The sequence below is a fragment of the Seonamhaeicola sp. NFXS20 genome (assembly GCF_049132085.1).
Lineage (GTDB): Bacteria > Bacteroidota > Bacteroidia > Flavobacteriales > Flavobacteriaceae > Seonamhaeicola.
Genome location: NZ_JAFMPU010000001.1, coordinates 403701 through 461371 on the forward strand (window position 1 = coordinate 403701; position 57671 = coordinate 461371).

A 57671-nucleotide genomic window follows, 5' to 3' on the forward strand; every position below is an offset into this window, starting at 1 on the left:
AAGTAGTATCTAAGCAACTATACAGAACTTCTTTTTTAGGACAAATATCACATTTAGGGTACATGTCGATTACTTCTAGAGTCGATTTATCCAACATATCAGGAATATCAGTTTCCAAGCGTATAGTTCTTGCGGGTCCTTCGCCATTATTTTGAAACTTTATTTTATACTTTAGAGTTTTAAAGCGAACAAGTCTGTAGTTCATAAACGTACCGTTAGAAGACATTTTATTTGGGTCATGTGAGGTTACAATTTCCATTTCCATGTCTTTAACCTTATGATTGTCATAATTAGAATCTGGAACATAAATACCACGTACTGAAATTATAGCACTAGTATCTTTTACCATTTCTGGGGTGGTTTTTAAGCTGAAAAATATATTGCGCTCTTCGTTTGGTTGCATATTCTCAAACTCTAATAAACTCCAGTCTTTGTATATGCTTTGAGATTCTTGAATGGTTAAAGGTAAATTCATTTTTTCGGTAGAATCTTGCAGTGTTAAAGCACTTTCTATAATATCATTATTAGAAGAGGCTAAATAGATGTTTTCATTATCTATATTATATGTGTAAGCAAAACTGCTATTGGAAATATCTTTTTCGTTATGATGAGTTCTGGTTTCAATTAATTCAAAGTTGTCATTTTTGTATTTAAGTTCATTGTAAAACAAATATATTTTACCCTTTGTAATATATTCTTTTGTGTTTTTATAACTTAAAATAACTACCATTTCTTGGTCTGGAACAGGCTCTCTGTTTCGTTTTAATGTAAAGTCTTCAGTCATAGAGGCAATATCTTCATAATCTTCAGTTACATTGCTAATGGCTATTTTTTTGGGGCGTGTAGTAGGTGGTTTTCCGTTATCATAATTATTAGTTGCCCAAAGTTTTACTTCATATTCGCCTTTATTTTTATAGGTATGCTTAGGATTTTTTTCTTTGCTGTAATGGCCATCACCAAATTCCCAATGGTACGTATAAAAGGCTTTAGGCGCACCAGCAATTTGGGTTAACTCTGGTGTTTCTGGTGTAAATGTAACTACATTACTATTAGTGATATTTTTTATAGTGGCGGTTCTTGTTAAGCTATCGGTTTCTTTAGTTTGTTGAGAAAAACCAAAAATAGAAAAAGTAAAAACCAGAAAATAAAGTAATATTTTAGGCATAACAAAAATGTTTAGGTGTTTAAATATACAAAGACTATAAGTAATATGTTTTTTAAACATTATTAGTAAATTAAAATCATTACTATATTGGCAATAATTGTTATCACAATCATTATTATTAGTATAACAGCCAATATAGAAATACTTTTTTTCATGCCTTAAAAAGGTTGTTTAATACTATATACACTAAGGTTGTTTTTTGTTACCCATTAAAAACAAAAAAGCCAGAAATTTTACATTTCTGGCTTTTAATAAATAGGTTAATAATTTGGGAAACCATTTAAAGTAGGTTTAAAAAAGCTATGTTTATGGCAGATTGTTAATTATGTTTATTAATTGAGTTTCTGTAACAACACTGGTTTCATCTTCGGTAAAAGTAATGGTTTTATTTTCTGCTATGGTTACACCTTTTATGGCGTATTTCCAGTTATTGTTTTCTTCGGTTACAAAAATTACATGACATTCTAAACCAATGGGAATTTGTCCGTAATGTTCGCTAAATAAACCTGTATTAGAATCGTAAGTATCAAGGTTAGCTAATCCGCTATCTTCTCCATCGTATGATAAATAAATAGCACAGTTTGTGTTGTCATAACCTTCAGGCGCATCTACTAAAATAGTTGTTTTTTCTCTTGGGTCGTTATAAAATTTATCTACGTTAGTCCAGCCAAAGTCGCCAACAAAAGCGTAATATTGGTTTCCTTCAAAGAAAATACCGTTTTCTCCATTAGGGTTGTCTCGTTTGTCTTCTTCCCAAGCAAGGTTACCGTCTTCATCTATAGTGCCAGTCCATAAAATCATATCGTTATCTATACCTCCTGTTAAATCTCCAGGAATACCTAATTGGATGTCGCAAGAAATATCTAAAGGCGTTCCGTTTTGTGTAGCTTCAATATAAAATTCGCCACCAGAAATTAACAGAGCTTTGTCTCCGTTAGGCATAACTCCCATAGTAGGTTTGTTAGTTGTAAGCATAGAACCTTTGTCAAAAAGTTCAACATATTCTAAGTCTACTTCACCTGTTACTGGATTTCCGTTAAGTGTTAAACAACTACTGTTAATTCCTATAGATACACCGTTATCTGAGGTTAGGTTTATCCAACCGTCTTCTGCGTTAAACTGAAACGTTTGTGTATTGTTGTTTAAAGCGTCTTCAAAAAGCGCGTTGAATTCTTCTTGTGATGGTCCTTCAAAAATTGGGTTTTCGCCATCGTCTGATTTTGTACAACTTGTAAAGATTAAAGTTGTCATTAATAAAAGTCCGAAAATGTTCTTTAAAGTGTTCATAATAGATTTGTTTTTAATTGTTATTCATGTTTATATAAACAGGGCAACTATTTTGTTACCCTGTTTTTTGTTTTTTTTTCACTTCGACTGTGCTCAGTGTGACATTATTGTTGAGGTTGGCTGATGATTATTTTGTTTACAATAGCATCGCCAGAGGCTACTAATGCTATCATTTTATTTGCGTATGCTTCAGATGAAGAATATCCTCTTGCAGTACCAGATACGGTTTCAACTTCCCAGAAATAGTTTCTTTTGTTGCTGGTATTAACTTCAGATTTTAGAACAAAATAACTTTTAATTTCTTTTGAGGTTACAACTTCACCAGAGGTTGCTAAGGCAATCATTTCTTTAGCTTGTTCTAGAGATAAAGAGGTTCCAGAGTAGGTGCTTTTTGTAGTTTCAACCTTCCACTCAAAAACTTGAGCAATGTTGTTTTTTGTAATTTCAATAACTTCATTTAAAGTGTTAAGGGTCTTGTTTTCATTTGTAGCATTTAAGTTTAATATTGATAATACTACGGTTCCGATAATTAAAATTGATTTTTTCATGATTTCTAAATTTTTTATGGATTAATTAATTTTTGTTTCGTCTTAATTTTTGACTGTTACACCCTTATATCAAAACCATTTAAAATTTGTTACCCTTTTATTTCAAACTTTTTTTACTTTAGTAGCAAATACAAGGGGTAATGAGCGAAAAAAAAATTCACGAAGACCAGAAATACATAGATGGATTGTTAAAAAACAACGCATTTATAATTCAATCTATTTATGATAAGTTTGCCTCCAAAGTGGTTAATTATATAAAGCAGAATAGTGGAAGTGCAGATGAAGCTCAAGACGTAATTCAAGAAACGCTCATAGCTATTTACAATCAAGCAAGTCAAAAAAAACTACAGCTTACGTGCCCTTTTGATGCGTATTTTTTTTTGTTATGTAAACGCAAATGGCTTAATGAGTTAAAAAAATCTTCAAATAAAGAGGTAACAATTAATGAGGAAGTATTATCTAAAAATGACGAGGCTCAAGAACTAGCTTTTGAAACATCAGTTTTTAGCGAAAAACAAGCTCTTTTTTCAGAAATGTTTAATAAACTAGGAAAAGCTTGTAAAGATTTATTAACCGCTACTTTTAAAATAAAATCTATGGAAGAAGTAGCAAAAAGTTTAGGTGTAACCTATGCCTATGCTAGAAAAAAGAAATCTTTATGCATTGGTAAATTAACAAAAATGGTTCAAGGATCACCTAAATTTAACCAGCTTAATAATTAATTGTCATGGAAGATCAAAACTACATATTATTTGAATCCTATTTATCTGAAGAATTATCTAAAGAAGAAAAGGCAGATTTTGAATTACGATTACAAACCGAACCAGAATTTAATCAAGCCTTCAACACCTATAAAGAGTTGTCTTCTTTTTTAGAAAATAAGTTTGAAAACAAAGCAGCTTCAGAAGCATTTAAAGAGAACATAAAAAAGATTTCAGATAAGCACTTTAATAAAGAAGAAACACTATTAAAACAAAAGCAAAAACCAAAAGTGTTTCAGTTTTATAAATATGCTATTGCAGCCTGTGTTCTTCTATTTATTGGGTTATTTACATTCAATCAATTATCAAACCCAAGTTTTAGTGATTATAATACTTATGAAACCATTAGTTTAACCGTTAGAGGCTCACAAGATGCATTATTAAAAACTGCTGAAAACGCTTTTAATACTAAAGATTTTACTAAAGCAGAAGAGGCCTTTAGCCAACTTTTAAAACAAGATGCTACAAACAAAGAATTTCAACTTTATAAAGGTATAGCTTTAATAGAATTAGATAAATTTAATGAAGCCGATACCTTATTAGAAAAACTTTCAAAAGAAGATTCTGCTTTTAAAAATGATGCTATTTGGCATTTAGGTTTAAGTAAACTAAAGCAAAAAGATTATAAGGCATCATTAGGAATTTTAAAAACACTGCCAGAAGACGCCAATAATTACAACAAGGCACAAAAACTAATAAAGAAACTAGATTAAAGTTATATTAAGAAAGTCATCATTAAACAGATGACTTTTTTATTTTTACAGCATGATTATAACAGATACACACACCCATTTATATAGCGAAGCCTTTGATGATGATAGGCATGAAATGATACAGCGTGCTATAGATGAAAATATAACTAGGTTTTTTATTCCTGCAATAGATTCAACCTATACAGAGGCAATGCTTCAACTAGAAAAAGATTTCCCAAACAATGTGTTTTTAATGATGGGTTTACACCCAACCCACGTAAAAGAAAATTTTAAAGAAGAGTTAAAACATGTTGAAGCGATGCTTGCAAGCCGAAAATTTTATGCTGTTGGCGAAATAGGTATAGATTTATATTGGGATAAGAGTACCTTACAAATTCAAATAGAAGCCTTTAAACATCAAATAGCATTAGCTAAGCATTACAAATTACCCATAGTAATACATTGTAGAGAAGCTTTTGATGAAATATTTGAAGTATTAGAAGATGTTAAACATGATAATTTATTTGGAATTTTTCATTGCTTTACAGGAACTTTAGAACAAGCGCATCAAGCCCTTTCCTATAATATGAAATTAGGTATTGGTGGGGTTGCAACATTTAAAAATGGGAAGATAGATAAGTTTTTAAATGAAATTGATTTAAAACACATTGTTTTAGAAACCGATGCTCCCTATTTAGCGCCCGTTCCATACAGAGGAAAGCGAAACGAAAGCCTATATATATTAAAGGTGTTAGATAAACTATCAGAAATATATAATTTGCCAGTAAAAGATATTGCAAATATTACCACTCAAAATTCAAAAGACATTTTTAAAATTTAAAAAATGAGTAACTCTAAACCCAACATATTACTTATTTATACTGGCGGAACTATTGGAATGGTTAAAGATTTTAAAACAGGCGTTTTAAAAGCATTCAACTTTAATTCACTATTAAATAAAATACCAGAGTTACAATTATTAGATTGTAACATTAATACAGTATCCTTTAAAGAACCTATAGACTCTAGTAATATGAATCCAGAATATTGGGTTCAAATAGCAGAACTAGTAGAAACTAATTATAACGAATTTGACGGATTTGTAATTCTTCACGGAAGTGATACCATGAGTTATACAGCTTCGGCCATAAGTTTTATGTTAGAAAATTTATCAAAACCAGTAGTTTTTACAGGTTCGCAATTACCAATAGGAGATTTAAGAACCGATGCTAAAGAAAATTTAATAACATCTATACAAGTTGCATCTTTACAAAAAAATGGCATACCAGTAATTCAAGAGGTATGTTTGTATTTTGAATATAAATTATATAGGGCTAACAGAACTACAAAAATAAATGCAGAGCATTTCCAAGCATTCGATTCACCAAACTATAGAGAGCTAGCAGAATCTGGGGTGCATTTAAAAATCAATAAAAAATATTTATTTAAGCCTGAAGCTAATAAAGCGCTAAAAGTTCATAAAAACTTTAATAATAATATAGCACTCATAAAATTGTTTCCAGGAATTACAAAAAATGTTATAGAAAGCATATTTAATACACCAAACTTAAAAGCGGTTATTTTAGAAACTTATGGAGCAGGAAATTGCACCACAGAATCATGGTTTATTAATTTGTTAGAACAAAATATATCAAAAGGAATACACATTATAAATATAACACAGTGCTCTGGAGGTAGCGTTATGATGGGGCATTATGAAACCAGTAGCAACTTAAAAAGCATAGGTGTAATTTCGGGCAAAGATATTACTACAGAAGCTGCAGTTTGTAAGTTAATGTACTTGTTAGGAGAGGATATTTCTAAAGAAAACTTTAAAAACCTATACGAAATGCCAATTAGAGGAGAAATGATGTAAAATTAACAGTGTAAAATTTTAAGGTTTAAAGATTTTTTTGTTATTTCATCCCCCGTAATTAATAGTACTGAAATATTATAAAGAGAGGTGGCCGAGTGGTCGAAGGCGCACGCCTGGAAAGTGTGTATACCTCAAAAGGGTATCGAGGGTTCGAATCCCTTCCTCTCTGCTGTTATTTTTATCTGATTAGTTACTTTTTTTTTTTATCTTTAACACTTTAACAAATAAAATTAAGATCTAGACATGAAAAGATTATTTTCTATCCTTGCCATTACAGGAATGATGGCATTTGGAACTGCTAATGCAACTACAATTGCAACTACAACTACAGCAACAACTGTAGCAACAACAATTCAAGATGATGATGCAGCACCTGCTGAAGAAACACTTGGATTTCATCAAGAATTAAAAAAGAGATTTATTGAAGGTGGCCCTGGATTTATGGGAATCGTTTTGTTATGTTTAATTCTAGGTTTAGCAATTGCTATCGAGAGAATTATCTTTTTAAACCTTTCAACTACAAACACAAAAAAATTAACTCAAAACGTTGAAGATGCATTGTCATCAGGTGGCGTTGAAGCAGCTAAAGAAGTTTGTAGAAACACAAAAGGACCTATTGCTTCTATATTCTATCAAGGATTAGATAGAACAGACGAAGGTTTAGAGGCTGCTGAAAAAGCTGTCGTATCTTATGGTGGTGTTCAAATGGGACAATTAGAGAAAAACGTTTCTTGGATTTCATTATTTATTGCCTTAGCGCCAATGTTAGGATTCATGGGTACAGTAATAGGTATGATTGCAGCCTTCGATAAAATTGAAGCAGCTGGAGATATGCAACCATCATTAGTAGCTGGTGGTATTAAAGTAGCACTTTTAACAACTGTATTTGGTTTAATTGTTGCTATTATACTTCAAATTTTTTATAATTACATTATTGCTAAGATTGATAGTATAGTTAATGATATGGAGGATGCCTCTATTACATTAATGGACTTATTAATTAGACACAAAAAGTAATAATTAAATAATAATAAAAAATTATGGGTTTACATAAAGTATTAAAAATAGTAGCTTTCGCTCTTGCTATTATTGGCGCAATTTTTGCACTAATGATTATAGCAGGAGATGAAGAAAGTGCCCGTGGTACAGCTGGTAATATATTATATGTTACTTATGTAGTACTTGGGTTAGTTGTAGCGCTAGTTGTAATATTTGTTATTAAAGGACTATTCGCAGGAAACATAAAGAAAACCCTGTTAACTGTTGGTATCTTTTTAGCAATTGTATTTATATCATACGCTATGTCATCTGGAACAGATTTAGATTTAAAACCGTTTACAGATAAAGGAGCAGATGTTACAGAGGCAACATCAAAGAAAGTAGGAGCAGGCTTATACACATTTTATGTGTTAGCAGTTTTAGCTATAGCTTCAATGGCTTTCTCAGGGGTTAAGAAAATATTTAATAAATAATATTATGGCAAAAAGAGCAGCACCAGAAGTAAATGCGGGCTCCATGGCCGACATCGCGTTCTTACTACTAATATTTTTCTTAGTAACAACAACTATTGAGGTAGATTCTGGTATTAACCGTAAATTACCCCCAATGGAAGAGTCTGAGGAGGATGTAGTTATTAAGCAAAAGAACATCTTTACTGTGCTATTAAATGGTAAAGACCAATTGCTTGTAGAGGACGAATTAATGGAGCTTAAGGATTTAAGGCAAGCAGCCATTGATTTTTTAGACAATGGTGGTGATGGAACTTGTAGTTATTGTGGAGGAAAAAAAGATCCAAAATCATCTGATAATCCTGATAAAGCTATTATTTCTTTAAAGAACGAAAGAGAAACAACATATAAAACCTACATAGCAGTTCAAAATGAACTTGTGGCGGCTTACAATGTGTTGCGTAACAAGAGAGCTATGGCTCAATATGGAATGTCTTTTACAGAAATGCAAGCTAATTATAAAGATGTTAATTGGCCAGGAAATAAAGATAGGTTGAAGGAGAAGATAGACAAAATTAAAGCAGACTATCCTCAAAAGCTTTCAGAAGTACAATAATTTAATAGAACAGACTATGTCTAAATTTAAAAAGAAAAAGAGCGGAGCTTTACCAGCTATATCAACAGCATCTTTACCAGATATTGTATTTATGTTATTATTCTTTTTTATGGTGGCCACAGTAATGAGGGAAAACACCTTAATGATTGAAAATAACTTACCTTTTGCAGATCAAGTTGAAAAACTTGATAAAAAGGATTTGGTAATGTACATATATGCAGGTAAACCAAGCGAAAATTTTAAGCAGTATGGTACAGAAGCAAGAATTCAGTTAAATGATAAACTTGCTAATGTAAATGAAATTGCTGCTTTTATTGCAGCTGAAAGAGCTTCCAAAAGAGAAGAATTAGTTCCTTTTTTAACTACAGCTTTAAAAGTTGATAGTGATGCAAACATGGGATTAATTGGAGATATTAAGCAAGAGTTACGTAAAGTAAATGCGCTAAAAATAAATTACACTACCAAAAAAGGAAGTGTATTTGGAAGAAATTAGTTGTACATTCTTAATTTTATAAAAAAGGCGTTTTGAAAAATCAAAGCGCCTTTTTTATTTTATAGCTGAACAATTTTAATTAAAATTGTGTGTTAGTAAATTAATCAATTGTTTAATGAGATTATTTTCAGTTTTCATATTTCTTTTGTCTGGTTTCTTTAATAATGTCTTAGCTCAAGAGCAAAATATAAAAGACATAGATTCACTATATAAAGAGGATCAATTTTATGCTGGTACAACTTACAATGTATTGGGAAAGCAACCCACAGATGTATCGCAAAGTGGTTTCTCTTTAGGGTTTCATTTAGGGTATATTAAAGATATTCCAATTAATAAAAGAAGAAATATAGCTTTAGGACTGGGACTTGGCTATTCAGCTAATTCCTTTAATCAAAATATACGTATTAACAAGGTTAATGACGTAGTTACATATACTTTGTTAGAAGACTCTGATAGTTATTCAAAAAATAAATTTTCTAGCCATTTAATAGAAGTGCCTTTTGAATTTAGATGGCGAACTTCAACACCAACAGAATATAGTTTTTGGCGTATTTATACGGGCTTTAAAGTAGGTTATATGTTAACACATTCTGCTAAGTATAAAGGGGATTTGGGTAATATAAAATTTACAGATATTGAAGATTTTAATGATTTTCAATATGGTTTAACTTTAAACGTTGGTTATAACACTTGGAATTTATACTTGTACTACGGTTTGAATCCTATTTTCTCTGAAGACGCTATTATGAATGATGAAAATCTAGACATGAATGCCATAAAAATTGGGCTAATGTTTTACTTTTTATAACCAATAAGGCACTAGTATCAACTGCGGAATGATGCCTATAAAAACTCCCATTATTATTTCTTTGTAAGTGTGTGCGTTCATGTGTAGTCTTGAAGTTGCAATGGCACCCATTACTATAGCCATTAAAGCTAATGTACCGTTAATATTTATACTAAAATGAATACTTAACACAATAAAAAACATAAATACACCACAAACGGCAATCATATGTATGCTGGCTTTAAATTTAAAAATAGCAAGCGTTAAACACACTATGGTTGAAATTAAAATTCCTATAAAGAAATAGTATAGTTCAATAATTTGGGTTGGTGTTAAAATTCTTTGAATAACTATTAAAATAACAATACAATTAAGTAATAGCGGATAAATACGTTCTGTTGTGGTTTCAAGATAAACAGACTTTACTTTTCCTAAAGTTTTTAGTAAAAAATAAAGTAGTACAGGAAGCACAATAGTAAGTATAAAAAGAGATACTAGTTTAGCCCAAATAACTTCTTTTGGTATAAACCTAGGCGACTTTGAGAAGTAAAAAATCACCCCCAATAATGGCATAAATAGAGGGTGAAAAATAAATGAAATACTTCTTAGGATATGATTCATTAGATTTTTTTACGTAGTCTAGCAACAGGAATATCTAATTGCTCTCTATATTTAGCAACTGTTCTTCTGGCAATTGGATATCCTTTTTCTTTTAAAATGCCAGCAAGAGTTTCATCAGTTAGCGGTTTTTTCTTGTCTTCTTCTTCTATAACTGTTTCTAGAATTTTCTTTATTTCTCTTGTTGAAACGTCTTCACCTTGGTCATTTTTCATTGATTCAGAAAAGAATTCTTTTATCAATTTAGTTCCGTAAGGTGTATCTACATATTTACTATTAGCAACCCTTGAAACGGTAGATACATCCATATTAATTTCATCTGCTATATCTTTAAGAATCATGGGTTTTAAATTGCGCTCATCGCCTGTTAAGAAATATTCTTTTTGGTAATGCATAATAGCGCTCATAGTTACAAAAAGAGTTTGTTGACGTTGTTTGATAGCTTCTATAAACCATTTAGCAGCGTCTAACTTTTGCTTAATAAATATTACAGCATCTTTTTGAGATTTTGATTTGTCTTTAGAGTCTTTATAACCTTTTAGCATGTTATTATATTCTCTAGACACGTGTAACTCTGGTGCATTTCTGCCATTAAGTGTGAGTTCTAATTCTCCATCTACAATTTTAATAGCAAAGTCTGGAACTATATGTTCTATTATACGATTATTACCAGAATAAGAGCCTCCAGGTTTTGGGTTAAGATGTTCAATTTCTGAAATAGCATCTCTTAATTGGTTTTCAGTAATGTCAAATTTTTGAATTAACTTTTTGTAGTGCTTTTTGGTAAACTGTTCAAAAGCTTTATCAATAATATCAATTGCTAATGCTACTTGTGCAGTTTTTTCTTTTCGGTGTAATTGTATGCTTAGGCATTCTTGTAGGTTTCTGGCACCTACACCTGCAGGGTCTAATTGATGAACTATTTTTAGCACTTCTTCAATTTTAGATTCTTCAGTGTAAACGTTTTGAGTAAACGCTAAGTCATCCATTATGTCTGATAGCGACCTACGGATGTATCCGCTTTCATCTACACTGCCAACTAAAAACTCGGCAATATCGCGTTCTTCATCAGTTAATCTGTAAGTGTTTAGTTGATTTATAAGGTGTTGAGTAAATGATGTTCCTGCTGCATAAGGCATGGTTTTTTCTTCATCATCATTACTATAGTTATTGGCATGAGTGCGATAATCTGGGATTTCGTCATCACTCAAATATTCATCAACATTAATATCTTCAGCATTTATAGTATCACTATCGTTATAATCGTCGTTAATTTCAAATTCAGAATCGAAATCATCTTTATCTTCTTTTCCTCCTTCTAGAGCCGGATTTTCTTCAAGTTCTTGTTTTAGTCTTTGCTCAAAAGCTTGTGTAGGCAACTGAATCAATTTCATTAATTGAATTTGTTGCGGCGATAGTTTTTGTGATAATTTAAACTGTAAATGTTGTTTGAGCATATTTTGATTTGGTTTAAGATAAAAGTATAAAAATTCTTTTAACTACAATACTTGTACCATTACCAAAATATACTAAAATTCTGCATTTTGTGGCGTTCTTGGGTAAGGAATTACGTCTCTAATGTTACTCATGCCTGTTACAAACATAACTAAACGTTCAAAACCTAGACCAAAACCAGAATGTACTGCAGTACCAAATTTACGTAAATCTAAGTACCACCAAAGTTCTTCTTCTGGAATATTAATGGCAGCCATTTTTTCTTTTAATATGTCTAGACGTTCTTCACGTTGCGCGCCACCAACAATTTCACCAATACCAGGAAATAGTATATCCATGGCTCGTACGGTTTTACCATCGTCATTTAAGCGCATATAAAATGCTTTGATATTAGCAGGATAATCAAAAAGAATTACAGGGCATTTAAAGTGTTTTTCAACTAAAAAACGTTCGTGTTCACTTTGCAAATCAGAGCCCCAATCATCAATAATATATTTGAATTTCTTTTTTTTATTAGGTTTGCAATTACGTAATATATCAATGGCTTCGGTATAGCTAACGCGTTTAAAGTGGTTATCTGTAACAAACTTTAGTTTTTCTGTAAGCGTCATGGTGTTTCTTTCGGCTTGCGGTTTTCTTTTATCTTCATCTTGCAAACGCTTGTCTAAAAACTCTAAATCATCACTGTTGTTCTCTAAAATGTATTTTATAACGTATTTAAGAAAATCTTCGGCTAAATCCATATTGCCAGCTAAATCCATAAAGGCTACTTCGGGTTCAATCATCCAAAATTCTGCTAAATGGCGAGATGTATTTGAGTTTTCAGCTCTAAAAGTTGGACCAAAAGTATATACTTTACCCAAAGACATGGCGTAGGTTTCTGCTTCTAATTGACCAGAAACCGTTAAGTTGGTTTCTTTTCCAAAGAAATCTTGCGAATAATCTATTTTACCCTCGTCATTTTTTGGTAAGTTGTTTATATCTAAACTTGTAACTTTAAACATTTCTCCAGCACCTTCGGCATCACTACCTGTAATAATTGGGGAGTGCATATAATAAAACCCTTGCTCATTGAAATATTTATGGATAGCAAATGACAGCGAAGAGCGTAAACGCATTACAGCACTAAATGTATTTGTTCTGGTGCGTAAATGGGCGTTTTCTCTTAAAAATTCAAAGGTGTGCTTTTTGGGTTGAATAGGGTAGGTTTCAGGGTCTGAATCTCCTAATATCTCAAGTGTTTTTACTTGAATTTCAACCTTTTGACCTTTACCTTGGCTCTCAACTAGTTCTCCGGTTACATGTATGGCGGCACCCGTTGTAACGCGTTTTAAAATTGATTCATCAAATTTTTCAAAATCTACAACACATTGAATGTTGTTTAATGTTGAGCCATCATTTAAAGCAATAAATCTGTTAGCTCTAAAAGTTCTAACCCAACCTTTTACTTCTACTTCAGGAAAGACAATATCTTGTGATAATAGTTCTGAAACGGTATATGACTGCATTTATTATCTAAATTTAGAATGTAAATATAAAAAAAGCCTTTCGGCTTCCAAGTTAAAAATGGCCAAAATTAAAATTCTATAACTAAAAATTTAAAAAACATTATTTATTGAAATGCTATTCTGTTTCGTCTTCTTCTGGAATAATATTTATAGCAGGCTCTCTTAGTACTTCTTTATTAGCAATACTACGCTCTAATGAGAGTAATAATGAAGGTAGCAAGAGTAAATTAGATAACATGGCAAATAATAAGGTAGCAGACACAAGAGCCCCTAAAGCCACAGTGCCACCAAAACTAGAGATAGTAAATACTGAAAAGCCAAAAAATAAAACTATAGATGTGTAAAACATACTTACTCCTGTTTCGCGTAAAGCACCATAAACAGAGGTTTTAATTTTCCAGTTATTGGCTTGTAATTCTTGTCTGTATTTTGCTAGAAAGTGAATGGTGTCATCAACCGAAATTCCAAAAGCAATACTAAATACTAAAATGGTAGATGGTTTTATTGGCACTCCTAAATACCCCATTAAACCAGCGGTTACAAGTAATGGTAATAGGTTAGGTATTAATGAGACTACAATCATTCTACCAGATCTAAACATGTAAGCCATAAATATAGAAATTAAAAAGATGGCTAATGATAAAGAAATGGCTAAGTTTTTTACTAAATATTTAGTTCCTTTTTGAAAAACAAGAGCCTTACCAGTCATGGTTACATTATAACGTTCTTTTGGAAAAACTTTGTTAATTTTATTTTGAATATTCTCTTCAATGCGCTCCATTTTATCGGTGCCAATGTCTTTCATAAACGTAGTAATTCTGGCATATTGCCCCGTACTGTCTACAAAATTATTTAGTAGATCTACGTTTGAAGACGAGTTTTTAGCGTATGATAAAATAAAACTGTTTTCTTGTGATGTGGGTAACTGATAGTATTTTGGGTTACCATTATAGTAGGCTTGTTTAGAATATTTAACTAAGCTTACTACAGATATTGGTTTTGAAAGTTCTGGTGTTTCAATAATTAAATCTTCTAACTCATTCATGCGTTTGAGTGTAGATAGTTTCATGACACCTTTTTTACGTTTGGTGTCTATCATAAACTCTAAGGGCATAATGCCATTAAATTCTTCTTCAAAAAACCTAATATCTTTAAAGAATTCTGTTTCCTTGGGCATGTCCTCAACTAAACTACCAGAAATTTTTATTTGATAAATGCCAATAATACTAACTATAAGTAGTGATACGGCGGTGGTATAAATAGCAATACGTTTATGTTTTACCATCCATTCCATCCAATTTACAAAACCACCAATCCAACGTTTATTTAAATGTTCTAAGTGGCGGTCTTTAGGGTGAGGTAAAAATGTGTAAATAATAGGAATTATTAATAAACACAAAATAAAAATAGCCAAAATACTTAATGAGGCTACTACACCAAATTCTTTTAGTAGTTTACTTTCTGTAAGTATAAAGGTTGCAAACCCTGAAGCTGTAGTAACATTGGTCATTAAAGTAGCATTACCAATTTTAGTGATAACACGCTGTAACGATTTTACTTTATTACCATGTAACTTTACTTCATGTTGGTATTTATTAATTAAAAAGATACAATTTGGTATGCCTATAACAATGATTAATGGAGGAATTAAAGCCGTTAAAACTGTTATTTCGTAGTTAAGAAGTCCAATAATTCCCAAAGTCCACATAACACCAATGCAAACTACAATAAGAGAAATAAATGTGGCTCTGAATGACCTGAAAAAGAAAAAGAAAATAATAGATGTAACTAATAATGCAGCAATTACAAAGAGATTAATTTCGTCAATAATATTTTGAGAATTAAGCGTTCTAATGTAAGGCATACCAGAAACCCTAACATCTAGGTTGTTTGCTTCTTCAAAGGTTTTGATTTTGTTAGATAGGATATCTATTACAAAATCTTTTCTAGCAGAAGTGTTTACAATATCTTTTTTAAGATATATAGCGGTTCTAACCGTTTTGGTTTCTTTATTAAATAAGAAATTATCATAAAAGGGATATTTATGAAATAATTCTTCTTGAAGTTTTTCAATTTGCGTTATTGATGAAATAGAATCTTTAATAAAAGGTTCTAAATTAAACTTTTCATTTTTAGTATCCTTAACTAATTTTTGAAGATCTTTAATGGATACAACAGTTTCTACTTCATCATAATTTTTAAATGTTTCAGAAAGCTTATTCCAAGCATTTAGTTTTTTAACTGTAAATAAAGAACTGTCTTTTACTCCAAGAACAATAAGGTTGCCTTCTTCACCAAATGTTTCTAAAAAATTATTGTAGGTAATGTTTACTTCATGATCATCTGGTAATAGGTTGGCCTCTGTGTAGGTAAAACGCATATTATCCCACTGTAGGCTAAAAAAATACGTAGTTATAATAATACCAACAAGAATGATGATTTTATTGCGTAAAATCAATCTTGCGGTAACACCCCAAAAGTCTTTGCTAAACAGTTTAAACATACCTTTTTATAAAGCAGCGCAAAGGTAGAAAAAACGCTTATATAACATCATAAAGTCACGTTAAATGTGAACTTTAAAGCTATATTATCTGTAAATTCAGGCAAATAGTAGGCTCCGTAGCGATAAGTAAAGCTTAAACCAAAACCAAAGAGTAATTTATTTATTTCTAAACCAGATTCTGTATATCCTTTTTTTAAAGATTTAAACGTAATATTTTCATGTTTTTCAGGTTGTTTCATATCTCCAATAGCAAATCTTGAAATAAGTACCAGTTGAGGATTAAACCGTTTTGAAATATGAAAGGGTTTAAAGAAACGTTTTAGTTGAAGGGTTGTAAACTTATCTGAAAAAAATTCATTAAAATACATGGTTTCAAAACTATTTAGTCCAGCAACAGAAAATCGTTGCATTACAGTTTCTTTAGTAATATTGTTAGGATAGGCGTGGTACATGTGTGTTAATGGGGTGTCGCCATTTGCAATTCCAGACACCAGAGTTATTTCAGTGTAATTGTCTTTTTCAACAATAAATTTATGTACTGTTCTAAAATCTATTTTAGAAAAATTAAAGTTGCCTTTAAACACATTTTTAATACTCTTTGAATATTGTAATGTGAATTTAGGAAAGCCAGATTTTGTTTCTTTTGTTTCGTTTTCTGAGGAGGTAAATTCACTAAACGGGCTCCAATGAAAAGCAATTTTAGCCATACTTACATGAAACTTACTAAGGGACACATTATCTGAATTAAACACATAATTATAAGTTGGATGAATTCTGCTTATTGAAAACTCTGTTTTTGTTGATACCGAATTTAAAAGCTGATGATCTACAGAAACAGCTTTGGTAATGTGTTTGTGAAACAGGTCAATATTAAGTAGTCTGGGTTCAAAAAACTGAAAAAACCTGCCGTCTGTTAAAAATTTTGTACTGCCAGTTTCTTGTAAGTCATCGGTATAAGAAAAGTTTAACCACGTATTGGTTTTTTGAGCAATTTTAAGTCCTGCACCTACACCAAACTTAAAACGGTCATCTCTAAACCCGTAAACAGAGTAGCCGTTAACTCTAAACTTTTTAGAAAACGTATCGTTTGTAGTACCACCAATTCCGGTTCTAATACCTTCGTATTGGTTAAATTTAATTAAATACCTTAAATCAAAATTGAAATATTTAGTGGGAAGATACCCGTTACCTAAGTGCTTAACAAAAGCTTTTTTTTTAACAGAATCTTTAGCTACTTCAATAGTGTTTTTTAATGAAGATTGTGCATAAAATACATTAAAACAAAGAATATAAATTAATAAAGAGCATTGTTTTAACATATAGTTTGTAAGTGGGAAGGTTTGTTAAAAAAAAGCGACTTTAAAGTCGCTTTTTCTATATTTAAACAGTCATAATTTCTTTTTCTTTAACACTTAAAATGTCATCTGTTTTTTTAACGTAAGAATCTGTCATTTGTTGTATGTCAATTTCTGCATTAGCTTTAAGGTCTTCAGAAGCATCATCTAATTTCTTAATATCGTGCATGGCATCTCTTCTGGCATTTCTAATACCTATTTTAGCATCTTCAGCTTCAGATTTTGCTTGTTTTGCTAAATCTCTTCTTCGTTCTTCAGTTAAAGGCGGTACATTAATAATGATGCTTTCACCGTTATTCATAGGGTTAAAACCTAAATTGGCAATCATTATAGCACGTTCTATTTCTTGTAGCATGTTTTTTTCCCAAGGCTGAACGGTAATGGTTCTTCCATCTGGTGTGTTTACATTTGCTACTTGGTTTAATGGAGTTTGAGATCCGTAATAATCTACCATAACACTTCCAAGCATTGCAGGAGATGCTTTTCCTGCTCTAATATTTGTTAGTTGTTTTTCTAAATGAGCTATGGCATTATCCATAGATTCTTTAGCAGTGTCTAATATAAATTGTATGTCTTCGTTCATTATGATATAATTTTTGTTTGACAGTAACTATTCAAAAATTACGCCAATTTTATACGTTAACTACGGTGCCAATTTTTTCTCCAGACACCACTTTGAGTAAATTTCCTTTCTTATTCATGTCAAAAACAATAATAGGTAATTCATTTTCCTGACTAAGCGTAAAGGCTGTTGTATCCATAACCTTCAGGCCTTTGCTTAAAACTTCATCAAAAGAGATGTTGTTAAATTTAATGGCAGTATCATCTTTTTCTGGGTCTGCGTTATAAATGCCGTCTACACGTGTACCTTTTAATATTACATCTGCTTCAATTTCAATAGCTCTTAAAACAGCAGCCGAATCTGTTGTGAAATATGGGTTTCCTGTACCACCACCAAAAATAACTACGCGCCCTTTTTCTAGGTGTCTCATGGCTCTTCTTCTAATAAAAGGTTCTGCTACTTCATTTATTTTTATGGCAGTTTGTAGTCTGGTAGGTATTCCGGCATCTTCTAAAGCACCTTGTAAAGCTAATCCGTTAATTACAGTTGCTAGCATTCCCATGTGGTCTCCTTGTACTCTATCCATACCTTTACTGGCACCGGCAACACCTCTAAAAATGTTACCGCCACCTATTACAATGGCAACTTCTACACCTTTATCGGTAATGGTTTTTATGTCTTGCGCATATTCGGCTAAACGCTCAGGGTCTATACCATACTGGCGATTTCCCATTAAAGCTTCACCTGATAGTTTTAGAAGTATTCTTTTATATTTCATAATCTTTTTTGAGGTTTAGCAAATATACAAATAGATTTAACACTTAGATATTGAAAAATTATTTTAAGTAATTTTAATTTGTGCATTACGTAGAATTATTATTTTTACAATTAAATAATTAATTATGAGTAGATTATGTAAATCATTTTTATTGTTTGTATTGATGCTTGTTTTTGGGTCTTGTGAAAAGCAAAAATTAGATACCAAATTAATAGCTAATAAATACCAAAAAGGAGTTGTTAAGGTTTTAATTTTTGATCCAGAATTAGAAAAGAAAAAAGAAGGTTCGGGATATTTAAGTAGAGGTTCTGGTTTTTTTGTCACAGATGATGGGTACTTATTTACAAACAAACACGTAGTAGAATATTGTGTTAAGGGTTATATAGATTATAATTTTTATGATCAAAATAAAAAGATAAAACCAACCATTTCTGTATATTCTGAAGATATAGTTAAAGACAAAAATCTTGTAAAAGTTTATAATACAGGGCATCCTATTCCTGTAATTCAAGTATTTAATAGCCATAATGAAGAAGACTATAAACTTTATAAAGCTGAAGTAGTAGCTATTGGTTCTGGTAATTATGATGGGGCATTGTTAAAAATTGTTAGTGATTTTGAAGGTAATCCAGTAAGAGAATCATTTACGACCATACCTATTGGTAACTCTGATGATGTTGCTCAAGGAGAACAACTGTGTGTTTTTGGCTATCCGCAACAGGTAAGAGGTTCTTCAAATTTAACACTTAAAGATATGAGTACTTTAAGTATAGGTATAATGAGCGGACTAGATTTTAATTTTAATTCAGATTATGGCTATTTAAAAACCGATGCTGAAATACATGGAGGTAATAGTGGTGGCCCTGTTTTTAGTGAAAAAAATAAAGTTATTGGCATTGCAACCGCAAAAGGGAATATTACAGGAATTGGTTTAGTGAGTGGTATAAATGGTATGTATTACATATCTGCTATTGATAGTAAAGCACACAAACAAATAATGGATAATGGTTTGACTATGCCAGAACGTTTAGCCTCTATTAACACCATGACAGGTGAAAAGCAATCAATTAAAACAGCTAAGGAAATAAATGCCATTATTGAAGCCAGAAAACCAAAGAAAAAACCATCATTATTTTCTAGCTATACTAGTAATAAAACAGGTCTTTACACAAAATCACAAGTTTATTTTTCTAATGTATCAGTAAAACAAAATGACAATAAAATACCAGGAAAATCAAAACAGTATACAAGGTTTTCTATGGATAAAAATAAGGGTGGAAGAATATGGGTGTATGTAGATAATTATCCTAATAAATTGAATACTGAACAATTAAGGGTTTACCTATATAAATATTCAAATTTTTCTAAAAAATATACTAAAGTTAAAGATTTAGTTTATAACGTTAATAAAAGTTATGATTACACTTTTTTTTCTTATGATTTTTATGAGGTTGGTAAATATAAATTCTATGTGTATTCTAAAGAAAGTAAGTTTATAAACTCTGGTGAGCTTGAGTTATATTTTGAATAATATAAAAGATATAGATTTAAAAAAAAGCGGAATCAAATTTGATTCCGCTTTTTTTATATAAAAAGATAAATTACTATCCTAAAGTAACACGTTTAAAACCTGTAATTTCAACTTCACCATATGAAGAAACATATTTTTCAACCGTAACTTTTTCATCTTTAATAAAGTTTTGGTTTAATAAACATTGTTCTTGGTCTAAAGTTGTATTGTCAGAAATAAAACGCTGCATTTTACCAGGTAAAATTCTATCCCAAATTTGTTCTGGTTTACCTTCAGCTTTTAATTCTGCTTTGGCATCTTCTTCAGCTTGAGCTAAAACTTCAGGAGTTAATTGAGACATAGAAATGTATTTTGGAACATTTTTAAGTGTTTTTCCTAAACGCTCTAATTCTTCGTTGTCTTTTTCAATAACTGCAATTCTTGCTTCAGTTTCAGATGCAACATATGCAGGGTCAAAATCTTTGTATGATAATGTTGTAGCTCCCATTGATGCAATTTGCATTGCAACATCTTTAGCTAAAGTTTCAATGTTATCTACAACACTAGAAAAACCAACAATAGCAGCAATTTTGTTAATATGAACGTAAGAACCAACATAAGCTGCTTCTATTTTTTCAAAAGCTTTAATATCTAATTTCTCACCAATTACACCAGTTTGTTCAACTAATTTTTCGGCAACAGAAATACCTCCAAAATCAGCAGCTAAAAATTCTTCTTTAGTAGCACAGTTTAAAGCAATTTCTCCTAATTGGTTTGCTAGGGCTAAAAAGTTTTCGTTTTTACCAACAAAATCGGTTTCACAACCTAATACAATAGCAACACCAGCTGTGTTATCTGCATTTACTTTTGCAACAGCTGCACCTTCACTAGATTCACGATCTGCTCTTTTTGCAGCAACTTTTTGTCCTTTTTTACGTAAAACTTCAATAGCTTTATCAAAATCTCCTTCGGCTTCAACTAAAGCTTTTTTGCAGTCCATCATTCCTGCACCAGTAGCTTGTCTTAATTTATTTACTTCAGCCGCTGTAATTTTTACTGTAGTACTCATAGTTATTATTATTTAAAAAAGTCGCTTAATCAATTTTCTGCAAAGAAAAGAATTAAACGACTTATTTGTGTTGTGTTAATGTTATTTATTCTTCTTCTTCAGCAACTACTTCTTTAGCTGGGGCAGCTTCTGCTTTAGGAGCCGCTTTTTCTGCAGCAGCAGCTTCTTTTTCTGCTTTACGTTCTGCTAAACCACCTGCAATTGCATTTGTTACGTATGATAATATTTTATCAATTGATTTAGAAGCATCATCATTTGCAGGAATTACATAATCAACTTGACGTGGGTCTGAGTTGGTATCTACCATTGCAAATATTGGAATGTTTAATTTTTGAGCTTCTTTAATAGCAATGTGTTCACGTTTAATATCAACAACAAATAATGCTCCTGGTAAACGTGTCATATCACTAATAGAACCTAAGTTTTTCTCTAATTTAGCTCTTAAACGGTCTACTTGTAAACGTTCTTTTTTAGAAAGTGTGTTAAAAGTTCCGTCTTTCTTCATTCTATCAATTGAAGCCATTTTTTTAACAGCTTTTCTAATAGTAACAAAGTTAGTTAACATACCTCCTGGCCATCTTTCAGTAATGTAAGGCATGTTAATAGAGCCTGCTTTTTCAGCAACAATATCCTTAGCTTGTTTTTTTGTAGCTACGAATAAAATTTTTCTACCAGAGGCTGCAATTTTTGCTAATGCTGCTCCAGCTTCATCAATTTTAGCTGCTGTTTTGTAAAGGTTAATAATATGGATGCCGTTACGCTCCATATAAACGTAAGGAGCCATATTTGGATCCCATTTACGTGTAAGGTGCCCGAAATGTACACCTGCTTCAAGTAATTCTTTTACTTCTACTGCCATTTTGTAATAGTTTACGTTCTGTTGAATTAGCAATGATTAAGTGGTCATTTTTAAATCGCCTTAATCATTTAGATGCTAAACTAATTCCTGTCTGTTAAGACTAGGACAACAATAACTGGTTTTGTTTTATTCTGAAACTTTTTCAGAAACTTTTTAATTAAAATTGAACCCGTTTCAGATTTATAATACATAAATTCTGAAACAAGTTCAAGGTGGTATTAACGTTTAGAGAACTGGAATTTCTTACGCGCTTTCTTCTGACCGAATTTTTTACGCTCTACCATTCTTGGGTCTCTAGTTAATAAACCTTCTGGTTTTAAAATTGCTCTGTTCTCAGCATCCACTTCACATAAAGCACGAGATATTGCTAAACGTACAGCTTCGGCTTGACCTGTAATGCCACCTCCATATACATTTACTGTAATATCAAAGTTGCCATCATTGTTAGTCAAAGCTAAAGGTTGATTTACTTTATACTGTAATGTTGCAGTAGTAAAGTAATCTGCTAAGTCTTTTTTGTTTACCGTTATGTTTCCTTTTCCTGGGGCAACATAAACACGAGCAACAGCCGTCTTTCTACGGCCAATTTTGTGAATTACATCCATTATTTGAATTCGTTTAAGTTAATTGCTTTAGGTTTTTGAGCTTCATGTGCATGCTCTGAACCTACAACAACTGTAAGGTTACGGAATAAAGTTGCTCCTAATTTGTTTTTAGGCAACATTCCTTTTACTGATTTTTCTACTATTCTTGCAGGATTTTTTCCAAACAATTCAGTAGCAGTTAAACTTCTTTGACCACCTGGGTAACCTGTGTGACGGATATATGATTTATCTGTCCATTTGTTTCCAGATAAGTTGATTTTTTCTGCATTAATAACAATTACGTTATCTCCGCAATCAACATGTGGCGTGAAGTTTGGCTTGTGTTTACCTCTTAAAAATTTTGCAACTTTAGAAGCTAAACGACCAAGCGTCTGACCTTCAGCATCAACTAAAACCCACTGTTTGTTTGCAGTAGCTTTGTTGGCTGAAATAGTTTTGTAGCTTAATGTGTCCAAACTAATTTTTTTTATTTATTAAACATTCCTCTCTCAAAAAGAGTTTGCAAATTTACGATTAAATATTTGATTACCAAATAGTGTAGGGGCTTATTTTTGAACTTATTTACTCTTTCTCTTTTGCTTGATTTTAAAGGGATAAAAGGGGGATTATCAAAATCATCAACTTTAACTTAATTAATAAGCATTTTAATTTGCCTATTTTTGTACTGCTATGCAAGAGTTAAAACTTTCAAATTGGTTGCCTACCACAAACAAAGAGGTGAAAATTCGCGGATGGGATGAACTTGACGTTATCCTGTTTAGCGGAGATGCGTATGTAGATCATCCTACTTTTGGACCAGCCGTAATTGGACGCTTATTAGAAAGCTTAGGGTTACGAGTGGCTATTGTGCCTCAACCTAATGTAAATGATAATCTTCAGGATTTTGTGAAACTTGGTGCTCCTAAATTGTTTTTTGGAGTTACTGGTGGTTGTATGGACCCTATGATTAGCAATTACAATGCAAATAAAAGGCGAAGAAAAAAAGATGCTTATACACCAAATGGCGATATTGGGTTTAGACCAGATTATGCTACAACGGTATATTCAAATATATTAAAAGAAAAATGGCCAGATGTGCCTGTTTTAATTGGAGGTATTGAAGCGTCTTTAAGGCGTGTTACACATTATGATTATTGGAGTGATAAACTCATGCCTACTATTTTAGAAAGTTCCAAGGCTGATATGTTGGTGTATGGTATGGGTGAGCAGCCCTTGCGAGAAGTGGTTAGGTTATTGCAAAAAGGTGTGCCATTTAGTAGCATAAATACGGTGAAACAAACAGCCATTTTAGTTGATGAAAATGCTAAAATACCAAAGAATAGTAATTGGGAGGATGTTGAAATTGCTTCACATGAAACATGTTTAAAAGACAAAAAAGCTTACGCATCTAACTTTAAAATTATTGAGCAAGAGTCTAATAAACTTTATGCACGACGCATTTTTCAGAAAGTAGGAAATAAAACGTTGATGATTAATCCGCCTTATCCAACCATGACTGAAGAGGAAATTGATGCATCTTTTGATTTGCCTTACACCAGATTACCACACCCGAAATATAATAAACGAGGTCCTATACCTGCATTTGAAATGATAAAGTTTTCAATTAACGTGCATCGTGGTTGTTTTGGTGGTTGTAGTTTTTGCACTATTTCTGCACATCAAGGAAAATTTATTGCATCACGTAGTCAGGAATCGGTGTTGAAAGAAGTTGATCAGGTGGCAAATATGCCCGATTTTAAAGGTTATTTATCTGATATTGGTGGACCTAGCGCTAATATGTATAAAATGAAAGGGAAAATACAATCTATTTGCGATAAATGCGTAGCTCCAAGTTGTATTTCACCAGTAATATGTAGCAATTTAGATACCTCACATAAACCGTTAACCGAATTATATCAAGCGGTTGATAGTCATCCTAAAGTAAAAAAGTCTTTTATTGGTTCTGGTATTCGTCACGATATGTTAGTGCCAGAATTCAATAAAAATGCAGACCCAAAAGAGCTAGATGATTATACCGAAGAAGTAATGACCAAACACGTTTCGGGAAGACTTAAAGTTGCACCAGAACACACCAGCGACCCTGTGTTAAAGTTAATGCGAAAGCCATCGTTTAGCTACTTTCATAAGTTTAAAGAGCGGTTTGATAAAATAAATGTAAAGCATAAATTAAAGCTACAGTTAATTCCGTATTTCATATCTAATCACCCTGCTTGTGAAGCCGAAGATATGGCAAATTTAGCGGCCGAAACTAAAGATATGGGTTTTCAGTTAGAGCAGGTGCAAGGGTTTACACCAACACCTATGACGGTGGCAACGGTAATTTATTATAGCGGCTATCATCCGTATACACTTAAAAAGGTAAAAACGCCAAAAACACAAAAAGAAAAAGATGAGCAGCATAGGTTTTTCTTTTGGTACAAAGATGAAAACAAAGCATGGATAAAAAACACTTTGAATAAACTTGGGCGCCAAGATTTACTAGATGTATTACTTCCTAAAAAAGACGAAAAATGGCGCAAAAATAAACCCGGAAAACCAAAACATACTTTTGATGATGCGGTGCCTTTTAATCAGCGTAAGCAGAAGGCTAAATTTAAGTCTAAAAAGAAGCGTAGATAAATTATTTGTTAATGCGCCTCTAGCCAATTGTTGCCAGTGTCTATATCAACATCTAAAGGCACTTCTAGTTTATAGGCATTTTCCATTTCGGTTTTTACTAAGGTTTTAATGCCTTCTAGCTCAGGTTTGTAAACATCAAATACCAATTCATCATGTACTTGTAAGAGCATTTTGGTTTTAAAATTACCTTCATTTAATTTTTTATGAATATTAATCATAGCTATTTTAATGATGTCTGCAGCACTACCTTGTATAGGTGCGTTTACGGCATTACGTTCTGCAGCTCCACGTACTACGGCATTTCTAGAATTAATATCTTTTAAATAACGGCGCCTTCCTAAAACGGTTTGCACATAACCATTATCTCTTGCAAAAGCTATTTGGTTGCTTACAAAACTTCTAAGCTTTGGGTAGGTTTCGTAGTAGGTGTCTATAAGTTCTTTAGATTCACTTCGGGTCAAATTGGTTTGATTGCTTAACCCAAAGGCAGAAACTCCATAAATTATTCCAAAGTTTACGGTTTTGGCATTACTACGTTGCTCTCGAGTTACTTCGTTTAACGGCACATTAAATACTTTTGAAGCGGTAGAGGCATGAATATCTTCACCATTCTTAAAGGCTTCAATCATATTTTCTTCTTTACTTAAAGCAGCAATTACGCGCAATTCTATTTGAGAATAATCGGCAGCTAAAAGTGTGTACTCTTCGCTTCGCGGAATAAAGGCTTTTCTAACTTGTCTTCCTCTTTCGGTTCTAATAGGAATATTTTGAAGGTTGGGGTTATTACTACTTAAACGCCCGGTGGCAGCTACAGTTTGCATATAATCAGTATGTACTCTACCTGTGCTTTCTTCTACCTGATTTGGTAACGCATCAATATAGGTGCTTTTTAATTTTGAAAGCCCTCTAAATTCTAAAATATTCTTAATGATGTCGTGGTCTTTTGCTAAATAACTCAATACATCTTCAGAGGTTGAATATTGTCCTGTTTTAGTTTTTTTAGGCTTATCTACCAGTTTTAATTTTTCAAAAAGAATGACCCCCATTTGTTTTGGCGAAGCAATATTAAATTCTTCTCCTGCAGCGTCGTAAATTTTTTGTTCTAAAGATTTTATGTCGCTATCTAAGGCTTCAGAAAGTGAATTTAAAAAGTCTTTATCAAGATTTATACCTTCTAATTCCATATGGGCTAAAACCCGTAGTAAAGGAATTTCAATCTCATCAAACAGTTTTTGTGTATTGGCTTCACCTAATTCATTTTGAAAATGTTCTTTTAGTTGCAAGGTAATATCGGCATCTTCAACGGCGTATTCGGTTTGTTTTTCCAAAGGAACTTCGCGCATAGATAATTGGTTCTTTCCCTTTTTGCCAATAAGCGATACAATAGAAATGGGGGTGTAGTTTAAATAGGTTTCGGCTAGTACATCCATATTGTGGCGCATATCTGGATTGATGAGGTAATGCGCCAACATGGTATCAAATAATTTTCCTTTTACATCTACCTTGTATTTTGCAAGAACTTTTATGTCGTATTTTAAATTCTGTCCAATTTTTTCTATAGATTCATTTTCAAAAAACGGACGTAGTTCTTCAATTAATTCTTGTGCTTCTGTTTTGTTCTCTGGAAATGGTAAATAGAATCCTTTACCAACTTCCCATGAAAAAGCAATACCAACTAATTCTGCGGTAATAGGGTTTATACCCGTAGTTTCAGTGTCAAAACAAACACTTTTTTGCTGTAAAAGCTTTTCAAGAAATAACTTTTTAGCTAGTGGAGTGTTAATGTATTGATAAAAATGAGAAGTGGTTTCGGCCGTATGTCTTGTATGTGTTTGGGTAGTTTCGGTAGTGTCTGCATCGTCATTTCCGAATAATGAAAATTGACCTGCGCCTGCCGAGGGTTTTGGTTTAGCAGGTGTTTTTGAGTCTGTTGAGGTAGTTTCAGCTTCTGAATTTTGAGACGCTTCACCATCAGCAAAAGTTTTTATGAAATTTTCGGTAAGTCGCCTAAACTCTAATTCTTGAAAAATAGATTTTACTTTTTCTACATCGGGATGGTCTAGTTCAAAATCCTTCGCATCAAAAGTTACAGGTACATCTAGCATAATGGTTGCTAGTTTTTTTGAAAGCAAACCTAACTCGCCATTGGCTTCAACTTTCTCCTTCATTTTGCCTTTTAGCTGGTCGGTATTGGCCAACAAACCTTCCATAGAACCAAACTGATTGATGAATTTTTTTGCGGTTTTTTCACCAACACCAGGAAGTCCGGGAATGTTATCACTAGAGTCTCCCATCATACCTAAAAAGTCAATAACCTGTAATGGGTCTTCAACTTCAAATTTTTTCTGAACTTCAGGAATGCCCCAAGTTTCGTAACCACCGCCAAATACGGGGCGATACATAAATATGTTTTCTGAAACTAATTGCGCAAAGTCTTTATCGGGCGTTACCATAAAGGTTTTGTAGCCTTCTTTTTCGGCCTGTTTAGAAAGGGTTCCAATAACATCATCGGCTTCATAACCTTCCTTAACCATAATAGGAATATGCATGGCCTTTAAAATATCCTGAATATAGGGAATAGCTATTTTAATGGCTTCGGGCGTTTCATCTCTATTGGCTTTATAGGCTTCAAACATTTCAACTCTATCGGCGCTCCCTCCTTTATCAAAACAAACCGCTAAATGGTCTGGACGTTCACGTTTTATAACATCTAGCAACGAATTCATGAAACCCATAATAGCTGAGGTGTCTACGCCTTTAGAGTTTATTCTTGGGTTTTTAATAAAAGCATAATAACCACGAAAAATTAAAGCGTAAGCATCTACTAAGAAAAGACGTTTTTGTTCAGACATTTTTTAAAATTTGATAAGAAATCAAATCTACAAAAAGTTAAGCGGAAACAGAACTGTAACATAGTTACATTTTTTTCGTCTAAATATAAATCTTAACTATTAGTTAAATAAAGTTAGGTTTTTAAGTTATAATTTGTATTACTACTATCTTTGAATAAAAAATAAACATGCTTCGCTGGATAATTTTTATACTACTTTTTGGAATTATTGATGTTTACGCATACCAAGCATTTAGAACAATTTCTAAAAATCAATGGTTACATGTTTTGTATTGGGCGTTATCAATACTAGTGCTAGGTAATTTTGTGTTGAGGTTATTTAATTTAAACAGAAGCGATTTTGGAACACCTCATGCTTATGCGTTTGGTTTTGTAGTGGCTTTAATGGTGCCTAAAATTATTCTTTTAATGAGCATGTTTGCTGAAGATATTTTTAGAGTACCACATGCTATTTACAGATATTTTACCGAAGGAGAAGCTGCTAAAGGAAATTATATGCCTTCTAGACGTGCTTTTATTTCTAAAATTGCTTTAGGGTTGGCAGCAGTTCCGTTTGCATCTATTCTTTATGGAATATATAAAGGAAAATACAATTTCAAGGTGTTAAAATACACGCTGCATTTTGAAGATTTACCTACGGCTTTTGATGGTTACAAAATTACCCAAATAAGTGATGTTCATTCTGGAAGTTTTGACAATATGGATAAGGTGAAATATGGAGTTGATTTAATAAATGAACAACAAAGCGATTTAATATTATTTACAGGAGATATGGTAAATAATAAAGCTGAAGAAATGAAACCTTATGTAGAAGTATTTAATAAACTTAATGCTAAAGATGGCCTGTATTCAGTGTTAGGAAATCATGATTATGGCGATTACGTAAAATGGGAATCAAAAGAAGCAAAGCGTAAAAATTTAGAAGATTTAAAAGCAATTCAAAAAGAAGTTGGGTTCGATTTATTGTTAAATGAACATAGATTTATTGAGAAGAATGGAGAACGTATAGCTTTGGTTGGTGTTGAAAATTGGGGTGCTGGTGGATTTAAAAAAGCAGGCGATTTAAAACAAGCTTCTGCAGCCGTTGATAAAGATGATTTTAAAATATTAATGAGTCATGACCCATCACATTGGGAAAAAGAAGTTATTTATGATGACTATCATTACCACTTAACATTAAGTGGCCATACCCACGGTATGCAGTTTGGTATTGAAATACCTGGTTGGTTTAAATGGAGTCCAGTAAAATGGCGTTATAAATATTGGGCCGGTATTTATGAAGAGCTTGGGCAGTTTATTAATGTTAACCGTGGATTTGGTTATTTAGCTTTTCCAGGACGTGTTGGTATTTGGCCAGAAATAACAGTAATAGAACTTAAAAAAGGTACAAAAACAGCATAAGCAGTTTAAAATTGTGTTGTTTCCGTGTTTTTTTAATAAATTAGTCATGAAGATAACCACTATTTTGTAGTTGATTTTTAAGTAATTAACTAAATAAGAAAAAAATATGTAGGTTTGTAATACAGCATGATGCCAATTAATACTAAATAGTATGTCGAAATTTGGGGAACTTATAGATGTAGAAATTCCAGTTTTATTAGAATTTTATACCAGTTGGAATGATCAATCTGCTGATATGCATCTTGTTTTAAGAGATGTAGCTGCTGCACTTGGAGATAAAGCTAAAGTGATTAAAATTGATGTTGATAAAAATGAAGAATTAGCCGAAGCTTTAAGAGTAAAAACACTTCCTACATTAATTATTTATAAAGATGGCGAAATGAAATGGCGACAAAGTGGCGATTTAGATGCTACCACTTTAATAAATATTATTCAGGAATATGTTTAAGATATAGCCTTAAACGTATAATTTAGTTTGCTAAAAAAATCTAAAACTTTTGGGAGCGCATACATCATATTTTTTGATGCTTTTACACTGTCGTGAAATACAACAATACTTCCAGATTTTGCTTTAGAAATTACGTTGTTAAAGCAAATTTCTTCACTAACGTTTTTATCCCAATCAAAAGATAAAACATCCCACATAACAACTTTATAACCTAACGCTGTTAGTTGTTTTCCTTGTTTTAGTTTAATTTTTCCGTAAGGAGGTCTAAAAAGCTGTATTGCTGTAGGTTTAGTGTTTTTAGCTTGGAATTTAGAAAGTTGTTTTTTACAATCTTCAATGTTTTTTATATACGCCTCAGTTTTTGTGTTCCAACCTTTAATATGGTTTTGAGTGTGGTTCCCAACACTATGCCCTTGGTTTATTATGTTTTTAAAAATGCTAGGGTGGTTTTCTATGTTTTTTCCTATACAGAAAAAAGTGGCTTTAGCGTTATATTCACTTAATGTTTTTAATACCCAATTGGTTATTTCTGGGGTTGGGCCATCATCAAAAGTTAAGTATATTGTTTTATTTGATGAAGGGATGTCCCAAATGTAATTTGGGAACATCCTTTTTGCTATAACTGGTGTTTTTATTGGGGTTAAGGACATGCCTTATTAATTGCTTTCTGTAATACTATCGGGTGTGGTGGGTATGTCTTTATCTATAGGTTGTTCTTCAGGTTCATCATCACCATAAAATAATTTAAACATTCTTAAATAATCATTGAAAATATCGCCTTCGGTTTCAGCAAATTCAACATCATATTTAATTAAAACATCAATTAGTGCTTTGTAGCGCTCAATATCTGTAAAAATATCTTCAAACAGTTGTTTTTGGCTTTCTGGTTTTAAACTGCTGTAGTATTTTAAATTTTCTTGATATTTCTGTGCTACATCTTTGTACAGTTGTTGGGCTTTTTCTTTGTTTCCAACTTCGTAATAAGCGCTAATGTAAGGTTCTAAAAGAGTATAGTACCCATAGTAATCAACGGGCATATTGGTCATGGCAATATCTGCTATTTCCTCTGCCTTGTCTAATTTGTTTTCGTTTATTAATTGTTCAATTAATCTGGCTAAATTACCTCTGTAAGTAATTGAGTTTTTTCTAGTTTCAGGATCGTGGTATATGTCTGCACCACTATTACCCCAATACCAATTTTTAACTTGTTCATACATAATATCGGTATCAACTCTACCCATATCAAAAGGATTTGCTTTATTAACAGGTGTTTTAATGGGCACTAGTTTGTAGCACATGCCGTCAAGTTGTAGGTAGTCTTTCATCCATAAGTAATCATCATCGCCAAAGCTACCGCCTGTAAAATAAATAGGGCGTTTCCATTCATTATTAGCAACAATATCTAACATTAATAAACGATTTTTAAATAGCGCTCCTTCTTTTACATGTATATCAATGTATGGTACAATTTTATCGGCATCTTCTTCTTTTACAATACCATATTTTAATGCATTCTCTTTGTTTACAGGAAGCCTTAAATACTCTGTTGGTAAATATCTTGCATTAAGTTCTCTTGAAGGATATGCATTAACATCGGCATCTGTAAATTGTTGTAAATAGAATTTAAACCTAGTTTTAGGGTTATCGCTTGTAATAAAGTTTAAAGCTTCTTTAATTTCAATTGTGTCTTTTGCAATAGGTGCTATTCTTACATAATCATTAGTACCATATTTATAATCATCATGGGTTAATTGTGATGGTATAGGGTCACTTTCATAAGCTTTACGTTTCATTTGGTCTATGTACCAATCAGTTTGAAATAAACTGGTGTTTACAATACGTACATCGGTCCTATAACCTTCAATTTCTTGAGCATACCAAAGCGCAAAGGTGTCATTATCGCCAATGGTAAAAAGTATGGCATTTTCTGCACAAGAGTCTAAGTATTTTCTAGCCATAGCTTGCGCTGTGTATTTTCCAGAGCGGTCATGGTCATCCCAATTATTGGCTGCTAAAATGCCTGGAACTAATATTAAGCAAACAATAGTAATAACTGGTGCCGCTAGCTTTTTGGGGACATATTTTTTTAGTGCGTCATAAATGGCATAAACCCCAAAACCAATCCATAGTGCAAAAACGTAGAAAGAACCTACTACCGAATAGTCACGCTCTCTAGGTTCAAAAGGGCGTACGTTTGTGTATACTTGAATGGCAAGTCCTGTAAATAGGAAAAATACTAACATAACCCAAAACAGTTTCTTGTCTTTATTAAATAAAAAGAAGAAACCAATTAGTCCTAAGATAAGTGGTAACAAATAATAGGTGTTTCTAGCTTTGTTGTTTTTAACATCGCTGGGTAAGTTGTCTTGTGAATATCCTAAATGGGCTTCATCAAGAGGTTTAATACCGCTAATCCAATTACCATGATTGTCATATCTTCCTTGAATATCATCTTGTCTACCTGCAAAATTCCACATAAAATAACGCCAATACATGTAGCCCAATTGGTATTCAAACATATAAGCAAGATTGGCACCTAAAGAAGGTTTTTCTATATCAAAATAAGAAGGACCATATTGGTTTAAAAATCTGTGGTAGTCTTCATAATCTACATTTCCTTCGTAGACATCTTTTTTAAAGTTATTAACCAAAGAACGCAACTCATTTTGCATTTGATATTCTGGTTTTAGCTTAAAATCTAAAAAACCACTAAACATCATGTAATTTTCGGCATGTTCACCACTCCACATACGTGGTAAAATAGAAGCGTGTTTAGAGTTGTAGTTTTGTCTTGCGTTTTTATAATCGTTTACAATAATATATTTGCCTTTGTCTTCATCTTTTTCATATTTAGGCTTGTCATCTTTATATGGATTGTTTTCATCTAAAGCAGCATATTGATCTGTAAACTGAGGCCCATAAAATAAATGTGTTTCTGGGTATTGTTCTAAATTATAATACGCTAAAAGTTCTCTAGCACTAGAAGGGTTATTTTCATTAATAACTACATTGGCATTAGCTCTAATGGGTAGCATTAGCCAAGTGGAAAACCCTATAATAATGAATGTTAAACACAAGATACCGGTGTTTAAATGCGTGTAGTTTTTCTTTCGGGTATATTTAAGTGCATAAAAGATAATGGCCACTAGCATAATTCCGGCAATAATAGAGCCCGAGTTAAAAGGTAATCCAATAGAATTCACAAAAAATATTTCTGATGCACTAAATATTTTAAGAATGTTAGGAGCTAATAGTTTAAATACAAATAATAAAACAGCTACCGAAACAATATTAGCAATGATAAAGTTTTTAACAGTAATGGTTTTATAGTTTTTAAAGTAGTAAATAAGCCCAATAGCAGGTATAGTTAAAAGTCCCATAAAGTGCACACCAAAAGAGAGTCCAATAATAAAGGCAATTAAAATAAGCCAACGGTTGCCACGTGGTTTATCCATGTCTTGCTCCCAACGTAATCCTAACCAAAATAGAATAGACATAATTAACGTTGCCATGGCATAAACCTCTGTTTCAACAGCGTTAAACCAAAATGAATCTGTAAAGGTAAATGCTAAACTACCAACTAAACCACTACCAAGAATGGCTAGTGCTTTTGGTTGATTATCTTTACTACTACCAACAATTTTTTTAAGTAATAGGGTGATCGTCCAGAACATAAAAAGAATAGTGAATGCACTGGCTACAGCACTCATCATGTTCATCATCCAACCAATAAGCTCATTGTTGCCAAAAGTAAACATTGAGAAAAATGCACCAAGCATTTGGAATAATGGTGCTCCAGGTGGATGCCCAACTTGTAATTTAGAAGAGGTTAATATATATTCTCCTGCATCCCAAAAACTAACTGTGGGCTCAACGGTTAAGCTATACGTTATAAGTGCAACTAAAAAAGAGAACCACCCTAACAGCGTATTCCATTTTTTAAAGTTATTATTAGACATAAAATTGATTGTTTATTTGCTGTGGCGAATTTAGTAATAAATACGTTATGTCAAGATTTTTTAAGTAAACGTTAAGGATTTAGAATTATTTTTTTCAAAAAATGTTTGTGCAGAAAAAACTTTGTATTAAATTTGCACCCTCAATTACACAATGGCCTATGGTGTAACTGGCAACACGTCTGGTTTTGGTCCAGAAGAGTCTAGGTTCGAGCCCTAGTAGGCCAACAAGTAATTTATAAGTCCTTGCAGTAAAATGTAAGGACTTTTTTTATGGGTTTATATTTTGGTAAGAAGTGGAACCGCCTTTAAAAAAGGTTTCTAATTATAATTTTAGGATACATTATGGGCTTGTGTAACGGTTACCGTTGTTGTACGCAGTGTTTTAATCATTTAAATGTTTATCTCTACTCTCTAATAATTTCTCAAATGTCGGATACTTTTTTATTTTCTTGGTATTCAGTTCTTTCACAAAATTTTCTTTAAAATCTTCATCTTCGAGTTTTTCTAAAAATGTGTTATTCTCAAAATATTCAGATTGTATTTTTAATCTTCTAAACATTTCTTCCTCAAAATCTTTTGAAATCATACCATTGAAATTGTCTATTAATTTGTGCTTCTCTATTGGTTTATAAAAAACAAAACCATCAAACACATCATTATATTTAACTTCTTCCATTCCATTCCACATATCAAAGTCATCATTTCCGAAAATAGAATTATTAAAATCAAATCCAATATCATCTATTTTCTGCTTTTTGAATGATGCATCCCATTTTCCATTTTGGATGAGTTCATATTCCCATTTTTGCTCTTTTCTTGAAAAAATGGGACAGTTTATTAGAATACTTACTACTCGATTACCGAAATAATCTGAAAGGAATTTACCAGAGTTTTGTTGCAGTTCTCCATTACTTCTAATTGTGTGAATTTTAAATGCGTGTCGGTAGTTTAATATAACTAGTGCTTTCTTTTTTGCTTTAGGTTCTATACTTTCAAATTGATTGATAATGTTGTAAGCAATTATGCTATCTCTTGGTTCAATTTCAAAATCTTGCTCTCTTTCGTAATCCTCAACATTATGTACTTTATTCCAGTCAAATTCTGAATCGGAAGGGTAAAGTGAAATTTGATTTTCGGATGTGTTATTAACATCGTAGATAGTTTTTAAAAGATAATTGAAATTATATCTTTCCCAAATGAACCAAAAGCTTGCATTCTGTTGAAATTTAGTTATTTTTCTCTCTATGGAAATACTATCTAAATCTTTTGATTTTAAAAACTCTGTAATTTCTGGTTGAAGATTTATAATTCCATTTTCAATAAAGATATTTTTTACGTTTTTTTTAAAATATTCATCAGTCAAAACATCTTTTATTAATTCGTATTGAGAAAATTCGCTGTGATTTCTTTCACACAAAATTACAATGTCATGTTTTTTAAACTGCTGTAAGATGTAATCTTTTGCAGATTTCTTTTCTATTTTTTTTAAATAATCAACGTAAGGTTTTATTTCAGAGTTTTCAGAACAACTAAAAATTGTTAACAGAAATATCAGTAAAATATTTTTCATAGTTCTCAATTCAGGGTTCTGTTTCCGACATTGCGTACAACGTGTTTCTTTAGTTTGTATTAAATAACCTTAGATAGAAAATCCGCGAGGACTTTCGTAAATTGGCTAAAACCAAGCAATTAATTATACACGGTGTGCCTGTTGCACAAGATAAGAAAAAAGCTATAATGCAATTGTGTAAAAAAGTCAAATTTCTTATCTTATATATGCAGGGAAAAAAGACAAGTCTATAAAAACAGAAACCGCCTCTAAAGACAGTTTCTAATTATAATTTTAAGATAAATTATGGGCTTGTGCAACGGTTACCGGTGTTGCTCATAGGCTTTTATTGGTTAATATCATTAAAATCATCTACAAAACTTAATGGATATTCAGCAAGCTTATGAAATTCAGCCCTATATTTTTTATCTGTTATAAATTTTGGAATATCTAACATTAAATGAGATGTCTTTTCTAGAACAAACTTTTCGAAATGATTCCAATTCATTTCCCATTCAGAACCTTGTCCAACTCCTTCAAGAAAATTACTTTGGTCATCTAGATAATACATTTTATCTCCTCCGAATCTATATGTATAAAACATTAATGATTTTCTAAAATTGTTTAAGTTTTCAAGGTATTTTTTGTCTTTATAATTTTTTTCTGTAAAAAAACGACAAAACGACCACCACCTTGAATAGTAAGGAATATGGTTAGAGTAATGTTCTTTGTTTATAGTTAAATAGTCACAACCATTTTCATTATCTGATCTCAGTGAGAAGTTTGGATGGATTAATTCCTTTTGTTCTTCTAATATTGTTTCTTCATTGGGTAATTTTCCTTCGTAATAAATCCAGTAGTCTGGATTATAGAACAATTCATTTCCAAACTTACTATGGAGTTCTTTTAGTTGGAAACTATCGTCAATAAGCCTAAACGTTTTAAAATCTTTGTGCTTTACAATTTTACCTATGATAACAAGTTCATCTTCTTTTTCTTTTCCTAATAATTTAAAATGTTCTTTTAGTCCGAAATATCCATATTCAATATTTATATCAATGCGAGATATAATATCTTCTGCAAGTTCTTTTACACTTTCAGTATTCAGTTTATGATTTCCTATTGGTGAGATATCCCTTCCCATTTCAGTTTTTCTAGTTTATGCCCAACGGTTTTGTATATGATACGTTGCGTGTATAAGTCACTAATTTAGCAAATAAAAACCGAATAGAATATTCCGCAGGAATATTCGTAAGTAGGCTTGAACTAGCAATGAATTATATACCTTGTTGGTAACCGTTTTTTATTTTTTTTGAAATTCAATATCACTTTTTAAATTTCCTTTTATAATTTCTAAAATCACTTTTTCTTTCCAAACAATACCAAGTTGAGCTTGTAATTCACCTTTTCCAATACGTCCTGAATAAATACCTAGAAAGCCTCTAATTCTTCCAATCAGAGAGTCGTTGTTAAGTTGACCATTTGGTCCAGCTTTGTGAATTCCAATTCTCTGGTAAATAACTGGTGAACCTGACAAACCTGGTCTTGTAGCTGTATCGATTAACAGTTTCGGTAATTGGTCTTCATTTACAGATGGCTCGGTTGCAATACTTGCTTTTTTCCATATAGGCAAGCCTAAATATCTGAAATCTTCAAATGGATATCCAATTACAAAACATTCATCGCCAACTTCTGGTGGGATATCGTCATCAAAATCAGCTTTATTAATTGAAGAATAGACATATTTATCTTCTTTGTCAATCTCAACTGCTACAACATCTACTTTTTCTTTATGTTCTGGATGAATTAACCATTTAGGTTTTGTCATTTCATTATCATTATACAGCTTAATTGTGTTTAATTCTGCGTGTCCACTTTTTTCTTTTAATCTTAAATACGTAATAAAAATGTCAGGAATTCCAGCGTGAGATTTTGACAAAGGTTCTTTTGTAATTGGGTTTCGTCCTGTTACGTTATGCCAATTTGTAATTAAAAAAGTCCTCTCATTATACTCATAGAAAAAAGAACTGCCAGTAGAAAATATTGTGCCAGTTTCCTCAAAACCAATTGCAACCTGTTGGGTTACTAATGAAAGGTAATCTGGTTTAATTATATTAAGTTTCTTTGTCATTTCAAATGGTTACCAACTAGTTTATATAAAGAACTTTCCGCACAATAAACCACCAATTAGGTTGGCTATGCGGAAATAAGCTTGGTTTTTGTGCGTTGTTATTGTTTTAAATTTTGTAGTACACGAGCTACAAGGTATAGCTTTTTTTAAAACTATCAAACAAATAATAATCCTAAAATGCCTGTACAGGCATTTTAGGATTAAGAAAAAGAGTTGTATAATTATATCAGGATTTATTTATTAACCTGTATAGCTATTTTAGGACGAGTCACACTCACCATTCACTTCTCACCACTCACTATTCACTTCTCACTCCTATAGATACCCTATAGATACCCTATGGATACCCTATGGATATCCTATGCTTTACCTATGAATAAAATTATTGAATTTTTAATTGGTTTAAAATTTGCGCCTTAATATTAACTTTAATAACGTAACATTTAAGTTACAATTTAATAAGGTTAGCTTGCTTGTTTTTACATTATAATAAAGTTGGGTTAATAGTTTAAGTATTTGATATCATTTAATTTATCAATTAATTAATCCAACTTAAAATCAAATGAAAAAAATTACTTTTTTGGCTAGTTTAATACTAGCTGTAACCACAACATGTTTCAGTCAAGATCCGCTTCAGCATTTAGCAAGTTATTTTACAAATACTGAAGGTTCTGCAGAAACGGTAGCCTATGATGCAGTAAATCAGCAAGCATTTTTTACCAACTCATCTACCAACTCTGTTACTATTGTAGATATTAGTTCGCCTAATTCACCTGTTTTAGTTAAAACGGTTGATTTATCATCATACGGAGCAGGGCCAAACTCAATCGCTATTCATGGAAGTGTTGTAGCTGTAGCTGTAGAAGATGCTGTAAAGCAAAACAACGGAAAAGTTGTGTTTTTCGATTTAAACGGTGTATATCAAAACCAAATTACAGCCGGTGCTTTACCAGATATGCTAACCTTTACACCAGATGGTACTAAAGTTATTGTGGCTAATGAAGGAGAGCCGTCAGATGATTATTTAACAGATCCAGAAGGTTCAATTACAGTAATTGATTTAAGTGCCGGAGTTATGTCGGCCTCTGCAACTGCAATTAATTTTAATGACTATGATGATAAAAAAGAATCATTAAAAAACAAAGGCATTCGTATTTTTGGTAACAATGGTGCGGCTACAGTATCTCAAGATTTAGAACCAGAATATATCACGGTTTTAGAAGATGGCACAAAAGCTTATGTTAGTTGTCAAGAAAACAACGCACTTGCGGTGGTAGATTTAACAACAAATACCATTTTAGATATTCTTCCGTTAGGATATAAAAATCATTTATTAGGAACACCAACAGTAACTAGTTATATTGTAAATGAATTAGAAGAAAACTGGCCAGCATTAGGAACACCAGTTTATGATGGCGGACAACCAACCGTTATGCTTGGTGGTTTTTCAGGGCTTTTTTATGATGAAGCAAATTCTACAGCAACAGATTATGTATTTTACGCCATACCAGATAGAGGGCCTAACGATGCTACAACAAGTGGAGCTTCGGTAACACCGGCTGCATCTCAAAATTTACGTCCGTTTAAATTACCAAATTATCAAGGTAGAATTGCCAAATTCACTTTAAATAAAACAACTGGCGATATAACTTTAAACCAACAAATTTTATTAACCAGAAAAGATGGAACCACACCAATTACGGGTAAAGGAAATATTCCTGGAATTGATGAGGTTCCTGTAACTTATACCGATGCAGCAACGGCTTATGCTAACGCCGACTATGTTGGTGCAGATTCTGAAGAATACCACGCTTTACCTTACGATGAATACGGTGGAGATTTTGAAGGTATTTTAATTGATAAAGATGGTTATTTCTGGATGTGTGATGAGTACAGACCAGCAATCTATAAGTTTCAGGCTAACGGAACTTTGGTAGAGCGTTATGTGCCATCAGGAACATCGTTACTTGGAGACACACCACAACCAGAGGGAACCTACGGAGCCGAAACCCTGCCAGAAGTGTATTCGTTACGTCGTGCTAATCGTGGCTTTGAAGCCATTGCTTATAACGAGGCAAGTCATGTTATTTATGCATTTATTCAATCGCCTATCGAAAATCCTTCGAATGCAGTTAGAAATAATTCTGATGTGATTAGAATTTTAGGAATCAATGCAGATACTGGCGTGCCTGTTTCAGAATATGTTTATCTTTTAGAGAGAAACAAAGATGCTGGTTATGCGTCTTCTAGAGTTGATAAAATTGGAGATGCTGTTTATACGGGTAACGGTAAATTTTTAGTTATTGAAAGAGATTCTGAGGGTCCAGATGCCGAATACGGTAAAAAATACGTTTTCGAAATAGATATTAACTACGCTACAAACGTTTTAAATTATGCGCTTTCTGTTTCTAAAGAACTAGAAGAAATGAGTGCCGATGAAATTTTAGCAGAAGGCATTATAGTTTCGCACAAAAATAAAGTGGTAAACTTACCTTCAATAGGTTATAAATCTTCTGATAAAGCAGAAGGTATTGCGTTATTACCAAACAATGAAATTGCCATAATAAATGATAACGATTTTGGTTTAGCTGGAGCAGGAATTACAGATAACAGTGTGTTAGGTATTATTTCTTTTGCTAACGATTATGGTTTTGATGCTTCAAATGAAGACGGAAAAATTGATATTAAATCACATCCAACCTTAGGTATTTATATGCCAGATGCTATTGCATCATATAATGTAAATGGCTTAAACTATATTGTTACTGCAAATGAAGGAGATTCTAGAGATTACGATGGGTATTCTGAAGAAGATCGGGTTAAAGATTTAACTTTAAACACCGCTGCTGGTTATTATCCAGATGCTACAACACTTCAAGAAGATGAAAATTTAGGAAGGTTAAAAACAACCTATGCTGATGGTGATTATAATAATGATGGAACTTACGAGCAAATTTACTCATATGGTGCGCGTTCGTTTTCAATTTTCGACCAATACGGTAATATCGTTTTTGATAGTGCCGATCAATTTGGGCAAACTATTGCTGTAGAAGAGCCTACTTTATTTAATCAAGATGAAGAAGAATTTGATGGAAGATCTGATGATAAAGGTGGTGAACCAGAAGCAATAGCACTAGGAACTATTGATGGTAAAACCTATGCATTTATTGGTTTAGAAAGACAAAGTTCTATTTTAATGTATGATATTACTAATCCTAAAGATGTAGAGTTTATTACCTATTATAAACACAATAGTACAATAGGAGATGTTGCTCCAGAAATTATTAAGTTTATTCCAGCTTCACAGAGTCCTAACTCTAAAAATTTACTTTTAGTAGGTTGTGAAGTAAGTGGTTCTTTAGCAATTATTCAGGTAGATGATACTGTGTTAAGTGTTAGCGAAGTTGTTACTAAAAATGATTTTAAAATGTATCCTAATCCAATTATAGATACTACTTTAAAGTTTAACAAAACGCTTTCTGGAGTTGTTTATAACTTAAGTGGTCAAGAAGTAAAAACCTTTAACAATAAAACAGCTATAGATGTTTCTCAATTAGCGGCTGGTGTATATATTTTAAAAACTAAAACACATGGAGTTAAACGTTTTCTAAAACTATAATATTTTCTAAAAAAAAAACAATACTAAACCCAATCTTTTTAGATTGGGTTTTTTAAATTTTAAAAGTTATCACAGGTCGTCTGGCATGATTTATCAAATCTTCACTAATACTACCGTTAAAAAAATGAGAAATACCTTGTCTGCCATGGGTGCTCATGCCAATTAAGTCGGCTTCTATAGATTGCGAAAAATTCATAACACCGTTTTCAATAGTAGTGTCATTATAAATATGAATAGAGCAATAATTAGGGGTTACAGCATCTAAAAAACCTTGAATACGTTCTTTTGCTTCGGCAGTTGTAACAAATTTATTAGCAGTAACTACCATTAGTAAATGAATTTCGGTTTCAAAAAGTTCGGCAAATTTTAATGCTTTTAAAAAAGGTACTTTAGATTCTTCTTTAAAGTCTGATGCAAATACAAAATGCTCTACATTAAAAGCTTTATGCTCTTTTTTAATTACAAGAACAGGTACTTCAGAGGTTCTAACAACTTTTTCGGTATTACTTCCAATTAAAAGTTCTTTAAACCCGCTTGCCCCATGAGATCCCATTACTACTAAATCAATTTCAAACTTTTTACAAGCTTTATAAACACCTTTAAAAATTTCATGAAAATCTACAGCTTCATGCACAATTAAATCTTTTAAATAGTCTTTTTCTAAAAGAGATTCAAATTTCTTTTGAGCTAATTTCATAAAATAAACAGCCTCTGGTAAATCACTATAATAGCTTATGGGGTCTACTTTTTGTAATGGCATTTCTAGCATGTGTAGCAAATAAATTTCACAATTAAATTTTCTTGCTAATTGAGCAGCAACTTTTAAGGCGTTTTCAGACTGACTAGAAAAATCTGTTGGAACAAGTATTTTTTTCATAATAAACAGAAGGTGAAGGTGTATCTAAATTTATGAATTAATACTTTAAAAATCAATAAAATTGTATATATTTGCAGCGTTGAAAGGCAAAAAAAGATAATGAGGGGACGGAAAGTCCCCTCTTTTTATACTAAAAATGTTTAAAACTACGGTTGAAAATTTATTAGAGGCTGCTTTAAAAGACAGACCAGATTTATTTCTTATAGATTTTTCTATTCAAGGAGATAACCAAATTAAAGTGGTGATAGATGGTGATAATGGAGTTTTAGTAGAAGACTGCATTTTTATTAGTAGAGCCATAGAGCATAACTTAGATAGAGAAGAACAAGATTTTTCTTTAGATGTAATGTCTGCTGGAGCCACATCGCCTTTAGTAAATAAACGCCAATATAAAAGGCATTTAAATAGAGCGCTTAAAGTAAAAACGGAGTCTGATAAGTTTGAAGGAATACTTGCAAAAGCAACAGATGATAGTATTACTTTACAGTGGAAAGTTAGAGAACCTAAACCAGTTGGTAAAGGCAAAGTAACTGTAGTAAAAGAAGCGAATATCGCTTATAAAGATATTGTAGAAGCAAAAGTTATGATTAAATTTTAATTCAAAAAGAGTTATGGAAAATGTCGCGTTAATTGAATCTTTTTCAGAATTCAAAGACGATAAGCTAATTGACAGAGTAACGTTAATGGCCATTTTAGAAGATGTGTTTAGAAGCGCTTTAAAAAAGAAATATGGCGATGATGATAATTTTGATATTATTGTAAACCCAGATAAAGGAGATTTAGAAATTTGGAGAAATAGAGTAGTGGTTGCCGATGGTGAAGTTGAAGATGAAAACCAAGAAATTTCATTAACTGAAGCTAGAAAAATTGAACCAGATTTTGAAGTAGGCGAAGACGTATCAGAAGAAGTTAAATTAGTAGACTTAGGAAGAAGAGCCATTTTAGCGTTACGCCAAAACCTTATTTCTAAAATTCATGAGCATGACAATACCATCATCTACAAGCAATTTAAAGATTTAATAGGAGAAATATATACGGCAGAAGTTCATCATATTCGTCACAGAGCAGTAATTTTGCTAGACGATGAAGGCAACGAAATTGTATTGCCAAAAGACAAACAAATACCATCAGATTTCTTTAGAAAAGGAGATAATGTAAGAGGAGTTATAGATTCTGTAGAGCTTAAAGGTGCAAAACCAACTATTTTAATGTCTAGAAGCTCGCCCGTATTTTTAGAAAAATTATTTGAACAAGAAATACCAGAAGTTTTTGATGGATTAATTACTATAAAAAATGTGGTAAGAATACCAGGAGAAAAAGCAAAAGTAGCGGTAGATTCTTATGATGATAGAATAGATCCTGTAGGAGCCTGTGTAGGTATGAAGGGGTCAAGAATTCATGGTATAGTACGTGAATTAGGAAATGAAAATATTGATGTAATTAATTACACAAACAATTTACAATTATACATTACCAGAGCTTTAAGTCCAGCAAGAGTTACTTCAATAAAAATTGATGAAGAAAACAAACGAGCTGAAGTTATTTTAAAACCAGAAGAGGTTAGTAAAGCTATTGGTAGAGGAGGTCACAACATTCGTTTAGCAGGTCAATTAACTGGTTATGAGATTGATGTATTTAGAGAAGGTGCAGAAGAAGATGTAGAATTAAGCGAATTCTCTGATGAAATAGAAGAATGGATTATCCTTGAATTTAAGAAAGCCGGTTTAGATACAGCTAAAAGCGTTTTAGAACAAGATGTGCGCGATTTAGTTAAACGAACCGATCTAGAAGAGGAAACAATTAACGATGTTATTAGAATTCTAAAAGAAGAATTTGAAGAATAACCATATATTTGAGTATTTTAAAGGCAGTTTATGGCTGAAACAATAAGATTAAATAAAGTATTACGCGAACTTAACATTTCTTTAGATCGTGCTGTAGAATTTTTAGATTCTAAAGGCATAGAAATAGAGAAGCGTCCAACAACAAAAATATCTGTAGAGGTTTACAAGGTTCTTTCAGATGAGTTTGAAACAGACGCTAATAAAAAAGTTGCGTCCAAAGAAGTTAGTGAAGCAAAGCAAAAAGAAAAAGACTTGTTGCGCGAGCAGCGAGAGCGAGAACTTGAAGCAAAGCAAAAAATAGAAGTCAAAAAAGAAGAAATTGTTAAGGCTTCTACAACGCTTTCAGGTCCAAAAACTGTTGGAAAAATAGATCTTTCGCCTAAAAAGGCTAAGATTAAAAAAGAAGAACCTGTTAAAAAAGAAAAAGAACCTGTCAAAAAAGAGCCGGTTAAAGAAGAAGAACCAAAAGTTGTGGAGTCTGCTCCAAAACCAGTGGTTGAAGAAAAGAAACCAGCACCAAAAAAAGAAGAACCTAAAAAAGTTGAGCCAAAGAAAGTAGAGGCCCCTAAACAAGAAGCAAAACCTGCAGAAGAAACTATTTCAGGTGGTAAGGTTAAAACCAAATACCAAAAACTTTCTGGCCCTAAAATTGCTGGTGATAAAATAGATTTATCGCAATTTAATAAACCAAAGAAAAAGAAAGAGGATAAAAAACCAGATGCTAAGGCTGGAGATGCTTCAAAGAAAAAGCGTCGAAGAATTAGTAAAGTTGGTGGTCCACAAACTGGAGGCAACAACAGAGGTGGAAATAACAGAAATGACCGTTTTAAAGGTAAGCAAAGTGGCGGAAGACGCAACATTGTTAAAGAAGAACCAAGTGAAGAAGATGTAAAAAAACAAGTGCGTGAAACACTTGAAAAACTTCAAGGAAAATCTTCAAAAGGTAAAGGTGCTAAATACCGTAGAGAAAAAAGAGAACAGCACAGAGACCAAACCGAAAAAGAACTACAAGCCGAAGCAGCAGAAAGCAAAATACTTAAAGTAACAGAATTTGTTACAGCAAGTGAAGTTGCAACTATGATGGACGTTAGTGTTACTCAAATTATTTCGGCGTGTATGTCGCTGGGTATGATGGTAACTATGAATCAGCGTTTAGATGCTGAAACCCTATCTATTGTTGCAGAAGAATTTGGTTACCAAGTAGAATTTGTAACAGCAGATATAGAAGAAGCTATTGAAGAGGTTGAAGATAAACCTGAAGATTTAGAACCAAGAGCACCTATTGTTACCGTTATGGGGCATGTAGACCATGGTAAAACATCGCTTCTAGATTATATTAGAAAAGAAAATGTAATTGCAGGAGAGTCTGGTGGTATAACACAGCATATTGGTGCTTATGGTGTAAAATTGGAGAACGGACAAAGAATTGCATTCTTAGATACCCCTGGTCACGAGGCCTTTACAGCAATGCGTGCACGTGGAGCTCAAGTTACAGATATTGCAATTATTGTGGCAGCAGCAGATGACGATATTATGCCGCAAACTAAAGAGGCTATTTCTCATGCACAAGCAGCAGGTGTGCCTATTGTATTTGCAATTAATAAAATAGATTTACCAAACGCTAATCCAGATAAAATTAAAGAAGGATTAGCCAATATGAATTTATTGGTTGAAGATTGGGGAGGTAAAATACAGTCTCATGATATTTCTGCAAAAGTAGGTACAGGAGTAAATGAATTGCTAGAAAAAGTATTACTAGAAGCAGAATTACTTGAGTTAAAAGCTAATCCAAATAAACCAGCTTTAGGTACAGTGGTAGAAGCATTTCTAGATAAAGGTCGTGGATATGTTTCAACAATATTAGTACAAGCGGGTACTTTAAGAGTTGGAGACTATGTGTTGGCCGGTCAGCATAGTGGTAAAGTAAAAGCTATGCATGATGAAAGAGGTAATAATGTTAAAGAAGCAGGCCCTTCAACACCAGTATCTATTTTAGGTTTAGATGGTGCACCCCAAGCGGGTGATAAATTTAATGTGTTTGAAGATGAACGTGAAGCAAAATCTATTGCAACTAAGCGTTCACAGTTACAAAGAGAACAATCAGTTAGAACGCAACGTCATATTACATTAGATGAAATTGGAAGACGTATTGCATTAGGAGACTTTAAAGAACTTAACATCATTCTTAAAGGAGATGTTGATGGTTCTGTAGAAGCTTTAACAGATTCATTCCAGAAATTATCAACGGAAGAAATTCAAGTTAACATTTTACACAAAGGTGTTGGTGCCATTACAGAAAGTGATGTGTTATTAGCATCTGCATCAGATGCCATTATTATAGGTTTTAATGTAAGACCAATGGGTAATGCACGGGCTATAGCAGATAAAGAAGAAATTGATATCAGAACATATTCTATTATTTATGATGCTATCAATGATTTGAAAGATGCTATGGAAGGTATGTTGTCACCTGAATTCAAGGAAGAAATTACCGGTACAGCAGAAATTAGAGAAACATTTAAAATTTCTAAAATAGGAACCATTGCCGGTTGTATGGTAACTAATGGTAAGATTTTTAGAAATTCTGGAGTGCGCCTAATTAGAGAAGGTGTTGTAATTTTTACAGGAGAACTAGCGTCACTTAAAAGATTTAAAGATGATGTAAAAGAAGTTTCAAAAGGCTACGATTGTGGTATGCAGGTGAAGAATTACAACGATATTAAAGAAGGTGATATTATTGAAGCCTTCCAAGAGGTAGCTGTTAAGAAAAAATTGAAGTAATAAAGCTACTTCAACTTTTATAAATCTTAGATTAATAAAAAATACTGAAATAAGTTCAGTAATAACAATAAATAAAAAAGCGAACCAATTTTGGTTCGCTTTTTTATTTATTCATTTCAAGCAAGTTCCGTTTTGTTTATTAAGATGTAAAGCTTAGTTATTTTCTTTTTTCGGTTTAAAAATAAAAGCGCTAGGGAATTTTCGTTTAATTCTTTTTAAAGCCCTATCGGCTTCTAATCGAGTTCTAAAATTACCAGCCCAAATTTTAAAGTTTGGAGATTCATATTCTATTCTAGAACTCCAATCTGCAAAAGATTCATGAAATTCTTTTTGAGCTGCCTTAGCTCCCGTTCTGTTGCCATTATAAATTTGAATTTTATATCTATCAGAACTGTTTTCGCTTTTATTTAGTTGTTTTTTTACCTCTAACAACTTTGTAATATTGTCATCTTGATTAATAAAAACTTGCCCTTGTTGAGAGAAACTATTTAATGTAGTACCAAACAAACAAATCACAATCAATGTTTTAAACTTTAAATTCAAATTCATCATTTTTAATTATTTCTACAAATGTATACGATATAAACTAAAAAATAGTTGATTTAATTATTTAGAATCCCTCTAAATTACCAATTAACACTTCTGTAACATTTCTAAAATCGACTTTTAATATTACTTTTGCCAGAGATTTTAAAAGTATGACATTTGTCATGTTTTACATGAAAAAATCATACCAAAGATTAGAAGTTAATTTAACCAATAATATGAAACAGGTGATTCACCGTAGATTAGGCGAAAACATTCTCCGTTTTAGCTTAGTAATTTTATTAGCGTTTACAACCTCGCTTTCCGCACAGGACGGAGATCCAGCAAAAGGAAAATCATTGTTTAATACCAATTGTGCAGCTTGTCATCACTTAGATAAGAAAATGACAGGGCCTGCATTACGTCATGTAGAACAACGTTTATCAGACGAACAGGGCTTAGATAGAGATTGGATATATGCATGGATTCGTAACAGTTCAGCGGTAATTAAGTCTGGAGATGCCTATGCTAATGAGGTGTTTAATGAATTTGGAGGTGCGGCTATGACTCCGTTCCCTCAGTTGTCTGATGAAGATATTAATAATATTCTTGCATATACAGCTCAAGAAAAACAAGAGCCAGCAGCAACTTCTGCAAATGTAGCGACATCAGAAAGCACATCGACTAATTCAGGAGGAATATCAAATGAGTTAATTTTAGGTGCTTTAGCTATATTATTTATTTTGTTAGCGGCTGGTTTGTATTTGGTAAACAAAACACTACGCAGATTTGCTGAAGTTCAAAATATTGATTTGCCTGAAGCAACAGGAAGAAAACCTCTTTGGAAAGCTTTTGTTCAAAATCAATTCTTAATGCTAGTTGTGGCTATATTCTTTTTGTTAGCTAGTGCTTACTTTGTTTATGGTTATTTAATGCAAATAGGAGTAGATCAAGGATATCAACCTGTACAGCCTATTCATTTCTCGCATAAAATACATGCAGGAGATAATGGTATAGACTGTAAGTATTGTCACTCTTCGGCAAGAGTAAGTAAAACATCAGGTATTCCTTCCTTAAATGTTTGTATGAACTGTCATAAGACTATTTCAGATTACAACGGAGAGGTTACTGCAGAACATTCAAAAGAATTTTACGATGGTGAAATTCAAAAGCTTTATGATGCTGTAGGATGGGATGTTTCTGAACAAAAATATACTGGTGAGTCAAAACCAGTAAAATGGGTAAGAATACATAACCTACCAGACTTTGTGTATTTTAACCACTCACAACACGTGTCTGTTGGTGGTCAAGAGTGTCAAACTTGTCACGGGCCAGTAGAAGAAATGGAAGTATTATATCAACATGCGCCATTAACTATGGGGTGGTGTGTTGAGTGTCATAGAACTACCAATGTTAAAGTTGAAGATAACGCATATTATGAAAAAATTCATGAGGAGTTGTCTAAGAAGTACGGTGTAGAAAAATTAACAGTTGCCGAAATGGGTGGACTGGAATGTGGTAAGTGTCATTATTAATCTAGTAAGAAGTAATTCAATTATATAATATGTCATCAAACAAGAAATACTGGAAAAGTGTTGAAGAGCTAAACGAAAATAGCTCTATTGTTGAGACGCTAAAACAAAACGAGTTCACTCAAGAGATTCCTGTAGATGAATTTTTAGGAGATAAAGAAACTTTAGAAGGAAGTTCTACTACTCGTCGCGATTTCTTAAAGTATGTTGGGTTTAGTACAGCTGCCGTTTCATTAGCAGCCTGTGAAGGACCTGTTAAAAAATCAATTCCTTATGTTGTTCAACCAGAGGAAATTATCCCTGGTGTTGCAAACTATTATGCAACTACAATTGCAAACGGATTTGATTTCGCAAGTGTTTTAGTAAAAACTCGTGAAGGTCGTCCAATTAAAATCGAAAATAATGCTTTAGCAACTACACACGGTAGTGCTAATGCTAGAGTAAATGCTTCGGTTTTAGGCTTGTATGACAGTTTAAGAATTCAAAGTCCCAAAAAAGGAGATAGCTCTGTTTCTTGGGAAGATTTAGATGTAGAAGTTACTGCAGAATTAACAAAAGCAGTTGATGCAGGTAAAGACATTGTGTTGTTAACACAAACCTTTGCAAGTCCTTCAACTAGTAAGTTAATTTCAGAATTTAAAGAAAAATACGGTAACGTTCGTCATGTAGTGTATGATGCTGTTTCAGAATCTGCTGCGTTAGACGCTTACCAAGCAAAATATGGAGAACGCGGTTTAGCAGACTACGATTTTTCTAAAGCCATGACTATTGTGTCTGTTGGAGCAGACTTCTTAGGAGATTGGCAAGGAGGCGGATTTGATTCAGGATATGCTAAAAACAGAGTGCCTAATCATGGTAAAATGTCACGTCATATTCAGTTTGAGTCTAATATGTCTTTATCTGGTGCGAATGCAGATAAGCGTGTGCCATTAACTCCTAGTCAACAAAAGTTAGCTTTAGCTAAATTGCATAGCTTAGTTGTAGGGAGTGGGATTTCAGTAAATTTACCTGCTAATATTGAAGATGCTGTTCAAAAAGCAGCTAGTCAACTTAAAAAAGCTGGTAGCAATGGTGTTGTTGTTACAGGAATTCAAGATGTTAACGCACAAACCGTTGTTCTTGAAATTAATGAAGCTTTAGCAAGTAAAGCGTTTAACCCTAAAACACCAATTAAAACAAGACAAGGTAAAGATAAGGATGTAGCTGCTTTAGTTGCCGATATGAAAGCAGGTAAAGTAGGTGTGTTAATTATGAGTGGTGTAAACCCGGTTTACACACTACCAAATTCATCTGATTTTACAGAAGGATTAAAGAAAACATTCTCTGTAGCTTTCTCAATGAAAGCAGATGAAACATCATCTTTATCAACATATATAGCAGCAGCACCTCACTATTTAGAATCTTGGGGTGATGTTGAAATTAAAAAAGGACACTACGCCTTAACACAGCCAGCTATTCGTCCTTTGTTTAATACTAGACAATTTCAGGAAGCATTATTAAAATGGACTGACAACAATACTTCTTACTCAGATTACATAAAAGAAACTTGGGGAACAGGTATTTTAAATGGTGGTTCATTCAATAAGGCTTTACATGATGGTGTATATGTTGGAGCCATTGCAACAGAAACTCAAGATACAACAGAGGCTTCTGAAGATATAGATACACCAGCAAGTAATGCGGCTAATGCTTTAGTGTCATCAGTAAAAACTTCAAAAGGTTTAGAGTTAACATTATATACTAAAACAGGTATGGGTGATGGGCAACAAGCCAACAACCCATGGTTGCAAGAGTTTCCAGATCCAATTACAAGAACCTCTTGGGATAACTATTTAACCGTTTCAAAAGCTGATGCAGATACTTTGGGCTTAATGAACAAACACGTTGCTAACGGTGCCTTAAACGGTAGTTATGCTAAAGTAACTGTTAATAATACAACTATTACTGTTCCTGTAATTATTCAGCCTGGTCAAGCTAAAGGTTCTGTTGGTTTATCATTTGGTTATGGTAGAACAGCAGGATTGAAAGAAGAAATGCAAACAGGTGTTAACGCCTACGCATTATATGAGAATTTCAATAATGTTCAAAACGTAACAGTTGAGGTTGCTTCTGGTGAGCATGAATTTGCTTGTGTACAGTTGCACAATACCTTAATGGGACGTGGAGATATTCTTAAAGAAACAACATTAGAAATTTTTAATACCAAAGATAAAAAGTATTGGAATGCTGTTCCTGTGGTGTCTTTAAATCATGAAGAAACTCCAGTAACATCTCCAGAAGTTGATTTGTGGGATGAGTTTGATCGTTCAATTGGGCATCATTTCAACCTATCTATTGATTTAAATGCTTGTACAGGTTGTGGTGCTTGTGTTATTGCATGTCATGCCGAAAACAATGTGCCAGTTGTTGGTAAAGAAGAAGTACGTAAATCTCGTGATATGCACTGGTTACGTATTGATAGATATTATTCTTCTGAAGAATCTTTCGATGGAGATAACGATAAAAAAGATAAAATTTCAGGTTTAGGTAGCTCTTTAAGTGAGTTTGGAGAAATGGAGTCTCCAGCTGATAACCCTCAGGTTGCTTTCCAACCAGTAATGTGTCAGCACTGTAACCACGCGCCTTGTGAGACGGTTTGTCCGGTAGCGGCAACTTCACATGGTCGTCAAGGTCAAAACCATATGGCTTATAACCGTTGTGTTGGTACAAGATATTGTGCAAATAACTGTCCTTATAAAGTACGTCGTTTCAATTGGTTCTTATATAATGGAAATGATGAGTTTGATTATCATATGAATGATGATTTAGGACGCATGGTATTAAATCCTGATGTAGTTGTACGTTCTCGTGGTGTTATGGAAAAATGTTCTATGTGTATTCAAATGACACAAAAAACGATTTTAGATGCTAAACGTGATGGACGTCAAATAAAAGATGGTGAACTTCAAACAGCTTGTTCTGCTGCATGTAGTAGTGGTGCCATGACTTTTGGAGACATCAATGATAAAGAAAGTAAAGTTGCAAAACTTAAAGAAGATAACCGTATGTATCACTTGTTAGAACACGTAGGCACAAAACCAAACGTGATATATCAAACAAAAGTGAGAAATACAACAGAAGCATAAATCTAATTAAAGAATCAATTATATAATTATGGCGTCTCATTACGAAGCACCTATTAGAAGACCTTTAGTTACAGGAAATAAATCATACCACGACGTTACTGTGGATGTGGCAAAACCTGTAGAAGGAAAAGCAAATAAACAATGGTGGATTGTTTTTGGAATCTCATTGACTGCTTTTCTTTGGGGAATTGGATGTATTATTTATACGATATCTACAGGTATTGGAACTTGGGGTTTAAATAAAACCGTAGGTTGGGCTTGGGATATCACCAACTTTGTTTGGTGGGTAGGTATTGGTCACGCAGGAACACTAATTTCTGCAGTACTGTTACTTTTCCGTCAAAAATGGAGAATGGCAATTAACCGTTCTGCAGAGGCAATGACCATTTTCTCGGTAGTGCAGGCAGGTTTATTCCCTATTATTCACATGGGTCGTCCATGGTTAGGTTACTGGGTATTACCAATACCAAATCAATTCGGATCACTTTGGGTAAATTTTAACTCACCATTACTTTGGGATGTATTCGCCATTTCAACCTATCTATCGGTATCATTAGTTTTCTGGTGGACAGGTTTATTACCAGATTTTGCAATGCTTAGAGATAGAGCAATCAAACCATTTCAAAAGAAAATATACGCTTTATTAAGTTTTGGTTGGTCTGGTAGAGCTAAAGATTGGCAACGTTTTGAAGAAGTATCATTAGTACTTGCTGGTTTAGCAACGCCATTAGTACTTTCTGTACACACCATTGTATCATTTGACTTTGCAACATCGGTAATTCCTGGTTGGCATACAACTATATTCCCACCATACTTTGTTGCAGGTGCGGTATTCTCAGGATTTGCTATGGTAAACACACTTCTTATTATTATGAGAAAAGTGTGTAACCTAGAAGATTATATTACGTTACAGCACATTGAGTTAATGAACATAGTCATTATGATTACTGGTTCTATAGTTGGTGTAGCATATATTACAGAGTTGTTTATTGCATGGTACTCTGGTGTAGAATATGAGCAATATGCATTCTTAAATAGAGCAACAGGACCTTACTGGTGGGCTTATTGGGCTATGATGACTTGTAACGTGTTTTCTCCACAATTTATGTGGTTTAAGAAATTAAGAACAAGTATCATGTTCTCATTCTTTATCTCTATAGTTGTAAATATAGGAATGTGGTTTGAGCGTTTTGTAATTATAGTAACTTCATTACATAGAGATTATTTACCGTCTTCTTGGACAATGTTCTCACCAACATTTGTAGACATTGGTATATTTATAGGAACTATTGGATTCTTCTTTGTGTTATTCTTATTATACTCAAGAACATTCCCAGTTATTGCTCAGGCAGAGGTTAAAACTATTTTAAAATCTTCTGGAGAAAAATATAAGAAATTAAGAGAAGCAGGTAAAAGTTTAGTTGGTACAGGTGTAGATGAAAGAACCTCTGGAGCTATACCAACTTCAACAGAAACTACAAGTGTAGAGCTATCTGAAAGTGATAAATCTGAAATGACCAATTCCTTATTAAACAGTATTGGTACATTTGATGCTGCTACACAAACGCCTGACGATTTAAAGAAAATAAGTGGTGTTGGACCTAAAATGGAAGAAGTATTAAATAGCATTGGTATTTATACATTCCTTCAAGTTAGTAAAATGACCAAAAAAGAATACGACTTGTTAGACAGTATTACAGGTTCTTTTCCAGGAAGAGCAGAACGTGATGATTGGTCTGGTCAAGCTAAAAATTTAATAAACTAAAAGTAGCATATGGAAGCTTCAAAAGTAATTCACGCTATTTATACTGATGATGATGTATTAATGTCTGCTGTTAAAAAAGTAAAAGCAGAAAAACATCATATAGAAGAAATATATACACCATTCCCAGTTCATGGACTAGATAAAGCTATGGGATTAGCGCCAACACGTATTGCAATTACCGCATTTATGTATGGTTTAGTTGGTTTATCGGTTGCCATTACCATGATGAATTTTATCATGATTGAAGACTGGCCACAAAACATAGGAGGAAAACCAAGTTTTAGCTATTTAGAAAACATGCCAGCGTTTGTGCCAATTATGTTTGAATTAACAGTGTTTTTTGCAGCTCACTTAATGGTAATTACATTTTATTTACGTAGTAAAATGTGGCCGTTTAAAAAAGCTGAGAATCCAGATCCAAGAACTACTGATGATCATTTTTTAATGGAAATTGCTGTTCACGGAAATGAAAGTGAGTTAGAAAGCTTGCTTAAAGAAACTGGTGCTGTAGAAATTAATTTAGTAGATAAAGAAGCGCATTAATATAGTAATATGATGAAAAGCGTAATTAAGATATTAGCAATAGCAATCGTTTTTATAGTGGTATCATGTAAAAAAGATACAGCTCCAAACTATCAATTCATGCCAAACATGTATGAATCTGTTGGATATGAAACTTATAGTGAAGCTGCCTTCCCTAATGGAGTTGAAGCACAATTACCTGCTGATGGAACTGTAGCTAGAGGACACATTCCTTTTGATATAGAAAACTCTATTGAAGGTTATAATTTAGCTAAAGCTACTTTAAAAAGCCCTTTAGATTCTACACAAGTAGATTTAAATAGAGGTAAAGAGTTATACGATATTTATTGTGGTATTTGCCATGGTAATAAGGGAGATGGTCAAGGTAATTTAGTAAAACGTGAAAAAATTCTTGGTATTCCAAGATATGACGATGCAGGAAGAGCCATCAATGAAGGAAGTATTTATCATACCATTTATTATGGTAAAAATAGTATGGGCTCTTATGCTAACCAGTTAAAAGAAGAAGAACGTTGGCAAGTAGTGGCATACGTTTTAAAGTTAAAAGCAGATTTAGAAAAGTAAGAAGATAAGATATTATATAGATATGTATACATTTTCAAATAAATTAAAGACATTTTCATTCATTCTAATGATTTTAGGATTGTTAGGTGTTGGATATGGTTTTATGACATCTCATAAATCTTTTGAAGAAGTTGAACACTTACTTGAAGCGGAAGCTCATCATGGAGGTGAACATGGAGATGCGTCTCATGCGGTAGCATCACATGATGCCCATGAAGAAGATTCTCATGCAGAAGGAACTCATGTAGTTGATGAGCACACAAAACACATTGAACATGTGCAACACCAAATAGCCAATCGTCCATGGGCTGCATTATATGTAGCAGCATTTTTCTTTATGATGATTGCTCTTGGAGTGTTAGCTTTCTATGCTATCCAAATTGCTTCACAAGCAGGATGGTCTCCTGTACTATTTAGAGTAATGGAAGGCATTACAGCATATCTTTTACCTGGAGCTTTAATTGTTTTAATTATAGCTGTAGCTTCTGGAACTATTGGTCATTACAACTTATTTATCTGGATGGATCCAGAAGTTGTTGAGCATGATAAACTAATAAAAGGGAAATCAGGATTTTTAAACTTACCTTGGTTTGCAATTCGTGGTTTAATATTTATAGCTGGTTGGAGTTTATACCGTCATTTTGCACGTAAATTTTCAATTGCTCAAGATACAGCTGAAGATAATAGTAATTTCAAAAAGTCATTCCGTATTGCCGCAGGGTTTTTAGTATTCTTTATTTATACAGAATCTATGATGTCTTGGGATTGGATTATGAGTGTAGACCCACACTGGTTCTCAACTTTATTTGGTTGGTACGTATTTGCTAGTATGTTTGTAAGTGGTATTACAGTTATTGCTTTAATCTCTATTTATTTAAAATCTAGAGGTTATTTAGAATTTGTTAATGAAAACCACTTACATGATGTTGCTAAATACATGTTTGCATTTAGTATTTTCTGGACCTACCTTTGGTTCTCACAATTTATGCTTATTTGGTATTCAAACATACCAGAAGAGGTAACATATTTTATTTCAAGATTTAACGATTATAAATTGCCATTCTTAGGTATGGTAGCTTTAAACTTTGTTTTCCCAATATTAATGTTAATGAATGCAGATTACAAACGTATTCCGTGGTTTGTAGTAATGACCGGTTTGGTTATTTTATTTGGGCATTATATTGACATTTTTAATATGATTATGCCTGCTACTGTTGGAGACAGATGGTTTATTGGGATTCCAGAGATAAGCTCAATTTTATTATTCGCTGGTTTATTCATTTTTGTGGTATTTACAGCCTTAACCAAAGCGCCATTATTAGTAAAACGATACCCTTTTAGAAAAGAGAGCGAAGAATTTCATTATTAATTAAAGAATTAAATAAAGACGAACAATACCAATGACTGCTTTATTAACAATTATAGTTTTAGTATTTATTTTAATTGCCATTTGGCAAATGGTTAAAATATTCGATTTAGCACAAGCTAGAAGCGGAAATGATACTCCTGGAGTGGCCACAGATAAAGATAATGCCTTAAATGGGCGTTTAATGATGGGCTTTTTAGCATTTATTTATGTTATAACCATTGTTTGTTGTGTTAAATGGGGAGATTTACCATTATTATCAAATGCAGCATCAGAACATGGACCAACCATAGATAACTTAATGATTATATCATTAGTAATTATCTTTTTTGTACAAATAGTAACACAATTTTTATTACACTATTTTGCGTTTAAATACAAAGGAGAAAAAGGTAGAAAGGCCTTGTTTTTTGCCGATAATAATAAACTAGAGGCTATCTGGACTATTATTCCAGTAATTGTTTTGGCAGGTTTAATTATTTACGGATTAAATACGTGGATTAACATCATGGGTGTTGATGAAAGCGATGATCCTTTAGTAGTAGAACTATACGCTCAACAGTTTAACTGGAAAGCACGTTATGCTGGTGCAGATAATACTTTAGGAAAGGCTAACGTTCGTTTAATTGATATAGATCGTGCTAATATTTTAGGTTTAGATGAGTCCGATCCCAATGCACAAGATGATATTATTACAACAGAATTACATTTACCGGTAGGTAAACCTGTGTTATTTAAAATGCGTTCACAAGATGTATTGCACTCTGCTTACATGCCTCATTTTAGAGCACAAATGAACTGTGTTCCTGGTATGATAACTCAGTTCGGTTTTACGCCAACTGTAACTACAGAGGAAATGAGACAGAATCCTGATATGATAGAAAAAATACAAAATATTAATAATATTAGAGTTGAAAAAAGTAAGGATTTAGTAGCCAAAGGTGAAGATGCTCTAGAGCGTTATGAGTTTGATTATTTATTACTTTGTAACAAAATTTGCGGAAAGTCTCACTACAATATGCAAATGAAAATTGTTGTTGAAACACAAGAAGAATATGATGCTTGGATTAAAGAGCAAAAGGAATTTAAAAACTCTCTAATTAACTAATTAAAAAAGAAAAACGATATAAGATTATGTCAGCACACGCAGATACTCACGCTCACGACGACCACGGACATCATCATAAAGAAACGTTTGTAACTAAATATATATTTAGTCAAGACCATAAAATGATTGCCAAACAGTACCTTATAACTGGTACTATTATGGGAGTTATTGGTGTAATGATGTCTTTAATGTTCCGTATGCAAATTGCTTGGCCAGAAGAACCTAATGTGATATTTGAAGCACTTTTAGGAAAATGGGCTCCAGATGGTGTAATGGATGCCGATATTTATTTGGCATTAGTTACCATACATGGAACCATTATGGTATTCTTTGTATTAACAGCAGGTTTAAGTGGTACGTTTAGTAACTTATTAATACCATTACAAATTGGGGCAAGAGATATGGCTTCTGGCTTTTTGAACATGGTATCATACTGGTTGTTCTTTTTGTCTAGTGTTATAATGGTAATTTCTTTATTTGTACAGGCGGGTCCTGCAGCAGCAGGCTGGACAATATACCCTCCATTAAGTGCTTTACCTATGGCACAAGGAGGTTCTGGAACAGGTATG

47 protein-coding genes and 2 tRNA genes (2 of these 49 cut by a window edge) are annotated in these 57671 nt (G+C 32.7%); 27 read left to right on the forward strand and 22 right to left on the reverse strand.

The features are described 5' to 3' along the window. The 3 genes from J1D01_RS01835 to J1D01_RS01845 form a co-directional block, all read right to left on the reverse strand. Positions 1–1165, reverse strand: partial view of a PKD domain-containing protein gene (locus J1D01_RS01835; RefSeq protein ID WP_421149629.1) — the 5' portion only. 791 nt of this gene lie to the left of the window's left edge; the window shows 1165 of its 1956 coding nt (coding positions 1–1165); it begins with the start codon at positions 1163–1165; the stop codon falls past the left edge of the window. A gap of 306 nt (positions 1166–1471) precedes the next feature. Beyond that, entirely contained in the window at positions 1472–2452 is a 981-nt protein-coding gene (locus J1D01_RS01840; RefSeq protein ID WP_421149630.1) for a hypothetical protein, read from the reverse strand. A 104-nt stretch (positions 2453–2556) separates the two neighbouring features. Beyond that, on the reverse strand, positions 2557–3000 hold the full coding sequence (locus J1D01_RS01845; protein ID WP_372937002.1) for a hypothetical protein: 444 nt from the start codon (positions 2998–3000) through the stop codon (positions 2557–2559). Between the two features lie 140 nt (positions 3001–3140). On the opposite strand from J1D01_RS01845, the gene J1D01_RS01850 reads away from it, so the two are divergent. The 10 genes from J1D01_RS01850 (at position 3141) to J1D01_RS01895 (ending at position 9694) form a co-directional block, all read left to right on the forward strand. Further along, positions 3141–3722, forward strand: a complete 582-nt coding sequence (locus tag J1D01_RS01850) for an RNA polymerase sigma factor (RefSeq protein WP_421149631.1) — start codon at positions 3141–3143, stop codon at positions 3720–3722. Positions 3723–3727: 5 nt separating this feature from the next. Continuing rightward, positions 3728–4474 carry a tetratricopeptide repeat protein gene (locus J1D01_RS01855; protein ID WP_421149632.1) on the forward strand — a complete coding sequence of 249 codons (747 nt, stop codon included), beginning with the start codon at positions 3728–3730 and terminating at the stop codon, positions 4472–4474. Positions 4475–4526: 52 nt separating this feature from the next. Then, positions 4527–5294 (forward strand): TatD family hydrolase, encoded by a 768-nt coding sequence (locus J1D01_RS01860; RefSeq protein ID WP_421149633.1) that lies wholly within the window; start codon positions 4527–4529, stop codon positions 5292–5294. Between the two features lie 3 nt (positions 5295–5297). Beyond that, the gene (locus J1D01_RS01865) at positions 5298–6329 is read left to right on the forward strand and encodes an asparaginase (RefSeq protein ID WP_421149634.1); all 1032 of its coding nucleotides are present in this window, start codon (positions 5298–5300) and stop codon (positions 6327–6329) included. A gap of 81 nt (positions 6330–6410) precedes the next feature. Next, positions 6411–6498: transfer RNA gene (locus tag J1D01_RS01870), tRNA-Ser, on the forward strand. A gap of 74 nt (positions 6499–6572) precedes the next feature. After that, complete coding sequence (locus J1D01_RS01875; RefSeq protein ID WP_372937369.1) at positions 6573–7346, forward strand: MotA/TolQ/ExbB proton channel family protein; 774 nt, start codon at positions 6573–6575, stop codon at positions 7344–7346. 23 nt (positions 7347–7369) lie between these two features. Beyond that, on the forward strand, positions 7370–7801 hold the full coding sequence (locus J1D01_RS01880; RefSeq protein ID WP_372937370.1) for a hypothetical protein: 432 nt from the start codon (positions 7370–7372) through the stop codon (positions 7799–7801). A gap of 4 nt (positions 7802–7805) precedes the next feature. Then, positions 7806–8393: an ExbD/TolR family protein gene (locus J1D01_RS01885; RefSeq protein ID WP_372937371.1), complete on the forward strand. Its 588-nt coding sequence runs from the start codon at positions 7806–7808 to the stop codon at positions 8391–8393. 16 nt (positions 8394–8409) lie between these two features. Further along, entirely contained in the window at positions 8410–8886 is a 477-nt protein-coding gene (locus J1D01_RS01890) for an ExbD/TolR family protein (protein ID WP_076699206.1), read from the forward strand. A gap of 115 nt (positions 8887–9001) precedes the next feature. Next, complete coding sequence (locus tag J1D01_RS01895; protein WP_421149635.1) at positions 9002–9694, forward strand: porin family protein; 693 nt, start codon at positions 9002–9004, stop codon at positions 9692–9694. Here J1D01_RS01895 and J1D01_RS01900 read toward each other — a convergent pair. The 7 genes from J1D01_RS01900 to pyrH form a co-directional block, all read right to left on the reverse strand. Continuing rightward, positions 9689–10294, reverse strand: coding sequence for a hypothetical protein (locus J1D01_RS01900; protein WP_372937373.1), 606 nt, complete (start codon positions 10292–10294; stop codon positions 9689–9691). The two genes, J1D01_RS01895 and J1D01_RS01900, sit on opposite strands and share 6 nt — an antisense overlap. Next, the gene (rpoN, locus tag J1D01_RS01905; protein ID WP_372937374.1) at positions 10294–11748 is read right to left on the reverse strand and encodes an RNA polymerase factor sigma-54; all 1455 of its coding nucleotides are present in this window, start codon (positions 11746–11748) and stop codon (positions 10294–10296) included. Before rpoN ends, J1D01_RS01900 begins: the two co-directional genes overlap by 1 nt. A gap of 72 nt (positions 11749–11820) precedes the next feature. After that, complete coding sequence (gene asnS / locus J1D01_RS01910; RefSeq protein WP_421149636.1) at positions 11821–13254, reverse strand: asparagine--tRNA ligase; 1434 nt, start codon at positions 13252–13254, stop codon at positions 11821–11823. Between the two features lie 115 nt (positions 13255–13369). Beyond that, complete coding sequence (locus J1D01_RS01915; protein WP_421149637.1) at positions 13370–15757, reverse strand: efflux RND transporter permease subunit; 2388 nt, start codon at positions 15755–15757, stop codon at positions 13370–13372. A gap of 47 nt (positions 15758–15804) precedes the next feature. Next, positions 15805–17076: a DUF5686 family protein gene (locus J1D01_RS01920; protein ID WP_421149638.1), complete on the reverse strand. Its 1272-nt coding sequence runs from the start codon at positions 17074–17076 to the stop codon at positions 15805–15807. 61 nt (positions 17077–17137) lie between these two features. Continuing rightward, positions 17138–17695 carry a ribosome recycling factor gene (frr, locus tag J1D01_RS01925; protein WP_421149639.1) on the reverse strand — a complete coding sequence of 186 codons (558 nt, stop codon included), beginning with the start codon at positions 17693–17695 and terminating at the stop codon, positions 17138–17140. Between the two features lie 49 nt (positions 17696–17744). Then, positions 17745–18452, reverse strand: coding sequence for a UMP kinase (gene pyrH / locus J1D01_RS01930; protein WP_421149640.1), 708 nt, complete (start codon positions 18450–18452; stop codon positions 17745–17747). 124 nt (positions 18453–18576) lie between these two features. On the opposite strand from pyrH, the gene J1D01_RS01935 reads away from it, so the two are divergent. Next, a complete protein-coding gene (locus J1D01_RS01935) occupies positions 18577–19983 on the forward strand; it encodes a S1 family peptidase (protein WP_421149641.1) in 1407 nt (468 codons plus the stop codon). A 73-nt stretch (positions 19984–20056) separates the two neighbouring features. Here J1D01_RS01935 and tsf read toward each other — a convergent pair whose 3' ends face one another. The 4 genes from tsf to rplM form a co-directional block, all read right to left on the reverse strand. Next, positions 20057–21031 (reverse strand): translation elongation factor Ts, encoded by a 975-nt coding sequence (gene tsf / locus J1D01_RS01940; protein ID WP_372938733.1) that lies wholly within the window; start codon positions 21029–21031, stop codon positions 20057–20059. A gap of 85 nt (positions 21032–21116) precedes the next feature. Continuing rightward, the gene (gene rpsB, locus J1D01_RS01945; RefSeq protein ID WP_421149642.1) at positions 21117–21890 is read right to left on the reverse strand and encodes a 30S ribosomal protein S2; all 774 of its coding nucleotides are present in this window, start codon (positions 21888–21890) and stop codon (positions 21117–21119) included. A 218-nt stretch (positions 21891–22108) separates the two neighbouring features. Continuing rightward, positions 22109–22495, reverse strand: coding sequence for a 30S ribosomal protein S9 (gene rpsI, locus J1D01_RS01950; RefSeq protein ID WP_076699223.1), 387 nt, complete (start codon positions 22493–22495; stop codon positions 22109–22111). Then, positions 22495–22950 (reverse strand): 50S ribosomal protein L13, encoded by a 456-nt coding sequence (rplM, locus tag J1D01_RS01955; protein WP_421149643.1) that lies wholly within the window; start codon positions 22948–22950, stop codon positions 22495–22497. Before rplM ends, rpsI begins: the two co-directional genes overlap by 1 nt. A 214-nt stretch (positions 22951–23164) precedes the next feature. Here rplM and J1D01_RS01960 point away from each other — a divergent pair, with 214 nt between their 5' ends. Further along, on the forward strand, positions 23165–25114 hold the full coding sequence (locus J1D01_RS01960) for a YgiQ family radical SAM protein (protein WP_372938175.1): 1950 nt from the start codon (positions 23165–23167) through the stop codon (positions 25112–25114). 8 nt (positions 25115–25122) lie between these two features. Here J1D01_RS01960 and polA read toward each other — a convergent pair whose 3' ends face one another. After that, entirely contained in the window at positions 25123–27966 is a 2844-nt protein-coding gene (gene polA, locus J1D01_RS01965; RefSeq protein WP_421149644.1) for a DNA polymerase I, read from the reverse strand. Positions 27967–28133: 167 nt separating this feature from the next. On the opposite strand from polA, the gene J1D01_RS01970 reads away from it, so the two are divergent. Both J1D01_RS01970 and J1D01_RS01975 read left to right on the forward strand, forming a co-directional pair. After that, entirely contained in the window at positions 28134–29366 is a 1233-nt protein-coding gene (locus J1D01_RS01970; protein WP_372937917.1) for a metallophosphoesterase, read from the forward strand. Positions 29367–29517: 151 nt separating this feature from the next. Continuing rightward, on the forward strand, positions 29518–29814 hold the full coding sequence (locus tag J1D01_RS01975) for a thioredoxin family protein (protein WP_076699235.1): 297 nt from the start codon (positions 29518–29520) through the stop codon (positions 29812–29814). Here the strand turns inward: J1D01_RS01975 and J1D01_RS01980 are convergent. Continuing rightward, on the reverse strand, positions 29811–30464 hold the full coding sequence (locus J1D01_RS01980; protein ID WP_421149645.1) for a polysaccharide deacetylase family protein: 654 nt from the start codon (positions 30462–30464) through the stop codon (positions 29811–29813). The genes J1D01_RS01975 and J1D01_RS01980 overlap by 4 nt on opposite strands. Positions 30465–30470: 6 nt before the next feature. Beyond that, positions 30471–33773, reverse strand: a complete 3303-nt coding sequence (locus J1D01_RS01985; protein WP_372937919.1) for a protein O-mannosyl-transferase family — start codon at positions 33771–33773, stop codon at positions 30471–30473. A 152-nt stretch (positions 33774–33925) separates the two neighbouring features. Here J1D01_RS01985 and J1D01_RS01990 point away from each other — a divergent pair. Then, a tRNA-Gln gene (locus J1D01_RS01990) sits at positions 33926–33998 on the forward strand. A 157-nt stretch (positions 33999–34155) separates the two neighbouring features. Here J1D01_RS01990 and J1D01_RS01995 read toward each other — a convergent pair. From J1D01_RS01995 to J1D01_RS02005, 3 genes are all read right to left on the reverse strand, one after another. Further along, positions 34156–35343 (reverse strand): hypothetical protein, encoded by a 1188-nt coding sequence (locus J1D01_RS01995; RefSeq protein WP_076699240.1) that lies wholly within the window; start codon positions 35341–35343, stop codon positions 34156–34158. Positions 35344–35668: 325 nt separating this feature from the next. Continuing rightward, positions 35669–36466: a hypothetical protein gene (locus tag J1D01_RS02000; RefSeq protein ID WP_421149646.1), complete on the reverse strand. Its 798-nt coding sequence runs from the start codon at positions 36464–36466 to the stop codon at positions 35669–35671. 159 nt (positions 36467–36625) lie between these two features. Further along, positions 36626–37453 (reverse strand): trypsin-like peptidase domain-containing protein, encoded by an 828-nt coding sequence (locus J1D01_RS02005; RefSeq protein ID WP_421149647.1) that lies wholly within the window; start codon positions 37451–37453, stop codon positions 36626–36628. Between the two features lie 562 nt (positions 37454–38015). On the opposite strand from J1D01_RS02005, the gene J1D01_RS02010 reads away from it, so the two are divergent. After that, positions 38016–41072: a choice-of-anchor I domain-containing protein gene (locus tag J1D01_RS02010; protein WP_421149648.1), complete on the forward strand. Its 3057-nt coding sequence runs from the start codon at positions 38016–38018 to the stop codon at positions 41070–41072. A gap of 52 nt (positions 41073–41124) precedes the next feature. Here the strand turns inward: J1D01_RS02010 and J1D01_RS02015 are convergent, their stop codons facing one another. Further along, entirely contained in the window at positions 41125–41949 is an 825-nt protein-coding gene (locus J1D01_RS02015; RefSeq protein WP_372938170.1) for a universal stress protein, read from the reverse strand. Between the two features lie 136 nt (positions 41950–42085). Here J1D01_RS02015 and rimP point away from each other — a divergent pair, with 136 nt between their 5' ends. The 3 genes from rimP to infB are packed head-to-tail and all read left to right on the forward strand — an operon-like array spanning position 42086 to position 46574. Then, a complete protein-coding gene (gene rimP, locus J1D01_RS02020; RefSeq protein WP_372938171.1) occupies positions 42086–42547 on the forward strand; it encodes a ribosome assembly cofactor RimP in 462 nt (153 codons plus the stop codon). 13 nt (positions 42548–42560) lie between these two features. Further along, positions 42561–43793: a transcription termination factor NusA gene (nusA, locus tag J1D01_RS02025; protein ID WP_372938172.1), complete on the forward strand. Its 1233-nt coding sequence runs from the start codon at positions 42561–42563 to the stop codon at positions 43791–43793. A 30-nt stretch (positions 43794–43823) separates the two neighbouring features. After that, a complete protein-coding gene (gene infB / locus J1D01_RS02030; protein WP_421149649.1) occupies positions 43824–46574 on the forward strand; it encodes a translation initiation factor IF-2 in 2751 nt (916 codons plus the stop codon). 153 nt (positions 46575–46727) lie between these two features. On the opposite strand, the gene J1D01_RS02035 is transcribed toward infB, so the two are convergent. Then, positions 46728–47126, reverse strand: a complete 399-nt coding sequence (locus tag J1D01_RS02035; protein WP_421149650.1) for an SPOR domain-containing protein — start codon at positions 47124–47126, stop codon at positions 46728–46730. 212 nt (positions 47127–47338) lie between these two features. Here J1D01_RS02035 and J1D01_RS02040 point away from each other — a divergent pair, with 212 nt between their 5' ends. The 8 genes in view from J1D01_RS02040 to J1D01_RS02075 are tightly spaced (at most 31 nt apart) and all read left to right on the forward strand, a layout consistent with a single transcriptional unit that may run on beyond the window. Then, positions 47339–48634, forward strand: coding sequence for a cytochrome c3 family protein (locus J1D01_RS02040; protein WP_421149798.1), 1296 nt, complete (start codon positions 47339–47341; stop codon positions 48632–48634). A gap of 29 nt (positions 48635–48663) precedes the next feature. Further along, a complete protein-coding gene (locus J1D01_RS02045) occupies positions 48664–51756 on the forward strand; it encodes a TAT-variant-translocated molybdopterin oxidoreductase (protein WP_421149651.1) in 3093 nt (1030 codons plus the stop codon). Between the two features lie 28 nt (positions 51757–51784). Beyond that, the gene (gene nrfD / locus J1D01_RS02050; protein WP_421149652.1) at positions 51785–53521 is read left to right on the forward strand and encodes an NrfD/PsrC family molybdoenzyme membrane anchor subunit; all 1737 of its coding nucleotides are present in this window, start codon (positions 51785–51787) and stop codon (positions 53519–53521) included. A gap of 9 nt (positions 53522–53530) precedes the next feature. After that, on the forward strand, positions 53531–54064 hold the full coding sequence (locus tag J1D01_RS02055) for a DUF3341 domain-containing protein (RefSeq protein WP_421149653.1): 534 nt from the start codon (positions 53531–53533) through the stop codon (positions 54062–54064). 12 nt (positions 54065–54076) lie between these two features. Further along, positions 54077–54628: a c-type cytochrome gene (locus J1D01_RS02060; RefSeq protein ID WP_421149799.1), complete on the forward strand. Its 552-nt coding sequence runs from the start codon at positions 54077–54079 to the stop codon at positions 54626–54628. A 22-nt stretch (positions 54629–54650) separates the two neighbouring features. Then, entirely contained in the window at positions 54651–55997 is a 1347-nt protein-coding gene (locus J1D01_RS02065) for a quinol:cytochrome C oxidoreductase (protein ID WP_421149654.1), read from the forward strand. Positions 55998–56028: 31 nt separating this feature from the next. Continuing rightward, entirely contained in the window at positions 56029–57102 is a 1074-nt protein-coding gene (locus J1D01_RS02070) for a cytochrome c oxidase subunit II (RefSeq protein WP_421149655.1), read from the forward strand. A 26-nt stretch (positions 57103–57128) separates the two neighbouring features. Further along, positions 57129–57671, forward strand: partial view of a cytochrome c oxidase subunit I gene (locus J1D01_RS02075; protein ID WP_372936184.1) — the start only. The gene runs 1248 nt beyond the window's last position; the window shows 543 of its 1791 coding nt (coding positions 1–543); its start codon is at positions 57129–57131; its stop codon lies off the right edge, out of view.

Bases quoted from the DNA above. Each gene is read 5' to 3' on its own strand.
- J1D01_RS01840 (WP_421149630.1), bottom strand. From the start codon at position 2,452: ATGAACACTTTAAAGAACATTTTCGGACTTTTATTAATGACAACTTTA.
- J1D01_RS01845 (WP_372937002.1), bottom strand. From the start codon at position 3,000: ATGAAAAAATCAATTTTAATTATCGGAACCGTAGTATTATCAATATTA.
- J1D01_RS01850 (WP_421149631.1), top strand. From the start codon at position 3,141: ATGAGCGAAAAAAAAATTCACGAAGACCAGAAATACATAGATGGATTG.
- J1D01_RS01855 (WP_421149632.1), top strand. From the start codon at position 3,728: ATGGAAGATCAAAACTACATATTATTTGAATCCTATTTATCTGAAGAA.
- J1D01_RS01860 (WP_421149633.1), top strand. From the start codon at position 4,527: ATGATTATAACAGATACACACACCCATTTATATAGCGAAGCCTTTGAT.
- J1D01_RS01865 (WP_421149634.1), top strand. From the start codon at position 5,298: ATGAGTAACTCTAAACCCAACATATTACTTATTTATACTGGCGGAACT.
- J1D01_RS01875 (WP_372937369.1), top strand. From the start codon at position 6,573: ATGAAAAGATTATTTTCTATCCTTGCCATTACAGGAATGATGGCATTT.
- J1D01_RS01880 (WP_372937370.1), top strand. From the start codon at position 7,370: ATGGGTTTACATAAAGTATTAAAAATAGTAGCTTTCGCTCTTGCTATT.
- J1D01_RS01885 (WP_372937371.1), top strand. From the start codon at position 7,806: ATGGCAAAAAGAGCAGCACCAGAAGTAAATGCGGGCTCCATGGCCGAC.
- J1D01_RS01890 (WP_076699206.1), top strand. From the start codon at position 8,410: ATGTCTAAATTTAAAAAGAAAAAGAGCGGAGCTTTACCAGCTATATCA.
- J1D01_RS01895 (WP_421149635.1), top strand. From the start codon at position 9,002: ATGAGATTATTTTCAGTTTTCATATTTCTTTTGTCTGGTTTCTTTAAT.
- J1D01_RS01900 (WP_372937373.1), bottom strand. From the start codon at position 10,294: ATGAATCATATCCTAAGAAGTATTTCATTTATTTTTCACCCTCTATTT.
- rpoN (WP_372937374.1), bottom strand. From the start codon at position 11,748: ATGCTCAAACAACATTTACAGTTTAAATTATCACAAAAACTATCGCCG.
- asnS (WP_421149636.1), bottom strand. From the start codon at position 13,254: ATGCAGTCATATACCGTTTCAGAACTATTATCACAAGATATTGTCTTT.
- J1D01_RS01915 (WP_421149637.1), bottom strand. From the start codon at position 15,757: ATGTTTAAACTGTTTAGCAAAGACTTTTGGGGTGTTACCGCAAGATTG.
- J1D01_RS01920 (WP_421149638.1), bottom strand. From the start codon at position 17,076: ATGTTAAAACAATGCTCTTTATTAATTTATATTCTTTGTTTTAATGTA.
- frr (WP_421149639.1), bottom strand. From the start codon at position 17,695: ATGAACGAAGACATACAATTTATATTAGACACTGCTAAAGAATCTATG.
- pyrH (WP_421149640.1), bottom strand. From the start codon at position 18,452: ATGAAATATAAAAGAATACTTCTAAAACTATCAGGTGAAGCTTTAATG.
- J1D01_RS01935 (WP_421149641.1), top strand. From the start codon at position 18,577: ATGAGTAGATTATGTAAATCATTTTTATTGTTTGTATTGATGCTTGTT.
- tsf (WP_372938733.1), bottom strand. From the start codon at position 21,031: ATGAGTACTACAGTAAAAATTACAGCGGCTGAAGTAAATAAATTAAGA.
- rpsB (WP_421149642.1), bottom strand. From the start codon at position 21,890: ATGGCAGTAGAAGTAAAAGAATTACTTGAAGCAGGTGTACATTTCGGG.
- rpsI (WP_076699223.1), bottom strand. From the start codon at position 22,495: ATGGATGTAATTCACAAAATTGGCCGTAGAAAGACGGCTGTTGCTCGT.
- J1D01_RS01960 (WP_372938175.1), top strand. From the start codon at position 23,165: ATGCAAGAGTTAAAACTTTCAAATTGGTTGCCTACCACAAACAAAGAG.
- polA (WP_421149644.1), bottom strand. From the start codon at position 27,966: ATGTCTGAACAAAAACGTCTTTTCTTAGTAGATGCTTACGCTTTAATT.
- J1D01_RS01970 (WP_372937917.1), top strand. From the start codon at position 28,134: ATGCTTCGCTGGATAATTTTTATACTACTTTTTGGAATTATTGATGTT.
- J1D01_RS01975 (WP_076699235.1), top strand. From the start codon at position 29,518: ATGTCGAAATTTGGGGAACTTATAGATGTAGAAATTCCAGTTTTATTA.
- J1D01_RS01980 (WP_421149645.1), bottom strand. From the start codon at position 30,464: ATGTCCTTAACCCCAATAAAAACACCAGTTATAGCAAAAAGGATGTTC.
- J1D01_RS01985 (WP_372937919.1), bottom strand. From the start codon at position 33,773: ATGTCTAATAATAACTTTAAAAAATGGAATACGCTGTTAGGGTGGTTC.
- J1D01_RS01995 (WP_076699240.1), bottom strand. From the start codon at position 35,343: ATGAAAAATATTTTACTGATATTTCTGTTAACAATTTTTAGTTGTTCT.
- J1D01_RS02000 (WP_421149646.1), bottom strand. From the start codon at position 36,466: ATGGGAAGGGATATCTCACCAATAGGAAATCATAAACTGAATACTGAA.
- J1D01_RS02005 (WP_421149647.1), bottom strand. From the start codon at position 37,453: ATGACAAAGAAACTTAATATAATTAAACCAGATTACCTTTCATTAGTA.
- J1D01_RS02010 (WP_421149648.1), top strand. From the start codon at position 38,016: ATGAAAAAAATTACTTTTTTGGCTAGTTTAATACTAGCTGTAACCACA.
- J1D01_RS02015 (WP_372938170.1), bottom strand. From the start codon at position 41,949: ATGAAAAAAATACTTGTTCCAACAGATTTTTCTAGTCAGTCTGAAAAC.
- rimP (WP_372938171.1), top strand. From the start codon at position 42,086: ATGTTTAAAACTACGGTTGAAAATTTATTAGAGGCTGCTTTAAAAGAC.
- nusA (WP_372938172.1), top strand. From the start codon at position 42,561: ATGGAAAATGTCGCGTTAATTGAATCTTTTTCAGAATTCAAAGACGAT.
- infB (WP_421149649.1), top strand. From the start codon at position 43,824: ATGGCTGAAACAATAAGATTAAATAAAGTATTACGCGAACTTAACATT.
- J1D01_RS02035 (WP_421149650.1), bottom strand. From the start codon at position 47,126: ATGATGAATTTGAATTTAAAGTTTAAAACATTGATTGTGATTTGTTTG.
- J1D01_RS02040 (WP_421149798.1), top strand. From the start codon at position 47,339: ATGAAACAGGTGATTCACCGTAGATTAGGCGAAAACATTCTCCGTTTT.
- J1D01_RS02045 (WP_421149651.1), top strand. From the start codon at position 48,664: ATGTCATCAAACAAGAAATACTGGAAAAGTGTTGAAGAGCTAAACGAA.
- nrfD (WP_421149652.1), top strand. From the start codon at position 51,785: ATGGCGTCTCATTACGAAGCACCTATTAGAAGACCTTTAGTTACAGGA.
- J1D01_RS02055 (WP_421149653.1), top strand. From the start codon at position 53,531: ATGGAAGCTTCAAAAGTAATTCACGCTATTTATACTGATGATGATGTA.
- J1D01_RS02060 (WP_421149799.1), top strand. From the start codon at position 54,077: ATGAAAAGCGTAATTAAGATATTAGCAATAGCAATCGTTTTTATAGTG.
- J1D01_RS02065 (WP_421149654.1), top strand. From the start codon at position 54,651: ATGTATACATTTTCAAATAAATTAAAGACATTTTCATTCATTCTAATG.
- J1D01_RS02070 (WP_421149655.1), top strand. From the start codon at position 56,029: ATGACTGCTTTATTAACAATTATAGTTTTAGTATTTATTTTAATTGCC.